We start from the raw sequence: 57,671 nt of genomic DNA on the forward strand, positions 1-57,671 counted from the left end.
AGGTCGCCGGTCTTGTACAGCCGCTCGCCCGGCGCGCCGAACGGGTCGGGGACGAAGCGCTCCTCGGTCAGCTCGGGCCGGTTGTGGTAGCCGCGGGCCACCTGGACGCCGCCGATGTGCACCTCGCCGACGACGCCGACCGGCACCGGGTCGAGCCGTTCGTCCAGGACGAGGACGCGGGTGTTGGCGATGGGGCGGCCGATGGGCACGACGCCGCGCTCGTCGCCGGGCACGCACTGCCAGGCGGTGACGTCGACGGCCGCCTCGGTGGGCCCGTAGAGGTTGTGCAGCTCGGTGCCGGGCAGCTTGGCGAAGAACCGCTCCTGGAGGGCGAACGGCAGCGCCTCGCCGCTGCACACCACGCGCCGCAGGTCCGCGCAGCGCCCGGCGAGGCCGCCCTCGCCGCCGTCCTGGCCGAGGAAGACCTGGAGCATCGACGGCACGAAGTGGGCGGTGGTGATCCGCTCGTCGCCGATCAGCTCGGCGAGCCTGGCCGGGTCCTTGTGCTCGTCGGGCCCCGCGACGACGAGGGTGGCGCCGGCCAGCAGCGGCCAGAAGAACTCCCACACCGAGACGTCGAAGCTGAACGGCGTCTTCTGGAGCACGCGGTCGGTGGCGTCGAGGCGGTAGCGGTCCTGCATCCACAGCAGTCGGTTGACGATGCCGCGGTGGGTGTTGAGGACGCCCTTGGGCTCACCGGTGGAGCCCGAGGTGTAGATCACGTAGGCGAGCGTGTCGGGGCCCGCGCCGTGCGCGAGGGGTCCGTGCGGCTCCTCGGCGATCTCCGCCCAGCGGGTGTCGAGGGCGAGCACCTCCGCCTCGGTGGGCGGCAGCGCGGCCCGCAGGTGCTCCTGGGTGAGCACGATCATCGGGGCGGCGTCGGCGAGCATGAAGGCGCGGCGCCTGGCGGGGTGGTCGGGATCGACGGGGACGTACGCCGCGCCGGACTTCAGCACGCCGAGCAGCGCCACGACCAGTTCGACGGAGCGCTCGGCGCAGACGGCGACGGTGCGCTCGGGGCCCGCGCCGCGGCCGCGCAGCCAGTGGGCGAGCCGGTCGGCGCGGCGGTCGAGTTCCGCGTAGCTGACCTGTTCGCCGCCGAAGACGACCGCGGGCGCGTCGGGGGTGCGTGCGGCCTGGTCGGCGATCAGGTCGTGCAGGCAGCGCTCGGCGCCGTCGAAGGCCTGCGCGGTGTCGTTCCACTCCTCGACGATGCGGCGGCGGTCGGCCTCGGGCAGCACGGGCAGCCGGGAGACGGCGAGGCCCGGCCGGGCCGCGGCGGCCTCCACCACGACGCGGAAGGCGTCCATGAGGCGGCGCACGGTGCCGGGCTCGAAGACGTCGCGGTTGTACTCGACCTCCACCAGGAGTTCGTCGGCGCGGTCGACGACGCTGATCCACAGGTCGAACTTGGAGGTGCCGATCCGCACGCCCTCGATCGCCTCGATGACCAGTTCGTCACCGGGCTTCATCTCCCTGGCGGGCAGGAAGTTGAAGCAGACCTGGAACAGCGGGTTCTGCGACAGGTACCGCTCGGGCCGCAACGCGTCGACCAGGACCTCGAACGGCACTTCCTGGTGCTGCTGGGCGCCGTTGACGACCTCCTGCACCCGCCGCAGCACCTCGCGGAAGTCGGGGTCCCCCGCCATGTCCGTCCGGTAGACGAGGGTGTTCACGAACATGCCGATCAGCGGTTCGATGTCGACGTGGGTGCGGTTGGTCACCGGGGAGCCGACGGGGATGCCGCTCTGGCCCGTGTAGCGGTGCAGGAGGACGTTCAGCGCGCCGAGCAGCACGACGAACAGGCTGACGCCCTCGCGGCGGCTCAGCGCCTGCAGCTCGTCGCGCAGGGCGGCCGGGTAGACGTCCCTGAGATCGCCGCCCTCGAAGGTCTGGACGGGCGGCCGCGGCCGGTCGAGGGGCAGCTCCAGGTTCTCCGTGCCCTCGCCCAGCTGCCGCCGCCAGTAGTCGAGCTGGTTCTCCAGGCGCTCACCGGACAGGTACGCGCGCTGCCAGACCGCGAAGTCCGCGTACTGCACGGCGAGTTCGGGCAGCGGGGACGGCCGGTCCGCGGCGAACGCCTCGTACAGCGTGAAGAGTTCCTGCCAGAACAGGCCGAGCGACCAGCCGTCGACGACCACGTGGTGGGCGTTGAGCAGCACCACGTGCAGCTCGGGGGCGAGGCGGTACAGGGTGACGCGCAGGAGCGGGCCCGTGGCCAGGTCGAAGGGGCGGCGGCCCGCCTCGTACACCAGGGCGTCGAGCCGCGCCGGGTCGTCGGTGACGTCGACGAGTTCGACGGGGACGCGGACGTCGTCCACGATCTCCTGCCACGGCTCGCCGTTCTCACTGGGCAGCCGGGTGCGCAGCGACTCGTGCCTGCGCACCACCTCCTCGGCGGCCCGCTCCAGGGTCTCGCGGCGCAGCGGCCCGCGGACGCGGAAGCTCATGGGCACGTTGTACGCGGGGCTCTCGGGCACCATCTGGTCGAGGAACCACAGGCGGCGCTGGGCGAAGGAGAGCGGCGGGCGGTCGCTCGCGGGGCGGCGCGGGATGCGGGTGGTCCCCGAGGTGCGGGCCTTGCCGCTCAGCTTCTCCAGCAGGGCCCGCTTCTGCGGGGACAGCCGCGCCTTGCGCGAGGTGGCGAGATCTTCGCGGGACATGCGGGGGAACTCCTTGGTGGTGTCGGCGGCCCTCGCCGGTTCACGCGAGCGGCGGGCGTACGGTCCGGTTCACGCGAGCAGGGTGGCGACGGTCTCCTCGGGCAGCTCGTCGATGCGCTCGATCAGCTCGGCCTCCAGCATCTCGACCATGTCGGCCAGGGTGCGGGCCTGGAACAGCTCCCCGAGGTCCAGCTCGAAGGGGAAGCCGCTCTTGAGGCGGGAGATGATCTGGGTCGCCAGGATCGAGTCGCCGCCCACCTCCTGGAAGTCGTCGTCCGGGCGGACCGTGGTGACGCCGAGCACGTCGCGCCACGCGTCGGCCACCAGCTCCTGGAGCGGACCGCCCGACTCCCGTGCGCCCGACTCCTCACCCGCCGGGGCCTCGGGAAGCGGTCCCGGGACGGGCGCGGCGACGCCCGGGGCGGGGGCGGCGGGCAGCACCGCCACAGGCTCACCCGAGCCGCGCGCGCCCTCCTTCTCGGCGAGGACGACCGCCTGGTAGGCCTGGTCCTCGCGCACGGGGGCCGGCGACAGGCTGCGCACGGCGCGGAAGCCGCCGCGCTCCAGGGCCTGGCGCCACAGGGAGACGCTGAGCAGCGGGGAACCCGGCAGGCGGCAGTCGTCCTCGTAGGCCCACCAGCCGCCCATCAGGCCGAAGGTGAGGGTGAAGAAGTCCTGCGCCCGCGTGGTCTCCAGGAGGATCAGCACGCCGCCGGGGCGCAGGAGCTGCCGGGCGTGGGCCAGGGTGTCGTCGATGCTGCGGGTGGCGTGCAGCACGTTGCAGGCGAGGACGACGTCCTGGCTGCCCGCCGCGAAACCCTGGTCGACGGGCGGCGACTCGATGTCGAGCGGCGCGAAGGTGACGTAGGGGTGGTCCTTGCCGTACTGGTTGCGTCCGTACTGGGTGAAGCCGCGCGAGATGTCGGTGTAGACGTAGCTGAGCCCGCCGTCCGTGCCGTCGAGCGCGGGCAGGACCTTGGCGGTGGTGCCGCCGGTGCCCGCGCCGATCTCCAGGACGGAGACGGCGGCCCCGGGGTCGCGTTCGCGCCGGGCGCGGACGTAGCGGGCGACGAGTCCGGCCACCAGGCCGTTGGTGTCGCCGTCGCTGTGGTAGACGGCCTCCACGGCGTCGAACGAGCCGCCGGGGAACAGCACTTCGTGCGCCTTCTTGCGGCCGGTGAGGACGTCGGGCATCTCCTCCAGGCAGAGCGTCAGAAGGTGGAAGTAGCCGTCCATCTCGGCGTACTCGGTGGTCACCTCGCGCTTGAGGTCCGCCAGTTCCCTCTCGTCCCAGTCGAGCCCGCCGGGCTCGGCGACCAGGTCCGTGGTGAGCAGTTCGTCCCCCTCGGCGCGCAGGTAGCCGCCTTCGGTGAGGACGCCGAGGAGCCCGTGGAACAGCGCGCGGTGCTCGTCCACGACGCCGAGCCGGGCGGCCAGCCCGTCCTCGGTGTGCCGCTCGCCCGCCGCCGCGAAGACGTCCATGCGGCGCAGCGAGGCGAAGAGCATCCTGCGGCAGACGCCGGTCAGTTCGCGCACCATCACGTCGGAGCGCAGCGCGGCTTCGAGGTCCCCGGCGGCCGGGTCGGAGCGCAGGTGTTCGGCGGCGGCCTCGTCGAGGTCGGCGAGGACGGAGGGCACGGCGTCCGCCGCGCACGCCGTACCCGCGCCGCCCTGCCCCGCCGGTCCCTGGGCGGCGCCGTCCGCCCAGACGTGCGGGAAGACGTCCCGTGCGAAGGGGTGCCCCGGCAGGGCGACGCGGCGCGGCGCGGCGCCGGTGTGCAGGCGCGGCCAGTCCACCGTCGCCCCGGTGACCCAGGCCGCCGCGAACTCGTCGACGTCGCGGCCCGCGGGTCCGGTCGCGGGGCGGCGCTCGGCGGCCCGGCCGCTGTAGGCGCCGGGCACCGCGGCGGCGCCGCCGGCGAACGCGTCGAGGCGGCCGAGCAGTTCCCCGGTCGACGTGGCGGTGACGGCCAGGCGCTCGGCGAAGGCCTCGCGTCCCACCTGCAGGGTGTACGCCACGTCCTGGAGCGTGAGGTCCCCGGCCGCGCGCAGGTGGGCGGCGAGCGCGGCGGCCTTCTCGCGGAGCTGGTCCTCGCTCTTGGCGGACAGCGGGACGACCATGCGGCGGCCGGGCACGGGCGCGGCCGCGGGGCGGTCGGCCACGTACTCCTCGATGATGACGTGGGCGTTGGTGCCGCTGTACCCGAAGGAGCTGACGCCGGCGACCCGGGGCGCGTCGCCCTCGCGGTCCCAGGCGGCCGGCTCGCGGCTGACGTAGACCGGGCTGTCGTCGAAGTCGGCGTGCTTGTTCTCGGTGCGGAAGTTCGCCGCCGGGGGCAGGGTGCCGTGCCGCAGGCACAGCAGCACCTTGATGGCGCCGAGGACGCCGGCGGCGCCCATGGTGTGCCCGATGTTGGCCTTCACCGAGCCGACGGCGCAGAACTGCCTGCGGTCGGTGAACTCCGCGAACGCCTCCGTGAGGCCGTGCACCTCGATCGGGTCGCCGAGGCTGGTGCCGGTGCCGTGCGCCTCCACGTAGCGCAGGCGGCCCATGTCGACGCCGCCGCGGCGGTAGACGTCGCGCAGCAGCGCGCTCTGCGCGGCCGAGCTGGGCGAGGTGATGCCCGAGGTGCGGCCGTCCTGGTTGGTGCCGCTGCCCCGGATGACGCCGAGGACCCGGTCGTTGTCGCGCACCGCGTCGGAGAGGCGCTTGAGCACCAGTACGCCGACGCCCTCACCGACCAGCATGCCGTCCGCGTCGGCGTCGAAGGGGCGGCAGGCGCGGCCGGGTGAGACGGTGCCCAGGGCCTCCATGGTGACGAAGGTGCCGGGGTGGTTGGCCACGTACACGCCCGCGGCGAGCGCGAGGTCCGACTCGCCGTCGAGGAGCAGCCTGCGGGCGATGTCGACGGCGACGAGCGAGGACGAGCAGGCGGTGTCGACCGTCATCGCGGGGCCGCTCAGGTCGAGCTGGTAGGCGAGGCGGGCCGCCATGATGCTGGTGTCGGCGCCCATCAGGGCGTGCGCGGAGTACTCCGCCTGGGGCGCGAGCCCGGTGCTGCCCACGATGGTGGCGACCGCGCGGCCACGCAGCGCCGACGGGTCCTGGGCGGCGTCCTCCAGGGCGTGGTAGCAGGATTCGAGCAGCACGCGCTGGGCGGCGTCCATCGCGGCGGCCTCGCGGGGCGCGATGCGGAAGAACGCCGGGTCGAAGCGGTCGCTGTCGGCCATGCGCCCGTAGCGCGGCGCCGCCGCGTCCGGGAAGTGCTCCTTGAGGAGGGAGAGCGCCACCGGGTCGGTGACCTCGGTGGTGCGGTCCTCGCCCGAGCTGATGACCTGCCAGAGCTCGTCGGGGTCGCCCGCGCCCGCGGCGCGGCAGTGCATGCCGATCACCGCGACGGCCTCCGGCGGCGCGTCGCGCTCCAGCCGGCCCGAGACGCGCGCGGCGAGCCCGTCGAGGTCACCGGCGCCGCTGACCGCGTCGGTCGGGAGCGTGGTGCCGAACCGGGAGTTGATCTCCTCGGTGAGCGCCACGGCCGCGGTGAGGCCGAGACCCAGCTCGTCGAAGGGCGTACGCGAGACCTGCTCGGGGGTGACATCGAGGACACGGGCCGCGAGTTCCGACAGCGCCTGCTTGACGTGGGGCGACATTGACTCTGTATCTCCTTCAGCTCCGCGGGGCGCGCGGCTGCGCGGTGGTCTCGGCCAGGTGTGCCCGGTTGGTCCGCAGGCGGTCCTCCTCGGTGCCGGAGGCCGCCTTGCGCAGCCGGAAGTGGCGGCGTTCGATCCAGCCCCGCCGCAGTGGCTCCGCCAGGTCGGGGTCGGGGTGCTCGGCGGCTTCGCGGGCGACGCCCGTCTCCTCGACCACGAAGCGGTGGCGCGCGAAGACCCCGGCCCAGGATTCGGCCGTCGGGACGCTGATCCCGGCGCGGGGGTCGACCAGGTCACCGCTGAGGGTGCACAGGTGGTCGGCGAGGAGGAGCGTCCCGCCGTCCACGACGGCCGCGTCGAGCCGGGCGAAGAGGGCCTGCCTGTCCTCCACCCGGTAGGTGGCGTCGATGCCGTACGCCAGGTCGTACTGGCCGGGGAAGGCGTCGAGCGGTCCGCTCCGGTGGAACAGCGCGACCCGCCCGCCGAGGCCGGGCCGTCCTTCGACGTCCCGCTGGGCGCGGTCGGCGAGCTCCTTGTCGGAGGTGACCCCGTGCACGATGAGCGCGGGGTGCGCCTCGGCGAGGCCGATGAGCGCCGCGCCGTCACGGCAGCCGAGGTCGAGGACGGCGCCGAGGTCTTCGAGGCCCGCTCCGGTGAGGAGGGGGTGGTGGGTGACGGAGGTCGGCTCGGACTCCACCGGGGGCGCCTGCGGGGCAGGCTGGTCCGAGGGCGCCGTGACCGTGCTCTGAGGCGGCGGCGCCTGCGGGGTGGGCCCGGCCGGCGGCGTCTGTGTGGCGGGCCGCGGCGACGGCGGCGTGGCCGTGCTCGCCGTGCTCGCCTCCCGGGTGCCCTTGGGCCGGGTGCCGGACGTGCCGACGCTCGTCAGGCGGCGCCGCAGGTACGCGGCGAGCGGGCCCGGCGCGGGGTGGTCGAAGACCAGGGTCACCGGCAGGCGCAGGCCCGTCGCGCGGTTGAGGCGGTTGCGGAGTTCCACGGCGGTCAGGGAGTCCAGGCCCAGTTCGACGAAGCCGGTGTCCGGGCCGATGGTGGACGGGTCGGTCACCAGGACCGCGCCGACGATCTCGCACACCAGCTCGAGGAGCAGCGTGAGCTGGTCGTCCGGGGAGAGACCGGGGAGTCCGTCGAGGTCCCGCCCCGTGCGGTCGGCGGTGGCCACGGCCGCCCGCGGCGCGCTCCGCAGCAGGGCGCGGTGGAGCGGGTGGCCCTCCCCCGCCTCCGCCTGCGTGCGCAGCGCCGCGAGGTCGAGCCGCATCGGGACCTGGAGTGGTTCGTCCGCGCCGCGGGCCAGGTCGAAGAGGGCGAGGCCGTCCGCCGACGGCAGCGGCAGCAGCCCGCCGCGGGCCATCCTGCCGGTGTCGCCCTCGCTCAGGTGCTTCGTGAGGCCCGTGGCCTGCTCCCAGTACCCCCAGGCCAGCGAGGTGCCCGGCAGCCCCAGCGCCCTGCGGTGCTGGGCGAGGGCGTCGAGGAAGGAGCTGGCCGCCGCGTAGTTGGACTGCCCGGGGTTGCCGAGGACCCCGGCCGCGCCGGAGAACATCACGAACTCGGCGAGGTCGGTCCCCCGGGTCAGCTCGTGCAGGTTCCAGGCGCCCTCGGCCTTGGGCCGCAGGACCCGGTCCAGCCGCTCGGGGGTCAGCGCGTCGAAGACCCCGTCGTCGAGGTCGCCCGCGGTGTGCACGACGGTGCCGAGCGGGTGCTCGGCGGGGATGGCGGCGAGCACCTCCGCGAGCCGCCGCCGGTCGGCGACGTCGCAGGCCACGACGGTCACCTCGGCGCCCTTGGCCCGGAGCTCGGCGGTCAGCTCGGCCGCTCCGGGCGCGTCGGGCCCGCGCCGGCCGAGCAGCAGCAGGCGCCGCGCGCCGCGCTCGGCCACCAGGTGCCGGGCGAGCATGCCGCCGAGGGTGCCGGTGCCGCCGGTGATGAGGACGGTGCGGCCGGGGTCGGGGCGGCGCGGCACGGTCAGCACGATCTTGCCGACGTGCCGGGCCTGGCTCATGAACCGGAAGGCCTCGGGCGCCCGCCGCAGGTCCCACTCGCGCCGGGGCAGATGGCTCAGGACGCCCCGCTCGAAGAGGCCGACGATCTCGGCGAGGATCTCCCCGATGCGGCGCGGCCCGGCGTCGACGATGTCGAAGGCCCGGTAGCGCACGGCGAAGTGCTCGGTCGCGACCCGTGCCGCGTCACGGATGTCGGTCTTGCCCATCTCCACGAACCGTCCGCCGCGCGGCAGCAGCCGCAGCGAGGCGTCGACGAACTCGCGGGCGAGCGAGTCGAGGACGACGTCCACGCCCCGCCCGTCGGTGACGGTGCGGAAGTGTTCCTCGAAGCCGAGGTCGCGCGAGGAGGCGAGGTGGTCGTCCGGGACGCCGAGGGCTCGCACGGCGTCCCACTTGCCCTCGCTCGCGGTGGCGAAGACCTCCGCGCCCAGATGCCGGGCGAGCTGGACGGCGGCCATGCCGACCCCGCCCGCGGCGGCGTGCACGAGGACCGACTCGCCGGAGCTGAGCCCGCCCATGTCGACCAGGCCGTAGTACGCGGTGGCGAACGCCACGGGGACGGCCGCCGCCTGTTCGTAGGACCAGTCGGCGGGCATCGCCACGACGGTGTGCGCGTCGGCCACGCAGACGGGCCCGAGACCGCTGGGGAAGAGGCCCATCACCCGGTCGCCGACGGCGAGGCAGGTCACCTCGGCGCCCACGTCGAGCACGACGCCGGCCCCCTCGGCGCCGAGGGTCAGCTCGCCGGGGTACATGCCGAGCGCGCCGAGCACGTCACGGAAGTTGAGGCCCGCCGCGCGCACCTCGATCCGCACCTGGCCGGGGCCGAGCGGCGCGTCGGCGGCGGGCCAGGGCAGCAGGGCGAGATTCTCCAGGGTGCCCGCGCCGCTGGTGTCCAGGCGCCATGCGGTGCCGTCGCCCGGCGGCACGAGCGCGCTGTCCGAGCCGAGCGGCACGAGGCGGGGCACCAGGGCCTGCCCCGCGCGCAGGGCGAGCTGCGACTCCCCGGCGGCGACGGCGGCGGCGACCGCCGCGGGCAGCGCGGATGCGGACGCCTCGTCGCCGTCCACGTCGACCAGGAACAGCCGGTCGGGGTTCTCCGCCTGGGCGGCCCGCAGCAGACCCCACACGGGGGCGTGGACGAGGTCGCCGACGTCCTCGCCGACGCGGGTGGAGACGGCACTCCGGGTCGCGACGACCAGGCGTCCGGCGGCCTGGCCTTCGTCGTTCAGCCATGCCCGCACCAGGTCGAGGGCGCGCGCGGTGGCGGCCCTGACCCCGGCGGCGAGGTCGGCGGCGGGACCGGTTCCCAGGGAGAGCAGCGAGGTCTCCGCCTCGTTCGTCACGTCGGCGCCCGCGTCCCGCAGGGCGGAAGCGAGGCCGAGGTCGTCCGGGCCCGCCACGGCCCAGGTCCCGCCGGGGGCGTCGACCGGTGCGAGCGGCGTCCACTCCAGGCGGAGCAGCTCGTCCGGCAGGGCGGCGGGACGGGCCGACTTCGGCGCCGTGCCGGTGACCGGGCGCAGCACCAGCGATGCGAGTGCGGCGAGGGGCCTGCCCTCGGCGTCGGCGACCTCGGCGGAGACCGCGTCGGCGCCGACGCCGGTGAGCCGCACCCGTACCGCGTGCGCGCCGCCCGCGAACAGCCGCATCCCCGTCCAGGAGAACGGCAGCAGCCCGCCGCCGTCCCGGACGAAGCCGCCGAAGCCCATCGCGTGCAGGGCGGAGTCGAGCAGCGCGGGGTGCAGGCCGTAGCGGGCCGCGTCGGGGGCGTCGTCGAGCGTGGCCTCGGCGAAGACCTCGTCGCCGCGCCGCCAGACCGCGCGCAGCCCGCGGAACGCGGGGCCGTAGGCGTACCCCGCGTCGGCCATCACCTGGTAGTAGTCGTCCACCGGCACGGACTCTGCGTCGGCCGGGGGCCACGCCGCCCACCCCTCGAATCCGGCCCCGGCGTCGGCCCCGGCGGTGGCGAGCAGCCCGGTTGCGTGCCGCGTCCAGGTCGCCGCCTCGTCGTCGGCGAGGGCCCGCGAGTGCACTTCCACGTGGCGGCTGCCCGTGGCGTCGGGCGCCCCCACGACGAGCTGGAGCCGGACGCCGCCCGGCTGCTGCTCCGTGAGGGTGAGCGGGGCCTCCAGGGTGAGTTCGTCGAGGTGTCCGCAGTCCAGCGTCCGCCCGGCGTGCAGCGCCATCTCGACGAAGCCCGTGCCGGGGAAGAGCACGGTGCCGGACACCGCGTGGTCCGCGATCCACGGATGGGTGGCGAGTGACACCTCGCCGCTGAACACGGTGCTGCCGTCCGCCAGGTGTACCTGGGAGGTGACGAGCGGATGTCCGCAGGCGGAGGCGGGGACGCGCTCCCGTCCGGTTGCCGGGGCGGGTTCGTCGACCCAGCAGATCCGCCGCTCGAACGGATAGGTCGGCAGCCCCTGCACCCGCACGGGCCGACCAACCGCGTCGGTGTCCCCGTCTTGGTGGAGGGCGGGCCAGTCGACGGCCGCGCCGCGCACCCACAGGTCCGCGACCCGGGCGAGGTCCCGCTCGCGCAGGGCGGCGTCGAGCCCCGAGGCGTCCACCCGGGCGGCCGTGGCCGAGAACACCGCGTCGGAGGGGCGGCCCCTGCGCCACCGCGTCAGATGGCCGCGCAGCTCCTCGGCCCCGGAGGCGATGACGGCGAGACGGTGCGTCAGGTCCGTACGGCCGACCTGCACGGTGTACGCGATGTCGGCCATGGCGGCCGTCGGGCGCTGTCCGAGGAAGTCGAGCCAGAGGTCGGCGTAGGCGTCGAGGCGTTCGCGCGTGTGCGCGGAGAGGACGAAGAGGACGGGACCGCGCTCGGCCCGCCGGGGACGGGGAGCCGGCTCGGGGGCCTCCTCCAGGACGACGTGCGCGTTGGTACCGCCCCCGCCGAGGCCGGTGATCCCGGCGCGGCGCGGCACGGGGGCCCCGTCGACCGTGACCTGGTCCCAGGCTGCGGGGGCGCCGGACAGCTCGAAGGGGAGCCGGTCGATGTCGATGGCCGGGTTGTACTCGTCGGGCAGCCGGGTCGGCGGCAGGGTGCGGTGCCGGAGCGCGAGGACGACCTTGAAGAGCTGCGCCATGCCGGCGGCGGCCTCGCCATGGCCGATGTTGGGCTTCAGCGAGCCGATGCGGTACGGCCCTCGCGCGTCCGGCCGGTCCTCGAAGACCTGGGTGAGGGACGTCATCTCGACGGCGTCGCCGATCTCGGAGCCGTTCGCGGTGGCCTCCACATAGCCGACGGTCCGCGGGTCGACGCGGGCGTCGCGCAGCGCCTCGCGGATCACCTCGGCCTGGCGCTGGGCGCTGGGGCTGGTGAAACCGATGGTGCGGCCGTTGTGGTTGACGGCGCTGCCGCGGATCACCGCGTGCACCGGGTCGCCGTCGCGCCGCGCCTGCCGCAGGGGCTTGAGCAGCACCGCGCCGACGCCCTCGCCGGGCACGATCCCGGCGGCCTCCGCGCCGAAGGACGCGCAGTCGTCCCGGTCGGACAGCAGCCCGACCGTGGCCAGTTCGACGTACGTGGACGGGTGCAGGTAGAGGTTCACCGCACCGACGAGCGCCAGGTCGCAGTGGCCGGAGCGCAGGCTCTCGACCGCCTCGTGCAGCGCCACGTGGGCCGAGGAGCAGGCGGTGTCCACGGCCTTGCTCGGGCCTCCGAGGTCGAACTGGAACGAGACCCGGTTGACCATGTCGCCGAACGACGTGCGCGGCATCTCCAGGCGCCCCTCGGCGCCGAGCTGTGTGAAGCCGTGCTTGGCGCCGCCCGCGAAGACGCCGATGCGGCCGCGCACGTCGGAGGGCAGCTTCGACGGGGCGATGCCCGCGTCCTCCAGGGCCTTCCAACACTCCTGGAGGAAGAGGCGCACCTGCGGGTCGGTGTTGCGGGCCTCCTGCTCGGTGAAGCCGAAGAGTGCGGGGTCGAACGCGTCGAACCCGTCGAGGAAGGCGCCCCACTTGGAATGGCTCTTGCGCACCACGTCGACGCCCTCGGGCCGCGGGTCGTAATGCTCACGCCAGTCCCAGCGGCGCCCGGGTATCTCGGTGACGGCGCTGCGCCCCTCCATGAGCAGCCGCCAGAAGCTGTCCTGGTCGGGGGCGTCGGGGAAGGTTCCGCTCATGCCGATCACGGCGATGGCGCCGTCGAAGTCGTCGAGGTCTACGTCTACGGGCTCGTCGGCGTCGGTGCCGGCGTCGGTGCCGGTGTCGGTGTCGGTGTCGGTGTCGGTGTCGGTGTCGGTGTCGGTGTCGGCTGCCGGGACAGGGACCGGTGCCGGGGCGGGGTCCTCGGCGGCCGGCTCGGTGCTGCCGGTCTCGGCGGCCGGCTCGGGCCGCTGGGCCCCGGCCACCGCTTCCGTGGGCCGCGCGGGAGTACCGCTCCACCCCACGAACGCCCGGCAGGCCTCCGGGAACCGCTCGACGAGATGCCCGGCCACGCCCTCGACCTTGGCGAACTCGAAGAACAGGGTGCGGGACGCGGCCGGGAACGCCTCGCTCAGGAGTTGGTTCAGGCGGGTGCGGGTGATGGAGTCGATGCCGTAGCGGTCGAGCTGTTCCCTCGGGTCGACCGCGCCGCTCTCGCCCTCGGCTCCGCCGAGCAACTCCGTGGCCATCAGCGCGATCCGCTGCTCCACCGCCTCCGCGAGCCGCTCGGGACGCCGCTCCACGGGCGCGGCGGACACCGGCTCGGCGGGAACCGGCTCGGCGGACACCCCCTCGGCGGGCACCGTCTCCGCCGCCGGAACCCGAGCGGCAGGGGCAGCGGGAGCCGGCGTGGCCATGGCCTTGATCGTGGTCATGGGGATGCCGTGGCGGGTCTCGGCGAAGGGGTAGCCGGGCAGGGAGATCCGCGTCGGCGTGCCGTTCCGGTGCAGCACGGCCCAGTCGACGGGGCCGCCCCGCGTCCACAGCTCCGCGGCCCGGGTCAGCTTGCCGCGTTCGAGCCACTTGCCCACGGCCTCGCGCAGCTCGTCGTCGGCGAACAGCCGGGCGACGTCGGACCGCCCGTCGCCCTCGCCCACCCAGCAGCCGTCGGGCAGTTCGGTGCCCTCGGCCAACGCGCGCAGCCCGGCGACGAGTTCATCCAGGTCCCGTACGACGAGCGCCGCACGCGAGGCCAGTTCCGCCCGCCCGAGCTGCAGCGTGCGCGCCACATCGGCGAGCGACGGGGAGGCGGCCCCCGTACCGACGACGTCACCGGCCGCGTCCCGGGACACTGCGACCAGGCGCGCCAGGTCGGCCGCGGTGCTCCCCTCGTGCAGGGCGTCGCCGTCGACACGAGCGCCGAACCCGGCTTCCAGCGCCTCACCGATGCGGCCGAACTGCTCGGGCCGTACCCCGTAGGAGTCCAGGGGCTCGTCCGGGTCGATCTCGGCGGCGTCGACGCCGAGGACGCCCGCCACCACGGCGCACACCCGCGCGGGAGCCACCGTTTGCGGCGCGGTGGCCGGGGCCGTGGCGGAGGCGTCCGCCAGGTACTCCGTGAGGTTCTTCGCGTACGCGCGCAGCCGCTCGGGCGTACGCGCCGAAAGCGGGACGACCTGCGGGTGGGCGCCCGCCGGGGTCGCGGTCCGCGGAGCCACGGGCACGTACTGCTCGACGACGACATGCGCGTTGGTGCCGCTGTGGCCGAAGGAGTTCACCGCGGCCATCAGCGGAAGCCCGCCGGGACGCTGCCACGGACCTGCCGCCGCGTCGGCGACGAACGCGGAATCGGCGAGGCCGATCAGCGGGTTGAGGTCACGCAGCGTCGGCATGCCGACGAGCCGGCCGTACCGCATCGAGAGCAGCACCTTGATCATGCCGACGACCCCGGCGGGAGCGCCCGTGTGGCCGATGTGCGCCTTGGCGCTGCCGAGTGCGGCGAACCCGCGTTCGCCGGTGAGCTGCCGGAACGCCCGGACCAGCGCGTTGGCCTCCACCGGGTCGCCGAGCGCGGTGCCGGTGCCGTGGGCCTCGACGTATCCGACGCGCTCGGCGGGGATGCCGAAGCGACGGTAGACGTCGAGGACCAGCTCTTCCTGGGCGACGCCGTTCGGGGCGGTGATGCCGTTGCTGGCGCCGTCCTGGTTCATGCCGGTGGCACGGATGACGCCGTGGACGTGGTCGCCGTCGGCCACCGCGTCGGAGAGCCGCTTCAGCACGAGGACGGCGACGGCCTCGGAGTAGACGGTGCCGTTGGCGTCGGCGTCGAAGGTGCGGCACTCGCCGCTCGGCGACATCGCGCCGCTCTCGACGAGCAGGTCGAGGCCGCGTGCGTCCAGGCCCGCGTTCACGCCTCCGGCCAGCGCCAGGGTCGACTCCCCCGAGCGCAGGCTCTGGCAGGCCAGGTGCACGGCGGCCAGGGAGGAGGAGCAGGCGGTGTTGACCACGAGGGCGGCGCCGCGCAGGTCGAGGAAGTACGAGAGCCTGGAGGCTACCAGGGCGTCGGAGGCCCCGGTGAACGACTCGTGCGGGTAGCCGGTGGGCTCGGCGCCGATGAACAGGCCCGTCCGGGAACCGGCGAGCGACGTCGGGTCGATCGCGGCGTCCTCCAGGGCGTGCCAGCTCTCCTGGAGCAGCAGCCGCTGGTTGTGGCTCATCAGGTCGGCCTCGTGCGGCCGGATGCCGAAGAACTCCGCGTCGAAGTGGTCCCGTTCGGCGAGGGCGCCGCCCCAGCGGTAGCCCGCCGGGTCGTCGGGGGCGGTGTAGTGGTCGGGCAGCTCGCCGTATCCGACGCGGCCCTCGGTGAGGTTGCGCCAGAACTCGCGTACGTCGGCCGCCCCCGGGAACTGCCCCGCCATGCCGACCACCGCGATGTCCAGCATCCGCGAACGGTCGAGGCGGTCGGCGTCGGCCGCGGGCTCCGGTGCCGGGTCCCGGCCCTGTTCCTCGTCGCGGCCCCGCTCCGGGTCCTGGCGGCGCGCGTCGAGGAGACCGCGTGCCTGCTCCGCGCCGACCGCGCCCCTGACGTATCCGTCGAGGATGTCGCGGAAGTTAGCGCTGCTCATCGTTGCTCCCTCGTGGCCAGCTCTGCGTCGAGCAGGTCGAGCACTTCCGCGGCGGACAGCTCTCCCGCCGCGAACCGTGCTTCCAACGTCACGATCAGGTCGTCCGGGGCTGCCGGTACGGATGGTGCGGGCGATACGGATGCTTCGGGCGCTGCGGGCGGTGGCGTGGGGGCCGGTGGCCGTGGCGGTTCCGGTGGCCGCTCACCCAGCAGCCCGTCCAGATGCTCGGCGAGCCGTTCGGCGGAGGAGAACTCGTACAGCGCCGCCGCGTTGAGCTCGACGCCCAGTTCCTCCGCGATCTGGGCGACGAAGGTCGAACCGGTGATGGAGTCGACCCCGAGGTCCGCGAAGGCCGTCGAGGCCGACACGTCGTCCTTCGGCACCCGCAGCGTCCTCGCCAGGCGCTCCACGAGCAGGCTCCGCAGCTCCGGACGCCGGTCACGGCCTGCGGGCGCGGCCCGTCCCGCCGTGGCGGGCCGGTCGGCCGCCTCGCCGCGAGCCGTGGGGCGCGCCGGGGTCCGCATGCCGATGACCTGCCGGTGGCGGCCCGCCCGCAGCAGCCGCACCGCCGTGTCGAAGCAGGCGGCGCCCTCGTCGTCGTCCAGGAAGCCGAGGCCCGGGTAGTCCCGTGCGGCCTCGCCGAACGAGGCGCGCCAGGCCCCCCAGTTGACGATGCCGACGGGGAAGGCGGCGGCCGGTGCGACGGACCGGGCGAAGGCGTCGGCCGAGGTGATGCCGGCCGCGTAGGCGGCGTGGGTGCCCGCGCCGCCGAAGGAGAAGGCCTGGGCGGACGAGAAGTAGCAGAGGAAGTCGAGCGGTTCGTCCGCCACGGCTTCGTACACGTTCCGCGCGCCCGACGCCTTGATCTCGTAGTGCGCGCGGAACTCGTCCTCGCCGAGGCCGGCGAGCGCGCCCGGCGCCCCGGTGATGCGGGTCGCGCCCGCGAACAGCACGCCGTGGATCTCGCCGAGCAGCGCCTTGGCCTCGGTGATCGCGCGCCGGGCCTGGCGCGGGTCGGTGACGTCGCCCTGGACGTAGCCGACGCGGTCGCCGTAGAGCGCCTCGCGCACCGCCGGGTCGCTCTGCGGGCGGCGTCCGACGCAGACCACCTTGGCGTCGTAGCGGTCGATGAGGTGGCGGCTGACGACGCGTCCGACGAAGCCGCTGCCGCCGACCACCACATAGGTGCCGCCGGGCCGGATGCCGGGCAGCCCCGGTGTCGCGGCCTCGGCCGGGGCCACCGGGGCGACCTCCTGCCGGTACCGCCGCCCGCCGCGCAGCGCGACCAGGTCGGCGGCCGGGGAAGCGGGTTCGCCGGCCACCAGGGCGGCCACGGCGGCACGTCCTTCGGGCGTCCGCAGGTCGGCTGCCGCCACGTCGAGGCTGCGTACGGCGAACCGGCCGGAGTCACGCGCCACGAAGTAGGCGAGCCCGGCCAGGCCCGCGCCGTGCGCGGAGCTCCGCTCACCGGCGACCGACTGCGTGTCCTGGGTGACGACGCAGAGGTCCGTGCGCCCGCCGGCGAGCCGCTGGACGGCCTTGACGAGCCGCAGCAGCGCGAGTTCGGGCCCGGCCGAGGCGTCGTCGGCGGCCGGTCCCTGACCGCTCACGAGGAGCACCCGGTCGGGCGCGGCGCCGGTGAGGGCGAAGGCGTCGTCGAGCGGCCGCTCGGCCACGTCCGTGACGCCGCCACGCCGGAAGTGCGCGGCCAAGGCCCCCGCGAGCCCGGTCCCCGGCTCGTCGGCGGCGATCAGCACCCTGCGGGGCGCGGGTCCCGCGACGGCGGCGACGGGTGACTCCGTCCAGCGCGGCACGCTGAGCAGCCCGCCCGGCGGCACGACGGGCGCCTCGGTGGACGCGTCACCGGCTGAGGCGGAGATCTCGGCGGGCACGTGACGCTCCACGGCCCGGACGCCGTCGGCGTCCCCCGTGGGGACCCAGTGCCACTCCCCCGCGAACGGGTACGTCGGCAGCGCCACCCGCCGCGGCCGGTCATCGCCGTAGCGGGCGCTCCAGTCCACGGCGGAGCCGTCCGCCCACCGCCGCGCGACCTCGTGCGGCTCGCTGCCGCCGAGCACCGGGCGCACCCCCCTTGTGGCGAACTCGGCCAGCTGCTGCGCCAGTTCACTGACATCGCGCGCCACGAAGGCCACGCGTACGGGCCACTCGTACCGGCCCACCTGCAAGGTGTACGCGACGTCGCGCAGCGGGCGCCCGGCCCCGGCGAGCGCGTCCCGCAGCCGTGCGGCGCTCCGCCGCAGCTGGTCCTCGGTGCGTGCCGACAGCGGTACGACGACGGGTCCTTCGGGGGCGCGGGAAGACGCGGCCCCGGCGGCGGGCGCGTACTCCTCGTACTCCTCAAGGACGATGTGCGCGCCCGCCCCGGTGGCGCCGAACGAGCTGAGTCCCGCGCGGCGCGGCCCCTCGGGCGGCGCGGGCCACGCCTGGGTGGCGCCCTGGAGCCGGAAGGGGGTGTCGTCGAGGCCGAGCAGCGGGTTGACGGTGTCCGCGTGCAAGGTGGGGACCAGGGTGCGGTGGTGCAGTTGCAGCGCGGCCTTGGTCAGGCCGGCGACACCGGCGGCGGACTCCGCGTGCCCGATGTTGGACTTGACGGACCCGATGGCGCAGAACCCCCGGTCGTCGGTGTGCCTGCCGAAGGCGGTGGTCAGGCCCTTGATCTCGATGGGGTCGCCCAGCGAGGTGCCGGTGCCGTGCGCCTCCAGGTAGCCGATGGAGCGGGCGTCGACGCCCGCCCGGTCGAAGGCCGCGGTGATGACGGCGGCCTGGCCGACCGGGCTCGGCACGCTGAAGCCGCTCGCGGAGCCGACGTGGTTGACGGCGGTCCCGGCGATGACGGCGTAGATGTGGTCGCCGTCGGCCTCGGCGGCGGCGAGCGGCTTGATGACGACCGCGCCGACGCCCTCGGCGGACACGTAGCCGTCCCCGCCCTCGCCGAAGGAGCGGCAGCGGCCGTCGGACGAGTGCATGCCGACGGCGCCGTAGGTGCGGTACTTGCCGGGGTGCAGCGAGAGGTTGACGCCGCCGGCGAGGGCGACCTCGCACTCGCCGCGCCGCAGTGACTCCACGGCGAGGTGCACCGCGGTGAGGGAGGACGAGCACAGGGTGTCCACCGTCATGCTCGGGCCGTGGAAGTCGCAGACGAAGGAGACGCGGTTGGCGATCTGCCCCTGGTTGAGGGCCAGCGGCACCGGAGCGGACGCCTCGGCGGCGACCAGCGTGTAGTCCTTGTGCATGGCCCCGGCGAACACGCCGACCGCGCGCCGCCGGTCCGGGCCCTTGGCCTCGGCGAGGCCGGCGGGGGTGTACCCGGCGTCCTCGATCGCCTCCCAGCAGGTGCGCAGGAACCAGCGCTCCTGCGGGTCGGTGATCTCGGCCTCGGGGCGGGAGATCCGGAAGAAGTCGGCGTCGAAGCGGCCGACGTCGTCGAGGAAGCCGCCCCAGCGCGAACCGTCCCCCTCCCCCGGCGTCCAGCGCCGCGCGGGCACCTCGGAGACGCTGTCCCTGCCGTCCTTCAGGTTCGCCCAGAACGCGGCGAGGTCATCCGCGCCGGGGTAGTGCCCCGCCATGCCGACGATCGCGAAGCGTTCGGCGCCCGCGGTCGGCAGGCGGCGCCGCTTCAGGCGGGGGCGGTCCAGCGGCTCGCGGCGTCCGGACGCCGCCGTGTCGTCCCGCCCGGCGAGGACGGCGTGGGCGTTGGTGCCGCCGTCGGCGAAGCTGGAGACGGCGGCGACGAGCGGGGCGTCGGGCCAGGGGACGAGCGAGCGCTCGAAGCGCAGCGGCGTCGCGGCGAGGTCGAAGTGCTTGAGGGGCTGCTGCCCGCTGAGGAAGGGCACGATGGCGCGGTTGCGGAGCATCAGGACGGTCTTGATGACCCCGGCGATGCCCTCGGCGCACTGCGGGTGGCCGATGTTGGGCTTGACGGAGCCGAGCAAGCAGGGCGTGTCGGAGCCGTCGCGGTAGACGGCCGCGATGGCCTTCAGCTCGATCAGGTCCGGGATCTGCGAGCCCGCCGCGTTGGTCTCGATGTACGTGACGTCGTCGGCGGCGACCCCCGACCGCGCGAGGGCGCGGGCCATGACGCCGCGCTGGGCAGCGGGGTTGGGGGTGGCGGGGCCCGCGGTCCTGCCGTCGTTGTTGACGGCCACCGACTTGAGCACCGCGTGCACGCGGTCGCCGTCCGCCTCGGCCGCGGCGAGCGGCTTGAGCAGGAGGACGCCGACGCCCTCGGCGGGTGTGAAGCCGCGGGCCCGGCGGTCGAAGACGTGGAACTCCGTGCCGGTGTTGAGCAGCCCCCGCCGGTCGAACAGGCGGTGCCCGCCGGCGTCGGGCAGCAGCGTGATGCCGGCGACCACGGCCGCCTCGATGTCGCCGGAGCGCAGGGCCTGGGCGGCGTGGTGCAGGGCGACGAGCGCGGAGGAGCACGCGGTGTCGACGACGGTGCTGGGGCCGCGCAGGTCGAAGTGGTGCGACAGGTTGGCGGCCAGGTAGTTCTGGCCGACGGCGACCACGGGGTTGCGGCTGCGGGCGAGGGTCGCCTCGTCGGGGGCGTGCCGGGTGCGTCCGCCCACGTACACGCCGATGTCGCGTCCCTTCACCTCCTCGGGGGTGCGGCCCGCGTCGCAGAGCGCGAACAGCGTCTCTTCGAGAAGCAGCAGCGCCTGCGGGTCCATCGCGGCGGCGTCGGCGCCGGAGAGGTGGAAGTGGCCGGGGTCGAACCCGTCGAGGTCGAGGAGCCCCGCGGTGTACCCGGTCGCGCTCCCCCACCGCTTCGCGGGCACGGGGGCGATCGCCGAACGGCCCTCGCTGAGCAGCCGCCAGTAGGCGTCGAGGTCCGGGGCGCCGGGGAAGCGTCCTGACATGCCGACCACGGCGATGTCGTACGGGGAGTCGGCGGGCACCGACGCCCGGTGGCGCGCGGCGGGCACGGCGGCGGTGACCGGGGGCGCGGCGGCGGTGGCCGGGGCCAGGGCCACCCCCCGCGCGGTCGCGGTCGCCGGACCCGTGGACACGGACGCCGCGCCCGACATCACGGACTCCGCACCCGGGGTCGCGGTCGCCCCGGCCGGGTCGCCGAAGGCGGCCGCGAGGGCCGGTCCGTGGTGGTCGCCGAGCCAGCCGACGAAGGACTCCACGGTGGGGTGGTCCACGAGGACCGAGGGGTCGAGGTCGACGTCCAGTTCGGCGCCGACCTTGCGCAGGATCTCGACCATCATGATCGAGTCGGTGCCGTAGTCGGAGATCGGCACGTCGGCGGCGAGACGGCCGCGGTCGAAGCCCGACTCGTCGGCGAGCAGCCCGAGAAGCCATGCCTCGGCCCGCTCGGCGGCTCCCGTACCGCTCGCCGCGTGCGGCGCGGGCACGGGAGCCGCGGCCCTGGGCGTCCCCGGTGCCTTCGCGCGTCCGGCCCGCAGCGCGTCCGGCGTCCACTCCGGGGCGACGATCGCCGGCAGGACGACGGGGCCCGCCCCGGTGGACAGCACGTGGTCGAGCAGCCGCAGGCCCTCCGCCTCGGAGAGGTCGCCGAGGCCGGTGGCGAGATAGCCGGGCCCCGGGCGTTCGCTGCCCATGCCGACGCCCCGCCAGCTCGGCCAGGCCACGCTCACCACGGGGAGTCCGTGGGGCGCGCGGCGGGCGACGGCGTCCAGGTGGGCGTTGGCCATCGCGTAGTCGCTCTGCCCCACCGCGGCGGCGGGGACCATCGAGGCGACCGAGGAGAACAGCACGCAGAACCGCAGCGGATCACCGGCCAGGGCGTCGAGAAGGGCGTCGAGTCCGGCGACCTTCGGGGCGAGCACCGCGCGCACGGCTTCGACCGGCTTCCGCACGAAGGCGAGGTTGTCCCGGTCCACGAGCCCGGCGGCGTGCAGCATGCCGCCGACGGGACCGAACTCCCGGCGGATCGCGTCCACGGCGGTGCGAACGGCGGCGGCGTCCTCGCCCAGGGGCAGCGAGAGGACCCGCAGCCGGACCCCGTCACGCTCCAGGGCGCGCAGCCCGTCGAGCTTGCGGCCGAGCGCCGTGTCGACGCCGTGCAGGTCCCACTCCGCGCGCGGCGGCAGCTGCTCGCGTCCGGTGAGGACGAGGGTCCGCGCGCCCCACTCCGTGACGGCGTGCCGGGCGAGGGCGAGGCCGATGCCGCGGGTGCCGCCGGTGATGAGCAGCGGCTCGTCCGCGGGGAAGGCGACCGGCGCCCCGGGGGTGGCGGGCAGCGCTTCGAGCACGGCTCGCTGCCGGGTCCCGTGCCGGTAGGTGACCTCGGAGTCCTCGCCGCCCTCGGCGAGTTCGCGCGCCACGAGGCCCGGCAGGTCCGGGTCCGCCGGGTCGGCCTCCAGGTAGCGGGAGCGGACGCGCCCGTACTCGCTCTGCAGCATCCGGTAGAGCCCGGCGCGGGCGTCGCCGTCGCCGACGCCGAGCAGCAGCGCCTCGCGCCCGGTCATGCGCTGGAGCACCGGCAGCCAGTCGGTGAGATCGAGGCCGCCGAGGTCGACCAGCGCGTCGAAGCCGTCGTGCACGTCGGCCGCGGAGGTGATCAGCCGGCCGCCGGGCAGGGCGTCGGCGAGCCGGGCCGCGTGCCGACCCGTCCCGATGACGGCCACGGCCGCCGGTCCCCGGCCCGCGAGGGCGGGAGCGGGCTCCCACCGCCGTACGAGCAGACGCGTGCCCTCGGGCGGTGCCGCCTCGGCAGGGCCCCGGCGGGCGACGAAGACCTCGCCGAAGGCGTCCGGCTCGGCGACCGGCCGCCACACCTCGCCGTAGCCGGCGCCGTGCAGCACCTCCTGCCAGCGGGGTGCGGACAGGAGCGGCGCGCCGGGCAGCCGTACGTCCTCGTCGTCGTAGAGCCACCAGCCGTCGAGCAGCCCGAAGGTGAGGGTCAGGACGGCGGACTTGCGGGTGACCTCGTTGACGACGAGGACGCCGCCGGGGCGCAGCGCCGCGGCGAGGTTGCGCAGGACGGCGCGGATGTCGCGGGTGGCGTGGAGGACGTTGGTCGCCACGATGACGTCGCAGTCGCCGCCGGTGAGCCGTTCGCCGGCGCCGGGCACGGTCACGTCCCAGCGGCCGTAGCGCAGGTGGTCCCTGCCGGGCCCGAAGCGGCGCTCGGCCTGGTCGAGGAAGGCCGGGGAGAGGTCGGTGTACCAGTACTCCACGCGGTCGGCGCAGTCGTCGATGCGGGGCAGGACGACGGCGGTGGTGCCGCCGGTGCCCGCGCCGACCTCGGCCACGCGGACGGTCGCCGACGGGTCGCGGTCGAGGCGTTCGCGCACCGCCGCCGCGGTCACCTCGGCGACCACGTCGTTGAGGCGGTCGGCGACGGCGTTGCCCTGGTAGACCGCGGTGAGCCTGGCCATGGAGCCGCCGGGGAAGAGCACGTCGGTCGCGGGCACGGCGCCGGACAGGATGTCGGGGAGCCGTTCCACGCAGTCCTGGACGAGGGAGAGCTGCGCGTCCCAGTACGGGTCCTCCGCGAAGCGCTCGCGCACGGCCGTCCACGTGAGGCCGTGCCCCGGGGGCCGCTCGTCCACGAGTTCCAGGACGTCGCCGTGGTGGCGCGTCAGGCCGGCGGCGGTCAGCAGCCGGGCGGCCTCGTCGAGCCAGCGCCGGTACTTGCCCACGACGCCGAGGCGCCGCGCGATCCCGTCCAGGGACTCGGCGCGGGCCTCCGCGAAGACGCCGGACGCGCGCAGGCGGAGCAGCACCTGGGAGGCGATCAGGCGGTCCAGCTCCTCGGCGGGGAGCGCGGCGGGCGCGGGAGCGGGCGGGATGACGGCGTGCTGCCGTACGCGGTCGAGCCCGGTGCCGGTGGCGGTGGTGCCGGCGTCGCCCGTGCCGCTGTCCGTGCCGCTGCCGGTGGGCCGGGCCGAGCTGCCGGCGTCCGTGCCGCTGTCCGGGCCGGTGGGCCTCGCTGAGCTGCCGGCGGGCCCGAACGCGTCCGGGAAGCGGGCCGCGAGGTGGGCGGCCAGCTCGCGGACGGTGGTGTACTCGAAGAGCAGCGTGGGCTCCAGCTCCTGCCCCACCACGTCCCGCACGGCTTCGACCAGGCCGAGGACCTGCGCGGACTCCAGGCCGAGTTCGTAGTACCCGGCGGTCGGGGAGACCGACCGCGGGTCCGTGCCGAGGCGTTCGGCGAGGAGCCTGCGCAGGAAGTCCTCGACGTGGCCCGCCTCGGGCGCGGCGGCCGGGACCTGGACGGCGGACCGCGCCACGGTGGACGGTCCCGACACGGCCTTGCTGGACAGCTCCGACAGCTCCGCCACCTGACGTCCCTGGGGGTCGAAGAAGTCCACGGAGAACCGGGCGACCTCGCCCCTGCGGCTCACCGAGGCGCGCCGCACCCGTGCCGTGCACGCCCCGGTCAGCGGCCCCGCCGTGCGGAAGGAACCGATGTGCAGCGGCAGGAAAGCCTGCCCGCCGGTGTCGAGCAGCGACCCGGCCGCGACCGCGCCGGCGAGCAGCAGGGCGGGGTGGACGACGAAGTCGCCGCCCGGGGCGTCGAGTTCGGCCGTCAGCCGCTCGTCGTCGACGCGGACGAGACCGTCGGCGCGCGCCGCGCCGCTGTAGTGCTGGCCGTTGCCGCGGTCCCTGGCGTAGGTGTCGGCGAGCGGGGCCGGTGTGCCGTGCGGGTGGCCGTCGAGCCGTTCGCGGAAGCCGGGGGCGTCGGTGAGGACCACCTCGGCCGTGGCGTAGGGTTCGCCGTCGGTCACCGTGACGTGCCAGCGTCCTTCCCCGGCCGGGGCGCAGCGGACCTCGGCGGTCACGGGCCCGTCGGTCACGTCGAGCGGGCGCAGCGCGGTGAGGTCGCGGACCGTCAGCCGTTCGACGGGGTGCCCGTGGTCGCGGAAGGCCTTGGCGATGAGGTCGGGGTAGGCGAGGGCGGGCAGCAGCGAGCGGCCCTGGACGCGGTGTCCCGCGATGACGGGGGTCTCGGTGGAGAGCACCACCTCGGCGTGGGGCGCGGCGGCGGGCGTCCGCCGCACGGCGTCCGCGGCGGGCAGCCAGCAGCGCTCTTCGGCGAAGGGGTAGCCGGGCAGGGAGACGCGGGGGCCGCCGGGCCAGTCGACGTGGGCGCCGCGCACCCAGGCCGCGGCGAGTTCGGGCGCGGTGCGGCCGGTGGCCGGTGCGGCGGAGCGGCTCGCGGTGCCGGTCAGGACACGCGGCGAGCCGCCCGCGAGGTGGTCCTCCAGGGCGTCGGCGAGGTCGTCCACGCCGTCGAAGACCACGGCGGCACGGTGCGCCATCGGCTCGCGGGTCTGGAGCGTCGCGGCGACCGCGGCCGGGTCGGCGTCCCGCCCCTCGCCGCGCAGGAACTCGGCCATGCGCGCGGTGTGTTCGCTGAGCCGGTCGGCGTCCCGCGCGGAGAGCACGCACACGTACGGCGGCTCCTGCGCGGGCGGCTGCGTCGGGGACACGTACTCCTCCAGGATCACGTGGGCGTTGCTGCCGCCCGCGCCGAACGCGCTGATTCCGGCGGTGCGGGGCAGGGTGCGGCCCGCGGCGTCGACGCGCGGCGTCCACGGCGCCGGCTCGCGCTGCAGGCGGAAGGGGGTGGCGTCCAGGTCGAGGTGCGGGTTGAGGCGTTCGGCGTGCAGGGAGGGCACCAGCTCCTGGTGGCGCAGTTGCAGCAGGACCTTGGTGAGGGCGGCCATGCCCGCGGCGGACTCGGCGTGCCCGATGGTGGATTTCACCGAGCCGATGGGGATGCGTACGTCCGTCAGATCGTGGCCCTGGAAGGCGCGGGCCAGGCCGGTGATCTCCACCGGGTCGCCGAGCGAGGTGCCGGTGCCGTGCGCCTCCAGGTAGTCGAGGTCCGCGGGGGCCAGGCCCGCCCGGTCGAGCGCGTCGCCGATCAGGACGCCCTGCGCCCTGGGGTTGGGCACGCTGAAGCCCTTGCCGGCGCCGCCGTGGTTGACGGCCGTCGACCTGACCACCGCGAGGACGCGGTCGCCGTCGGCCTCCGCCGCCGAGCGGCGCTTGAGCAGCACGGCCCCCGACCCCTCGGCGGGCACGTAGCCGTCGCCGCCCTCGCCGAAGCTGCGGCACCGGCCGTCCGTGGAGAGGAACCCGCCCTTGGCGAGCTGGAGGTACTTGAGCGGGTGGCTGGAGACGTTGACCCCGCCCGCCACGGCGACCTCGCAGTCGCCGTCCCTGATCGCCCGGCAGGCGAGGTGCAGGGCGGTGAGCGAGGACGAGCACATGGTGTCGAGGGCGATGCTGGGGCCGTCGAAGTCGAAGAAGTACGAGACGCGGTTGGCGACCGAGGCGTACGAGGACGAGGTGGCCGCGCCGGTGCCGCGCAGCGCCTCGTCGACGCCGTAGAGCTGGTAGTGGCCGTACATCAGGCCGACGAAGACGCCGGTGCGGGTCTTCGCGCGGGCCAGGGCCGCGCGCGAGGTGCCCGCGTCCTCCAGGAGGTGCCACACCGTCTGGAGGAAGATCCGCTCCTGCGGGTCGATGTGCTCCGCCTCCACCTGGGACATGCGGAAGAACATCGGGTCGAAGGAGGCGACGTCGGAGAGCCAGCCGCCCCACTTGCCGTACGTCTTGCCGGGGGCCGTGCGGTCGGAGTCGTAGAACCGGTCGTGGTCCCACCGGTCCTCGGGGACCTCCGTCACGCAGTCCCTGCCGTCCCGCAGGTTGCGCCAGAACTGACCGAGGTCGTCGGCCTGCGGGTAACGGCCCGCCACACCCACGATCACGATCTCGTCGTCGTCCCGTGCGGGGCGGAGCGGGGCGGGCAAGGTGGCGTGAACGGCGGGTGCGGGGGTGACGGCGGCTTCCCGTACGCGGTCCGCGCCGTCCCCGGCGTCCGCGCCGTTCCCCTCGGGTGCGAGGAGAGCGCGCGCCTCGGCCGGGTGGTGTGCGACCAGGAAGTCGGCCAGCTCGCCGATGGTCAGGTACTCGAAGAACAGCGTCTTGGAGAGCGGCCCGAAGCGTTCCTCCAGGGAGCGGGTGAGGCTCAGGACGAGGAGCGAGTCGACGCCGTAGTGGTCGAAGGCCTCGTCCTCGGCGACGTCCTCCAGGGCCATCTTCAGCTCATCGGCGAGGAGTTCACGCAGGTAGGCGACCATGGGCGCGCGCAGATCGCCGCCGTCCGCGGCCTCGACGGCGTCGGCCCGGGGGCCCCCGGTTCCGGCCCGGCGCGGCTCCGTGGTCCCGCGCCGCTCCGTCGTTCCGCGCAGCGCCTCGGTGATCCGCGCGCGGTCGCCCGTGGTCAGCAGGAGGCGGGAGGCGTCGCCGCGCAGGGCGGCCTCCAGGGCGTCGAGCGCGGCCCCCGAGGGCAGCGGCTCCATGCCGAACTCGCGCCGCATGGCCTCGCGGGCACCGGCGTCGAGCGTCATGCCGCCGTCGCGCCACAGCGACCAGTCGACGGTGAGGCCGCCGCCGGGACGCCGCTCCAGGTAGTGGCCGAGGAAGCTGTTGGCGTAGGCGTAGTCGGTCTGGCCGACGTTGCCGAAGACCGCGGCCGTCGAGCCGAACGCGACGAAGTAGTCGGGGGCGTCCGCCCGGGTCGCCTCGTCGAGGTGGACCAGGCCGTGCGCCTTGGGCGCGAGCACCGCGTCGGCGTCGTCGCGGCTCTTGTGCAGGGCGAGCCCGTCCCGCAGCGTTCCGGCCGCGTGCACCACTCCGGCGATGCGCCCGAACCGGCGCCTGGCCTCGGCCACCGCACGTTCGACGTCCTCGCGCACGCTCACATCGGCCCGGACGTGCAGCCAGCCCTCCGGCAGCGGTTCCGCGGGGGCGGACCGGCCGATCAGGACGACTCCGGCGCCGGGGTGCCGGGCGATCCGCTCGGCGACCAGCATGCCGAGCTTCCCGGCGCCGCCCGTGACGAGGTGCGCCCCGGCCGCGGCCAGGGGCGAGGCCCCGGCGCGGGGAAGCGCGGCCTCGCGCCAGGCGCGCACGAGCCTGCGGCGCCCGTCGTGGCGTACCTCCGGTGCGGCGCCGGGCAGTTCGGCCAGCACGAGTTCGGCCAGTTCACGGGCGGAGGGGGAGCCGGTGTGCGTGAGCACGCTGAGCCGGATGCCGGGGTGCTCCTGGCCGATGGAGCGGGCGAACCCGTCCACCGCGGCGTGCGCCGCCCCTGTGGCCCCGGCCCGGTCCTCGCGGACGAACAGGTAGCGCAGCGGCCCGCCGCGGTCCGCGACGCGTGCGCGGCACACGTCGAGGGCGGTGTGGAATCCCTCGCGCAGCGCCGCGTCGAGCCCGGCGCCGGGCTCCGCCCCGGCGAGGTGGACGAGGTGCGAGGCACGCGACCGGTCACCGACGACGACGGTCAGCTCCGGTGCGAGCACGGCGAGTTCCGCGCGCAGGGACTCGGCCCGGCCGTCCCCGCTGTCGATGACGGACAGCAGCTCGACCGCCGGCACGGCGTCCGCGGCGGCCGGCGCCTCCTGCCAGTACGGCTCGAAGGCGAGCACATCGCGCTCGGCGGCCCCGGTCGAGGCGCGCCCCGCGTCCGGCACGGCCCGCAGCGTGAACCGCTCGACGCGCGCGAGGACGCTGCCGTCGGCGGCGGTCAGGCTGATGTCGAAGACCTGGGTGCCGGCCCGTCCCTCCACCGCCACGACGTGGGCGAGGCATGCGGCGGGCAGTTCACCGAAGAGGCGTACGGAACCGATCGAGTACGGCAGGTGCGCCGTCGAGCCCCGCACCAGACGGCCCGCGGCCTGGAGGGCCCCGTCGAGCAGCGAGGGGTGGAACCGGTGGTCGCCGACCTCGGGGCGGCGCAGCCGCGCCAGGGCCTCGCCGTCGCCGAGGGCCAGCTCCTCGATGACCCGGAAGGCGGGGCCGTACCGGAAGCCGAGGTCCGCGAAGTAGGCGTAGCAGTCCTCGCGGGTCCTGCGCTCGCCGCAGCGGGCGCGTACGGCGGCCGGGTCGATCGGCGCGGGCGCGGCGTCCCGCCCGCTTCCGTCCTGCCCGAACACCAGGCGGCCCCTGGCGTGCGGGCGCTCGCCCGTGATCTCGAAGTCCCCGGAGGGCGCGACGGTCACCCGGAGGTCGCGTGTGTGGCCGGGCGGGAGCGTGACGGGCGCGGCCCAGACGATCTCGTCGACGCGCCGCACCGGGGCGGTGCCGTGGGCGCGCTCGCCGGCGAGCCGGGCCATCTCCAGGCAGATGACGCCGGGGAGGACGAGTTCGTCGCCGACCCGGTGGTCGGCGAGGTAGAACTCCGAGCCGGTGAGGTGCTTGGTGAAGGCGGTCTCATCGAACGTCGAGACGTTCGCGTCGAGCAGGTCGGACGACGCGGGGCGCGGGGCGGAGCCGGTCGCGGCCTGGGGCGCCGCGTCGATCCAGTGCCGCGTCGGCTCGAACGGGTACGTCGGCAGGCCGATGCGGCGCCCTCGCGGCAGCCACGACCAGTCCACGTCCGCCCCGTCGGTCCACAGCCGGGCGAGGGATTCGAGGTCGCCCTCGGCGGACAGGGCCCGTGCGAACTCCCGCCAGGCGTTGCCGCGCGTGGCGGCGGCGCGGCGCTGGCCCGCGGTGATCCGGGCGCGCAGCGCGCCCTCCGGGGTGCGGCCATCGGCGCAGGCGTCGAGGCGGGCGAGGAGTTCGGCACGGCCGCGGGCCACGAAGGCGAGCCGTTCGTCCATGGCCTCGCGGCCGACGCGCAGGGTGTGGGCGATGTCGGCGGGCGCGGGCTCGACGGCGCGTACGTGGGCGGCGAGCCGCCCGGCCTGCGCCCGCAGGGCCCGGTCGGTCCGCGCCGACAGGATGTACAGCTCCGCGTCGGCGCTGTCCTCGGCGGGCGCGGCGTCCGGCCCCGCGGGGGCCTCCTCGATGACGACGTGGGCGTTGGCGCCGCCGAAGCCGAAGGAGCTGACGCCCGCGCGGCGCGGCAGCGCCGAGCCGTCGCCGGCGAGCGGCGCGGGCCAGGGGCGGGTGGTGTCGACGATCTCGAAGGGGCCGCCGTCCAGGTCGAGATACGGGTTGCGCTCGCGGAAGTGCAGGCTGGCCGGGATGGTCCGGTGGCGCAGCGCGAGGACCACCTTGAGGAGTCCGGCGATGCCCGCGGCGGCCTCCAGGTGACCGATGTTGGTCTTCACCGAGCCGATGCCGCAGTGCGCGCGCCCGGCCGCCCCCGCCCCGCCGTTCCGGCCGGCACCGCCGTCCCGGCCGTCCTCGCAGCCGAGCCGTTCGAACGCCTCGGTCAGGCCGCTGATCTCGATGGGGTCGCCGAGGGCCGTGCCGGTGCCGTGCGCCTCGATGTAGCCGACCGTACGGGGGTCCACTCCTGCCGCACGGTACGCCTCGACGAGGAGTTCGGCCTGGGCGGTGGGGTTGGGCGAGGTGAGCGAGGTGGTCCGGCCGCCGTGGTTGACGGCGACGGCCTTGATCACCGCGGCCACGCGGTCGCCGTCGCGGCGGGCCTCCGCGTGGTCCTTGAGCACGACGACGCCGACGCCCTCACCCCGCACATAGCCGTTGGCCGAGGCGTCGAAGGCCTTGCACCGGCCGTCCTCGCTGAGCATCTCGTTGCGGCTCAGGGCGTCGTAGAGCCGGGGGTCGAGGATGAGGCTGACGCCGCCCGCGATCGCGAGGTCGCAGTCGCCGTCGCGCAGCGCGCCGACGGCCTGGTGGACGGCGGTGAGCGAGCTGGAGCAGGCGGTGTCGACCGCGACGCTGGGCCCGCGCAGGTCGAGCAGGTACGAGACGCGGTTCGGAATGACCGACAGCGCGGCCCCGGTGAGCGTGTGCGCCTCTGCCGACCTGCCGCCGGCGCGCTGCACCTCGGCGTAGTCGGAGTTGGTGGTGCCGATGAAGACGCCGACGCGCTTGCCCGCGAGGTCGCTCACGCGGTACCCCGCGTCCTCGACGGCCGTCCACACCACTTCGAGGAGCAGCCGCTGCTGCGGGTCCATCAGCTCGGCCTCGCGCGGCGAGATGCCGAAGAAGGCGGCGTCGAAGCGGTCCACGCCGGGGACGAAGCCGCCCCAGCGGGACCGGGAGGCGCCGGTGTGCGCCCGCCAGTCCCAGCGGTCGCCGGGGATCTCGGTGACGAGGTCCCTGCCCTGCTCCAGGTGGTCCCAGAACTCCGCGAGGTCGGCGGAGCCGGGGAACCGCCCGGCCATGCCGACGACGGCCACGTCACCGCCGCGAGGGGCGGGGCGGCTCTCGGCGAGGGCGGGTTCCACGGTGCTCGCGGCCTCCGCCGTCCTCGCGGCTTCCGCGGTCCTCACGGCTTCCACCGGCCCCTCGGCCTCCGCCGGCTCCTCGGCATCGGCGTCCCCGAGAACCTCGCCCAGGTGCGCGGCGACCGCGGCGACGGTCGGATGCCGGTAGAACAGCGTGGGCAGGACCTCGATCCCGTACCGCTCGCTGACGCGCGTGCTCAGCGCGGTGAAGCTGATCGAGTTCATGCCGAGCTGCCCGAGCGGCACGTCGGCGGGGACGTCTTCGGGGTTGGCGCCGAGGATGTCGGCGATGACGCCGGTCAGCTCGGGCACGCGAGCGGCCGCGGTGCGGGCCGCGTGGTCCGCCCGTACCGGGCCGGAGGCGTTCGTCCGGCGCTCGGGCTCACCGCCCGCGCCCCGGGGACCGTCCGCCGCCCCTCCGCGCAGTTCCGCCAGCGACGCCCCGGCGAGGCGTCCGCGGTCCACCTTGCCGTTGAGCGTCTGCGGCAGCGAGGCCAGCTCCACCACGACGTCGGGGACCATGTGCGCGGGCAGCCGGCGGGCCAGCGCCTCGCGGCGCGGGGTGTCGGCGCCCTCGTCGAGGACGAGGAAGGCGTGCAGGACGTTGTCGCCGCCGACCCGCCGCGCGACCACGGCGGCCTCGCGGACGCCGTCCTGGGCCCGCAGCACGGCCTCGACCTCGCCGGGCTCGATCCGGAAGCCGCGCACCTTCACCTGGGCGTCCAGCCTGCCCAGGTACTCGATGCGGCCGTCGGGCAGCTCGCGCACCAGGTCGCCCGTGCGGTAGCGGCGCTCACCGTCCAGGGTGACGAACCGTTCGGCGGTGAGTTCGGGGCGGCCCAGATAGCCGGTGGCGAGGCCCGCGCCGCCGATGTACAGCTCTCCGGGGACCCCGGGCGGTACCGCCCTGCCCCGCGCGTCGAGGACGTACAGGCCGGTGTTGGCGATGGGGCGGCCGATGGTGACGCGCTCGCCGGGGGCGAGGCGGCACACGGCCGACCAGACGGTGGTCTCGGTCGGCCCGAACATGTTCCACACCTGGCCCGCGCGGGCGAGCAGCTGCTCCGCGGTGTCCTGGTCCAGGGCCTCTCCCCCGCACAGCGCCTTCAGCCCCGGTGTGCCCGTCCAGCCCGCCGCGAGCAGCATCTTCCACGTCGCCGGGGTCGCCTGGACGACCGTGGCGGGGCTGGAGTCGAGGAGCCTGCGCAGCAGGACGCCGTCCCGTGCGACCTCCGCGGGCACGATCTCGACCCGGCCGCCGGTGATCAGCGGCAGGAACAGTTCGAGCGCGGCGATGTCGAAGCAGACGGTCGTGAGCGCGAGCAGATGGTCCTCGGCCGTCAGACCGGGCTCCTCCGCCATGGACAGGAGCAGGTTGGCCAGCGCCCGGTGCGGCACCTGGACGCCCTTGGGGCGGCCGGTCGACCCCGAGGTGTAGATCACGTACGCGGTGTCGTCCGGGCCGGGCACGGCGAGTCCGCCCGCCTCCGGACCGCCCGCGGGCTCGTCGTCTGCGTCGATCGCGAGGACCGGCGCGCCCAGGTCGGCGCGGGCGTCCGAAGCCGCGATCACCAGGTGGAGTCCGGCGTCCTCGGCCATGTACCGCAGCCGCTCGGCCGGGTAGTCGGGGTCCAGCGGGACGTACGCGCCGCCCGCGGCCAGGACGCCGAGCAGGGCGACGAGCATGTCGGCGGACCGGTCGACGAGCACGCCGACGTTGCGTCCCCGCGCCACACCCCGTCCCCGCAGGCGTGCGGCCAACGCGGTCACCCGCGCGTCCAGTTCGCGGTAGGTCAGCGTGGCGCCGCGGTCGGTCACCGCCACGGCGTCGGGGGTGCGGCGGACCTGTTCGGCGAGGAGCGCGGGCAGCACCCGGCCGTCGGGGATGTCGCGCCGCGTGAGCCGCTGCCGCTCCCGGGCGCGGGCCGTGTCCTCGGCGCTCCGCAGGGACAGCTCGCCGAGGCCGCGGTCGGGGGTGGCGAGGGCCGAGTCGAGCAGCAGGCAGAAGTGTTCGCCGAGCCTGCGCACGGTGTCCTCGTCGAAGAGGTCCGGGTTGTACTTCAGGCAGTAGCGGGCGCCCTCGGGCTCCTCGACGACCTCCAGGGTGAGGTCGAACTCCCCCTCTTGGTGGACGCCGTGGAACACACCGGCGACCGGGCGTACGTCGGTGTCGTCCTCGACCCAGTTCTGGAAGTAGAAGGCGGTGTCGAACAGGCGCGAGGCCCGCAGCTCCTCAGCGAGGCTGAACAGCGGGTAGTCGCTGTGCTCCAGGGCCTCCAGGGTGGTGTCCCGCACCTCGCGCAGCAGGCCGCGGAAGTCCTGGCCGTCGGCGATGTCGTGCTTGAGGACGACCATGTTCATGAAGTAGCCGAGGACGTCGGCGTAGCGGGCGGAGGGCCGTCCGGCGACCGGGGTGCCGATGAGGATGCGGTCCTGCTGGGAGTAGCGGTGCAGGAGTGTCGTGTAGACGGTGAGGAGGACCGCGAAGAGGGAGGTCCGCTCGTCGCCCGCGAGTCGCCGCGCCGCCCGGACACGTGCCGCGTCCAGGCGCCCCTCGACGGAGGCGCCCCGGTAGCTGGGCGCCGCCGGGCGGGGCCGGTCGAAGGGGAGGTGCAGCGCGGGCAGGTCGCCGGAGAGCCGGCGCAGCCAGTACGCGCGCAGCCGCTCGCCGCGTTCCGAGCCGAGCAGCTCCTTCTGCTGGTCGACGAAGTCGGCGAAGGTGGCGGGCGGTTCGGCGGCGGGCGCCTGTCCTCGGTAGAACGCGGACAGCTCGCGCAGGAAGACGGCGATGGAGAGGCCGTCGAAGACGATGTGGTGGAAGGTGAGCAGCAGCACCTGCCGGGCGTCGGCGAGGGTGAAGAGGGTGACCCGCAGCAGGGGCCCGCGCGCCAGGTCGAACGGTTCGCGGGCACACTCCCTGGCCGCCTCGCGCACGGCGTCCTCGGACACCGTGTCCAGCGCGCGCTTGGTGAACGCGAGTGGCTGGTGCGGCTCCACGATCTGGTGGTCGCCGTCGAGGCGGGCGCGGAGCTGGGGGTGGCGGTCCACCATGGACCGCAGTGCCTCGCGGAGGGCGGCCGGGTCGGTCTCCGGTTCCAGCCAGAACGCGAGCGGCAGGTTGTAGGCGTACGTGCCGGGGGCCGTCTGCTCGATGACGCTCAGCGCACGCTGCCCGGCCGACAGGGGGAAGCGGACCGGCGCCGCCGGGGCGGTGTGCTCGCTCACGGCACCGGTCAGGCCGCCGATGTGGTCGCTCAGCTCGCGCAGGGTGGCGTGCTCCAGCAGGTCGCTCAGCCGCAGCCGGACGCCGAGGTCCTCCTCGATCACGGTGGCGATCTTCATGCCGCTCAGCGAGTCGAAGCCGTAGTCCGCGAGGGCCCGGTCGGGGTCGACGGGCTCGTCCAGTTTGAGGGTGGCCGTCACGATGCCGCGCAGCCGGTCCAGCGGGCCGTGGCCGGAGGGGGTGGCCACGGCGGGCAACGCGGCCTTCCCGGACGAGGCCGCCGGTGCGCGGTGGCCGGTGTCCGCGTTCACGCCGATGATCACGTGCTGGCCGAGGTGGGCGCCCCGGTCGAGGACCAGGGCGTCGGCGAAGCCCTCCTCCAGGAGGAGCCGCTGCCAGGTCTGCGCGGTGGCCAGGGGCGCGTCCTTGATGCGGAGCGCCTCGTCGGTGAAGGCCCACCAGCCGTCGAGGACACCGCCGGTGACGGTGATGCTGCTGCGGATCGCGGTCAGTTCGTTGAGGACGAGCCTGCCGCCGGGGCGCAGGAGCTCCCGCGCCTTGCGCAGGGTGGCGCGCAGGTCGCCGGTGGCGTGCACGACGTTGGTCGCCACGACGATGTCGACGCTGCCGGGGGTGTATCCCTGGTCCGCCAGGTCCCGTTCCAGGTTGAGCGTACGGAACCGGGTGAACGGGTGGCGCGTGCCGAACCGCTGCTCGGCGCTGTCGAGGAACTGCGGCGAGATGTCGGTGAAGACGTACTCCGCGCGGTCGGCCCAGGTGGCGAGGGCGGGCAGCACGCGCTCAGTGGTCGCTCCGGTGCCCGCGCCGAACTCGACGACGCGCAACCGCTCGCCCGCCGCCAGTTCGTCGACGCGCTGCCGGGCGTGGTCGGTGACCGCTTCGGCGACGAGTTCGTTGAGGGAGTCGGTGAGCGGGTTGCCCCGGTAGAAGTCCTGGACGAGGTCCATCGACGCGTTCGGGAACATGATCTCGGTCGCGCCGGTCTCACCGCGCAGCACCTGCGGGTAGCTCCGCAGGAAGAGGCGGGTCAGCTCCACCGTGGCCCTGATGTCCGGGTGGTCGGCCGCGATCCGGTCGAGCTCGCGCTCGGCGTGCTCGATGCCGGTGTCCGCGTCGGCGGCCCCGGCCACGTCCGGGTGCGCGCCCCCGTTCCCGGCCGCGGGCGCGTCGGCGGCCAGGACCTCCACCGTGTCGCCGCGTACGGTCAGATGCCCGGCGTCGGCGAGGATGTTGAGCAGCGCCGCGTGCAGCCTGTGGTACTTGGGCACGATGCCGAGCCGGTCCGCGAGCGCCGTGACGCTGTCGCGCTCGCCCTGCCGGGTGAAGGCGCCCATCCGCCGGTAGACGCCGAGCAGCGCCCCGTCGCAGAGCGCGGACAGGCGGTCGTAGCCCTCGATGACGGCGTCGGCGCCCGGCCCGGCCGGTGCGGGCGCGGTGAACCGCTCGCCGAGCGGGGAAGCCCGGTGGCCGAGGGCGGCCAGGGCCCGCAGGTCGGCGCGGATCGGCATGACCTGGACGGGCCCGCAGGACAGCACCCGCTCCAGGCAGTCGAGTCCTTCGCGCACGCCGAACTCGGCGACGCCCGTCCTGCGGAACACCTCCTGCAGCCCGGGCTGCGCCCCGGAGCCGACGCGCCCCCAGTAGCCCCAGTTCACCACCCGGACGGGGTACGGGAGCCGGGTCGCGAGGTGGCGTCCGTAGGCGTCGAGGAAGGAACTGGCCGCGACGTAGGCGGCGTTGCCCGCCGCGCTGACGAAGGAGCCGACCGAGCTGAAGAGGGCCAGGAAGTCCAGGGGCTCGTCGCCCAGCGCCTCCATGAGCGCGAGGGCGCCGTCGACCTTGGCGGCGAGGGCCGCCCGCAGCTCGGGTTCGGTGAGTTCGGCGATGGTGCTGGCGTTGAACGTCATGGCCGCGTGGAAGACGCCGTGCGGTGCGCCGAACCGCCGCTTGGCCTCGGCGACGGCGGCGGCCAGCGCCGCGGGGTCGGAGGCGTCCGCCCGCAGGTGCAGCAGCTGTCCCCCGGCCTCACGCACGCGCTCGGCGGTGGCCCGCTGTTCGGCGTCGAGTTCGCCGCGGCTGATCCACACGACGCGGGCGCGGTGCCGCTGGGCCAGTTCCTCGGAGAGGGCGCGGCCGATGCCGCCGCTGCCACCGACCATGAGGTAGACGCCGCCGGTGCGGTAGGGCGGGCGGTGCGGGGCGGGCACGGGAGTGCGCACGAGCTGTCGTACGTGGCGGCGGCCCGCCCGCAGCAGGACGGCGCGCCCGGCGGGGTGCGGGGGCTCGGCGAGGAGTGCGGGCATGGCGTCCGCGGGTTCGGCGCCCTCGATGTCGACGCAGGTGATGTCGAGGTGGGGGCATTCGGCGGCGAGGACCTGGGCGTAGCCGAGGATGCCCGCCGCGTGGGGGTTGTCGTCGTGGGCGCCGGCGGTGACCACGGTGATCCGGGGGCCGGCGCCATGGGTGCGGAAGAGGGCGAGGACGCCGTCGCGCAGGGCGGCTTCGAGGCTGTGGGGCCGGCGCAGTCCGCCGAGGTGGTACAGGTGCCGCACGGGCCGGGCGAGCAGTCCGGCCGGGTCCTCGCGGTCGAGGCGGAGGAGGCGGGCGCCGGGGTGGTGGCGGAGTAACGCCTCGGCGAGCGCGTCGGGTTCGCCTGCGGTGAGGACGGCCACCTCGTGGCCCGGGGTGGCGCCGGGACTGTCGGCGGTGCGGTGCGCGGGCCCGGGAAGCTCCCCCGGGCACCAGACGGGCTGGTAGAAGCCCAGCTCCGGGATGTCGTCGCGCGGCTCCGCCACGGCCGGCGGCGCGGCTTCGGCGGAGGCGGGTAGGGATTCCCTCGCGGAGGTGCGTATGGGGCCGGTGGCTATGGGCTCGGCCCGTATCTCCTCTGGCGGCGGCCCCGTGTGCCCCGTAGGTGTGGAGGCGTCGCCTACGGCCCCCGCCACCCGCGAGGGCCCCGGTATCCAGTAGCGCTTGCGGGCGAACGGGTAGGTGGGCAGGCCGATGCGGCGGGCACCGCTGTCGGGCCACCGGGCCGCGGCGCCCTGGGTCCACAGCCGGGCGGCCTCGGTCAGGTCGCTGTCGGAGAGGGCGCGCGTGAGCCGGTCGGCCGCGTCGGCGGCCAGCAAGCGGCGACCGCGGGAGGCGTCGTTCAGCGCGATGCCGCTCTCCACGCCGTCCGCGACGTCCCGCAACACCGAGCGCGCGTGCGCCAGCTCGCGTGCCGGGAAGGCGAGGCGGACGTCGAGCTGCTCCCTGCCGACGCGCAGTGTGTGCGCGACGTCGGCGAGGGACGGCGCGGACCCGTCGCGGGCCAGTTCCCGCAGGGTGGTCCTGCCGGAGACGGTCGTCGCCAGGCCGAGGCGCTCGCTGAGCCCGGTCAGTTCGGCGGCGCCGAGGCCGTACTCGGCGAGTTCGAGGTCGGCGTCGAGGTCGTGCGGCAGGACCCGGAGGACGTCGGCGGCCACCCGGACGCACTCGTCGAGCGTCCGCCCCGTGACCGGCTGCCGGTCGAGGAAGTCGGCGAGGTCGCGGGCGTAGGCCCGCAGCCGCTCCTCGCTCAGCGCGGACAGGACGATCAGTTCCTCCCGCGGCTCCTCCCGCCGTTCCTCGCGCGCACCGCCGCGCGCGGGCGTGCCGCGGCCGTCCGAGGGGGCCACGTACTCCTCGACGATCAGGTGGGCGTTGGCGCCGCCGCCGCCGAAGGAGCTGATGCCGGCCCTGCGCGGCCCTTCCGTCTCCCGCCCGTCCCGGTCGCGCAGCACGGGGCGGCGCCAGGGCGCGGCCTCCTGCTGTACGTGGAAGGGGGTGCCGGTCAGGTCGATGTCGGGGTTCAGCTCCGCCGAGTGCAGGGACGGTGGCAGGACGCCGTGCTTGAGCTGCATCAGCACCTTGGTCAGGCCCGCGATGCCGGCCGCCGACTCCAGGTGCCCGATGTTGGACTTGAGGGAGCCGACGGCGCAACCGCCCGGCGCGACGTGCCCGTCGGCGTCCGCACGGAAGGCCTCGCGCAGTCCGGCGATCTCGATGGGGTCGCCGAGGGGGGTGCCGGTGCCGTGCGCCTCCACGTAGCCGACGGTGTGCGGTGCGACGCCGGCCCGGCGCAGGGCCGCGGTGATCACCTCGGCCTGGGCGGTGGGGTTCGGCACGGTGTAGCCGCTGGTCTTGCCGCCCGCGTTGATCGCCGACCCCTTGAGCACCGCGTAGACGCGGTCGCCGTCGGCCTCCGCCGCCCGCAGGGGCTTGAGCAGGACGGCGCCGACCCCTTCGCCGTCGACGAAGCCGTCCGCGTGGGCGCCGAAGCTGCGGCACATGTCGCCGCGGGAGATCATCTGCCGGTCGGCCAGCATCCGCAGGTGCATGGGGTGCAGGACGAGGTTGACGCCGCCGGCGATCGCCGTGGCGCACTCGCCGCGGCGCAGGCTCTCGCAGGCCAGGTGAATGGCGGTCAGCGACGCGGAGCACGCGGTGTCGACGGTCAGGCTCGGTCCGCGCAGGTCGAGGACGTACGAGACCCGGTTGGCGATCGACCAGTGGGCGGAGCGCGCGTGCGTGTGCTCACCGAAGGCGCTGCTGTGCCCCGCGAGCCATTCGTAGTCGTTGTTCATCACCCCGGCGAACACGCCCACCGCGTCGTGCTCGCCGAGCCCGCGCGGGCGGTACCCCGCGTCCTCGATGCTCGCCCAGGCGGTCTCCAGGAAGAGGCGCTCCTGGGGGTCCATCTCCTCGGCGTCGGAGGGGGAGATCTGGAAGAGCAGCGGGTCGAACTTGTCGACGTCGTCGAGCCAGCCGCCCCACTTGCTGTACGCGCGGCCGTCCTTGCCGTCCGGGTGGTAGTGCGCGTCCACGTCCCAGCGGTCCGGGGGCACCTCGCTGACGCAGTTGCGGCCCTCGACGACGTTGCGCCACAGCTCGTCCGGTGTCCGTGCCCCCGGGTAGCGCCCCGCGAGGCCGATGACCGCGACGTCCTCGGTGGGGCGTCTCGGCGCGGTGGCGGGAGCGGCCTGGTGCCGTACGGATGCCAGCAGCTTCAGGAGAAGAGCACGCTTGTCGTCCATAGACCTTCGTCTCATCCGGGTGCCTTGCGGCTCGAATTAGGGCGGCCCACAGCACCGCACCACAATGCGGTGCGGTCCAAGGTGAACAATTCGTCAATCAGGGCTGAAGGGATTCAGCGCCGAGCGGGACCATCGGCTCGCGGTCGGCCTACATGAGACGGAACTCACGTGCGCGGGGAAAGGGCGCCCGCCGCTGCGGCGAGGCGTCGATCAAGGGATTGACCGGATGAACTGTCACGGGGCCGACCGGGCAATGGGAATTGACGCGGGCGACGACTCCACTTGCATCACTGTCCGTAGGCATGCTCAGTGGTCGACCCCCCGTCAGCTTCATCGGTCAACCGGAATCTAACACTTGATATCCAGCAGCGGCAACCATGTGATCATTCACGCTCCCACTACTGATCAGTCATTCAACTAATGGCCGCTAAACCCTCATCGGCCAGCGAAAACAACTGCCCCGCAGGCTTCCGTTCGGCGGCGCCGAGAGGCACCCCGGACGGTTGTTTCCGGACACGACAGCTGCCGCGACCCGGCAACCTCCCGGTAACCCGGACCAGTTGGCGCGCACACCGTCCGTAGCGCGCAGCCGCCACCAGTCCGTCCGGTTGCGCCCGATTACAGCACCTTGAGCCGCTTTTGAGTGACGGCCCGACCCGCGCTCCCGACCCTCCTCACGCACGCCGACAGACGGACGATCCGCACCCCGGCAGAGGCGTGCGGACCGAACCCGGAAAACCATTCCCCACCTGCCCGCGACATATTCACGGAAGATGAAGAACGTACGGAAAAAGAGAGAAGCCGCAGGCTGTCCCGCATTCGAGGCGGAGTCCCGGGATTCGGGGACTATTGGCCCCTGGCGCCGCCCGGGAACAATCATGCTACGGTCGTCCGGCGTCGGATGAAGGGGAGGAACGTGGCGTCGCATTGCGGCCCTTCGATCGTCTCACCGACCGGTGTCCCCAGTTTCCGGAATGCAGCATTCCACCGTGCTGAGACCACACGGTGACGCCCCACAGTGATGCCCACATCGATGCCTCACAGTGACGTCGATCGCGACGCCGCACGGCGATATCCCCGCGCGGTCCTCGCGCGCCGAGCGGAAGTCCATACCCGCTTCCCGAGCGAACCATTCATATATGTCGACCACCAGGCATGGGGAGGTATGCGGTGACAGAGGAAGATCCCACCCCGCGGCTGGCCGTTCTCGGCGCCGGCGTCATGGGGGTCAGCATCACCACACTCGCCCTCGGCCAGGGCGTTCCCGTGGTCCTGATCGAGACCGATCCGGCGAAGCGGGCGGACGCCCCGGCCCGGATCGAGCGCGAACTGCGCACGGCACAGCTCATGGGCGTCCGCTCCGAGCGGCCCCGCGCCGAGCTGGTCACCGGCCGCTCCCCGGCCGACTGCGCGGACGCGGACGTGGTGATCGAGGCGATCACCGAAGAGGCCGGCCTCAAGACCGCGGCGCTGACCGAGGTGAGCCAGGTCGTCGGTGCGGACACCGCGCTCGTCACCAACACCTCCTCCATCCCCGTGGACGAGCTGGCGGCGAAGCTCCCGCGCCCCGATGCCCTTCTCGGGGTGCACTTCATGAACCCCTCGTATCTGATCGGCACCGTCGAGGTGATCCGCGGCTCGCGCACCTCGCCCGCTGCCGTGGACTCGGTCGGGCGGCTCCTCACCGCGCTCGGGCGGCGCGGCGTGTTCGTCGGCGACGGCCCCGGCTTCGTGACCAGCCGCGTACTGCACCGCATGATCAACGACGCGGCCCGCGTCGTGCAGGAGGGCCGGGCGAGCGCCGAGGACGTCGACACGCTGATGCGCGACTGCCTCGGCCACCGCACCGGGCCGCTGCGCACCGCCGACCTGATCGGCATCGACAACCTCGTGGACTCCCTGCGGGTCCTGCACGAACGCACCGGCGACGAGGGCTGCCGCCCGTGCGGACTGCTCCTGGAGAAGGTCGCCGCGGGCGAGCACGGCCGCAAGAGCGGCAAGGGCTTCTACACCTATACGGGGGTGGTCTCCTGATGGCCGGTCAGCTCGCCGTGGACGAACCGCTCCTGGACTACGTACGGCAGATGTCGCTGCGCGACGACGACGTGCTGCGCGAGCTGCGCGCCGAGACCGCGGGCATGCCCATGCTCCAGGCCATGCTGGTCCTGCCGGAGGAGGCCCAGCTCCTCGCCCTCCTGGTACGGGTCACCGGGGCGCGCCGCGTCCTGGAGGTCGGCACCTTCACCGGTTACAGCAGTCTGTGCATGGCGCGCGCCCTGCCGCCCGGCGGCAAGGTCGTCACCTGCGACATCAGCGAGCGCTGGACCGCCGTCGCCCGCCGCTACTGGGAGCGGGCCGGGGTCGCGGACCTGATCGACCTGCGGCTCGGCGACGCCGCCGAGACGCTCGACGACCTGGACGCGCGGCACGGTCCCGGCAGCTTCGACCTGGCCTTCCTCGACGCCGACAAGGCCCACTACGTCCGCTACTACGAGCAGGCGCTCGCCCTGGTCCGCCCCGGCGGACTGCTCGTCCTGGACAACACCCTCTTCTTCGGCAAGGTCGTCGACCCCGCCGCGCAGGACCCGGACACCCTGGCCATCCGTGAACTCAACGCCCTGCTGCGGGACGACGAGCGCGTGGACATCTCCATGCTCGCCGTCGCCGACGGCCTGACCCTCGTCCATAAGAAGCCCTGAGAGGAAGCACGGAGATGAGCGAGCCCACCACCACCCCTCCCCTGTCGGCGGAGCACGTCAGGACCGAGCTGAAGCGGTTCCTCGAAGAGCGCACCAAGACCGACTGGGCGGTGGACACCGACCTGTTCGCGACCGGCGGCGTCTCCTCCCTGTTCGCGATGGAGCTGGTGGTCCACGTCGAGAAGACCTTCGGCATCGCCGTCGAGGGCCCCGACCTGCGCATCGACAACTTCCGCACGGTCGACGCCATGACGGCCCTGGTGCTCCGGCTCGCCGAAGCGGGCTCCGGTGAGTGACGAACTCGCGGCCCTGATCGGCGCGGAGATCGCCGACCGGGCCGCGGGGTGGGACCTGGCGGGGGCGATCCCCCCGGAGGTGCTGCGCGGGCTCGGCGCCAAGGGCGCGCTCTGCGCCGAGGTGCCCGCCGAGTACGGCGGACGCGGTCTGACGGGCCGGGCCAACGGTGAACTGACCTCGCACGCGGGGGCGTTGTGCAGTTCGCTGCGGTCGGTGATGACCTCACAAGGCATGGCCGCCTGGACCATCCAGCGCTTCGGCACCCGCCGTCAGCGCTCCGCCGAGCTCACCCGGCTCACCTCGGGCGCCCTCGCGGCCGTGGCGTTCAGCGAACCGCAGGCCGGCAGCGACCTCTCGGCGATCGCCACCACGATCACGGACGACGGCGACGAGGTCGTCCTGAACGGACACAAGGTGTGGTCGACCGCCGCCGCCTACGCCGACGTCGTCGTCGTCTTCGGCCGCTACCAGGACGGCGCGGCGGCCGTCGTGGTCCCCACCGACACCCCGGGCGTCACGGTCAGCCCCGTCGCCCAACCCCTCGGCTGCCGTGCGGCGGGCCACGCGGACGTGGTCCTCGACGGCGTACGGCTGCCCGCGGACCGCGTGCTCTCGGGCACGAGCCAGTCGCTCGGCCTGCTGACCACCCTCGCCCTGACCTACGGCCGTCTCTCCGTGGCGTGGGGATGCGTCGGCATCATCCGCGGCTGTCTGCGGGCCGCCGCCGCCCACGCCCGCCGCCGCGAACAGTTCGGCAAGCCGCTGGCCGAGCACCAGCTCGTCGCCCGGCACCTGTCGGAACTGCTCGTCGCGGAGCAGACCGCCACCCGGGTGTGCGAGCACGCCTCGGACCGCTGGGACAGCGGCTCCCCCGAGGTGTCGGGTGAGGCGGTGCTCGCCAAGCACGTCGCCGCGGGCCGCGCGGCACACGCCGCCGCCACGGCGGTGCAGGTGCTCGCCTCGGCGGGATCGGTGGACGGCGAAGTGGTGGCCCGTGCCTACCGGGACGCCAAGTTGATGCAGATCATCGAGGGCAGCGACGAGATCTGCCAGCTGATCCTCGCGGAGCGCGCGCTGGAGGGTGTGGCATGACGACGGCTGCCGAAGGCACCGGGACCGCGGACGCGGGCATCGGCATAGGCGCGATCCACTGCCTGCTGCCCGACGAGCGCGTGGCCGTGGCGGACCTGCCCGAACTGGCCAGGCTCACCGACGAGGAGCTGAAGTTCGCCGAGCAGGCCGGCATCAAGTCGGTCGGCGTCTTTCCCGACACCGAGCCGACCGAACTCGCCGCGCGGGCCTGCCGGGAACTGCTCGCCGCGCATCCCGGCGCCCCCGACCTCATGCTGCACATCGGCTCCCGGGCCCCGGACGTCCTGATCGGCTCGGACTCGGGCAAGATCGCCCACCTCGCCGGGCTCACCGGCACCTTCCCCTTCACCGTCGACGGCCTGGGCTGCGCGGGCTCGTCGGCGGCCTGGGCGCTCGGCAGGGACCTGCTCATCGGCGACCCCTCCCGGCACAGCGTCCTACTCACCTACGGCAGCCGGCCCACCGCCGCCGACCGGGTGCGCCGCCCCGTCACGGTGATCGGGGACGGGGCGTTCGCCATGACGCTGGTGCGCGGCGGCAGGCCGCTGCTGAAGGCGCACCGCATGGAGACGGACAGCTCCTTCCACGACCTGTTCAAGGTGGAGTACAAGAACAGCCCCTGGTCGCAGTGGCGCGAGGTGTGCGACGACAACGACCGCTACTCCTTCGAGCTGGCCATGCACAGCCGCACCCGGCTCGGCAAGCTCGTCGACCAGGTGCTCGCGGACGCGGGCATCGGCAAGGACGACGTGGCCGCCACGCTGATGCAGAACGTCACCTCCAGCGCCTTCGACTTCTACAAGGCCACGCTGGGGCTTTCGATCCACCCGGTCTGCGCCACCCACCTGGCGGAGCTGGGCCATCTCGGCCCGATGGACGTGGTCCTGAACCTGGACCGCCTCCTCGCCACCGGTGAGGTGGGCCGGGACCAGTACGTCCTCGTCCTGAGCAACAGCCCGGTCGCCGCGTGGACGGTGACGTTGTGGGAGGTGTGAAGCCGGTGACCGAAGCGCAACCGACGATCAAGTGCCTGGTGTGGGACCTGGACAACACCCTGTGGCGGGGCACGCTCCTGGAGGACGGCGAGGTCGCCCTGCACGAGGGCCTGCGGGAGGTGATCGTCGAACTGGACTCGCGCGGCATCCTCCAGGCCGTGGCCAGCCGCAACGACCACGACCACGCCTGGGGGCGTCTGGAGAAGCTCGGGATCGCGGAGTACTTCGTGCTGCCGCGCATCAACTGGGGCGCGAAGTCGGCCTCCGTACGGGCCATCGCCGAAGAGCTGAACTTCGCGCCGGCGACGATCGCCTTCATCGACGACCAGCCCGCCGAGCGCGCCGAGGTCGCTTTCCACCTGCCGGAGGTGCGCTGCTACCCGGCGGAGGACGCCCTCGGTCTGCCCGACCGCCCCGAGTTCACCCCGGCCGTCGTCACCGGCGACGCCCGCAGGCGGCGGCAGATGTACCAGGCGGGTGTCCGGCGGGAGGCGGAGCGCACGGAGCACGTGGGCACCGACGAGGAGTTCCTGCGCTCGCTCGGCCTCGAACTGCGCATCGAGCGCGCCGGTGACGAGGCGATCTCCCGGGTCGAGGAGCTGACCCTGCGCACCAGCCAGATGAACGCGACGGGCGTGCACTACTCCGACGAGGCGCTGCGCGCCCTGGTGGCGGACGAGGAGCACGAGGTGCTCGTCGCCTCGCTCATCGACCGGTTCGGCCCGCACGGCGCGATCGGCGTGATCCTGCTGGAGCGGCGCCCGGCCTCCTGGCACATCAAGCTGCTGGCGACGTCCTGCCGTGTGGTGTCGTTCGGCGTGGGGGCTGCGCTGCTGCGCTGGCTCTCCGACGAGGCCGCCCGCGCGGGGGTCCTGCTGACCGCGGGGTTCCGGCGCACCGAGCGCAACCGCATGATGGAGGTCGCCTACCGCTTCGCGGGCTTCCGCGAGCACACCGAGGACGGACACGAGGCGGAGGACGGCGTCCAGACGCTCGCCCTCGAACCCACCCGGCAGGACGCCCCCGCGCACCTGGCCGTGCTCGCGCCGCGCCCGTTCGGTGACGCGTCCGGTCCCGTCGAATGGGCGCACGCGGAATGACGGCGGAGGCCCGGCCGCCGGGCCTCCGCCGCACGCTCACTCCGTGGCTTCCGCCTCCACCGGCTTGGGGATGAGGAAGGACGTCGCGAAGGCCGCCGCGATGAGGACGACACCGGCGATCATGCCTGCCGAGTACCCGGCGGTCGAGGTCTTGTCGGCCGGCGCCGCGGCGGTCTGCACCGCGTACAGGACGGCGAAGCTGAGCCCGGCGCCCAGGTTGAAGGCGCCCGCGTTCAGTCCGGGCAGGAAGCCCGGGTTCTCCTTCGGGGAGAGCACGATGCCGAGGCCGTTGAGGACGATGTTGCCCACGCCCGCGTAGGTGACGCCGATGAGGACCGAGGCGGCGAGCAGCAGCGGCCGTGAGTCGCCGTGCAGGGTGAGCAGCATCAGCGCCACCGTCACGGCGGAGCCGATGAGCCCGAGGCGCAGGACGCGGCCGTAGCCGTAGGTGGCGGCCATGCGTCCGGCGAGGGGACCCATGGCGAGGCCCGCGAGGGCGTACGGGGTCAGGGTCCACCAGGCGGACTGCTCGGCGCTCAAGCCGAAGCCGGCCCGGGCGTCCTGGGCGAAGGCCGGGATCATCCCGTTCATCACGGCGAAGACGCCGGTCATGGTCAGGACGGTGGTCAGGAGCAGCGCCCAGGTGGAGCGCCGGCGCAGGTGGTGGGTGGCGACCAGCGGGTGGCTGCTGCGGTCCTCGGTGCGCCAGAAGAGGGCGAAGGCGACGGCCGTGACGGCGAACAGGCCGATCACGAGCGGCCAGTTCGCGGCGCCGAGCTTGCCCGCCTCGTTCAGGGCGATGAGGGCGGCGCCGACGGAGACCACCAGGAGGGTGACGCCGGGCCAGTCCATGCGGCGGTCGGCGGTGTCGGCGGCCCGGGACTCCGGGGTGAGGGCGGCGACGAGCAGGGTGGCGAGCGCGGCCACGCCGGCCATCGCCCAGAACACCGACTGGAAGCCGTGGTGGTCGGCGAGGTAGCCGCCGGCCAGGGAGTCGACGCCCGCGATGCCGCCGTTGACGGCGGTGATGACGCCGAGGAGGGTGCCGTACCTCTTGGGCTCGCGCACTTCGTTGCGCAGCATGATCAGGCAGAGCGGCACGGTGGGGCCCGAGACGCCCTGGATGACGCGTCCGGCGAAGAGCATGGGGACGCTCTCGGCGAGCGCGGCGACGACGCAGCCGACGACCATGAGCGCCAGCATCCCGGCGAGCACCTTGCGGCGTCCGATCAGGTCGCCGAGGCGCGGCAGGAAGAGGGAGAAGAGCGCGGCGGAGGTGAAGAACGCGGTCTGGGTCAGGCCGACCTCGGCGGAGGTCGCCCCCAGGGAGTCCTCGATGTTCTTCAGGGCGGGGCTGAGCATGCTCGCGTTGAGCTGGAAGGCGAAGCAGGCCGCGAGCAGCGCGGTGACCAGGACGCCGACGCGAACCGGGCGGGAGCCGCGCGCGCCGCCGGGGGCGGCGGCGGGTTCGGTGACGGCGTTCATGCGCGGACGTCCCCGATCCGCTCCAGGGCGTCCACGACGAGGTCCCAGAACCGCTGGTGGTCGAGGTCGACGGCGACCTGGGTGTGGCAGTCGTCGGGGGCGGGCGCGCGGAAGTCGGTGACGGTCATGCCGAGGGTGAGGGCGCCGGTGAGCTCGACGTCGACCGGGGCCTTGCGGACCGTCATGACGTCGGGATCGATGACGTAGGCGACGGCGCACGGGTCGTGGACGGGCGGCGCGTCGAAGCCCTGGGCCTGGAGGTACATGGCGCCGAAGAAGTCGAGCAGCTCGGTGACGAAGACGGCGGGTTCGGTGCCGACCTTCGCGATGCGCTCGACGACCTCGGGGGTGGCGAGGGCCTGGTGGGTGAGGTCGAGGCCGACCATGGTGACCGGCCAGGGCTCGTTGAAGACGATGTGCGCGGCCTCGGGGTCGATCTTGATGTTGAACTCGGCGACGGGGCTCCAGTTGCCCGTGTGGTAGCCGCCGCCCATCAGGACGACCTCGCGGACGCGCTCGACGATGCGGGGTTCCTTGCGCGCGGCCAGGGCGATGTTCGTCAGGCCCGCGGTGGGCACGAGGGTGATCTCGCCGGGCTCGTGCGCCATGACCGTGTCGATGATCAGGTCCACGGCGTGGCGGTCGTCGAGGGCGAGGGTCGGCTCGGGCATGACGGGGCCGTCGATGCCGCTCTCGCCGTGGATGTCGGGGGCGGTCTCGACCGTGCGGATCAGCGGGCGGGCGCAGCCTGCGGCGAAGGGGACGCCGGTGATGTTCGCGATGCGGGCCACCGACAGGGCGTTGCGGGTGACCTTCTCCAGGGTCTGGTTGCCCACCACCGTGGTGACGGCCACCAGCTCGACATCCGGGTTTCCGTGCGCCAGGAGCATGGCGATCGCGTCGTCATGTCCGGGGTCGCAGTCCAGGATGATCTTTCGGGGCATCGCGGAACCTCTTTGTTCGGCTGAGCCGGCGCGGCGGGGCGACGGCTCGGGAAAACGTTCTCCGAAGACTGTGTGCACGAGTGCGAATTATGTCAATGACGGAAGCCACACCACGGCAAACCGGCCCGGAACGGACAGGTGGCAAAGGTGGGCGACATAGTCCTCATAGGCGGTATACGGCTGCGCGTTCGGGTCTGGTCGGGGCACCCGCCCGCTGATAACGTTTGCCGAAATGTGATCAGCTTGATCGAAAGGTGACCGTGGCGTGGCCGACGTAACGCTGAAGGACGTGGCCCGCGCCTCGGGCTGTTCCATCGCCACGGTCTCCCGGGTCCTCGCGGGCACGCGCCCCGTCGGCGCCGAGACCGCCCACCGCGTCCGGGCCGCCGCCGAGGCGCTGGGCTACCGGCCCAACCACGCGGCCCGAGCCCTGCGCAGCCGCGCCACGGGCACCGTCGGCCTCGTCCTGCCGCAGATCACCAACCCCTTCTACCCCACCCTCGTACGGGCGTTGACGCACGCCCTGCACGCCGACGGCCGGGCCGTGCTGCTCGCCGACTGCGACGACGACCCGGCGGCCGAGGCGGAGCACATCGCCGACCTGCTCGGCAGGCGGGTCGACGCCCTCCTGGTGATCCCGGCGGACGAGGAGCGCAGCCGGGCGGCGGTGGCCGCGGCGGCGGCCCGCGTGCCGCTCGTCCTGATGGACCGTGGCTGCGGGCCCGGCGTCGCCGACTCCGTCGCGGTCGACAACACCGCCGGCATGGCGCTCGTGCTCGATCATCTGGCCGCCACGGGCCGCCGCACCGTCTGCTTCATCGGGGCCGACGGGACGGCGTCGGCCGCCGCCGAGCGGCGCGGCGCCTACGCGGCCGGGGCCGGCGCCCTCGATCCCGGCGCGCCGGGGCGGGTGGCGCTCGGCGACTTCTCCGTGGAATGGGGGCGCGCCGCCGTCGACCAGGTCTGGCCCGCCCGGCCCGACGCCCTGGTCTGCGCCAATGACCTGATCGCGATCGGGGCCCTGCAGCGGCTCCACCGGCTCGGCGCCGACGTGCCGGGCGAGGTCGCCGTCACCGGCTTCGACGACATCCCGATGGCGGCGCTCTCCGCGCCGGGCGTCACGACGGTCCGCCAGCCCGTGGCTCAGCTCGCCGCCGAGGCCGCGCGGCTCCTGGCCCAGCGCCTCTCCGGCGGTGACGCCGGGCCCCAGCGGGCGATACGGCTCGCGCCCGAGCTGGTCGTACGGGAGTCGAGCACGCCGAAGCGGGCGGCGCGCACCCCCGCGTAGCCGTGCGAGCCGCCCGGCTCGAAGGGCCGCTCAGTGCCGTACGCGCCAGGTGAGCGTGTCGGTCAGCCCGCTCCGCAGCTCCGGGGCGCGCACCGCGTCCGTCGGGTCGGTGGCGCGGACGGACAGGGTGTGGGCGCGGCCGTCCGCGGGGACGCCGAGCGCGCGCGGGGTCACGGCGGAGGCGCCCCTGGCCCGCCGCACCTCACGGCCGTCGACGGACCAGCGGAGCCTGACGCCGTCGGCGGCCTCCACGCCCACCTTCGTGCCGCGCCGCACGGCACGGTCCGTGGGGGTGACGGCGGTCAGGACCGCGGCGTGCCGGTGGAAACCCGCGATCATGGCCTCGCGTCCCGGCAGGTTGAACTCGCGGCCGAGCGTGCGCATGATCGAGTCGGCGGTGGGCCGGTAGAGGCCGCTCGGGTGGTAGCCGCCGCCCTCATAGGCGCCGACGGCGCCGCCGTCCGGCGAGGTCTCGCCGATCCACCGGTACCACTTCTTCTGCTGCGAGACGAGCTGCGCGGCGGTGAGCTTGCTGGTGTTGGCCTCCCGGGGCTCGGCGCCCTGGTGGTCGCCGTACTCGTCGTACCAGTACTCGTCGGCCAGCTTGCCGAGCGAGTGGCCCGTCTCGTGGACGGCGACCTGGTCGGACTGCGCGTTGTCGGAGGACGCGGTGGCGATGCCGTCGTAGCCGGACGGCGAGGTGATGTCGTTGTAGCCCGCGCCGCCATACTTGGCGGAGTTCGACAGGACGATCACCAGGTCGGGGTCGGCGGCCTTCGTCGCGTACGCCTCGACCTTGTGGGTGTCGACGCAGAGCAGCCGCTCGATGCCGTCGCAGAAGAAGCCGGAGCCGAGGGCGGTGTCCTTGACGACGTCGGCCGCGGGGTCGCCGGAGACACCGGACTGCCGGGACACGGCGTCGACGGCCCAGACGTTGAAGAGGCTGTGGTACGAGGCGTACGGCTCCACGGCGGAGATCTTCGACCACTTGGCGCGGACGTCGGCGTGGAAGTCCTCCTGCTCGCCGGCGGTATAGCCGTCGCCGACGAAGACGACGTCGAGCTTGGAGCCGGTGGGCCCCGCCCGCACGATGGGGACGACGTCGCCGTCCCCCTTGATCTCGGCGCGCTCCCTCGCGGAGAGCGGGGCGGCGGCGGGCACCTCGGTGTGCCGGGGGTGGGCGCCGGGCCCGGTGAAGTACTCGACGCGCTCGCTCCCGCGGTCCGCGGGGCCGGAGCCCGCGGCAGTGGCCGTGGAAGCGGGGGCGGTGGCGGCGACGGCCACGGCGAGGGCGACCCCGGTGGCGGCGGTCCACAGGGCGGCGCGTCTGGTCCGGCCGGGTACTCGATGCGTGGGGGGCATGGGCTTCCTTCCGAAGTCCGCGATATAAATGGCGAGTTAAGCGGGGTTAAGGCGCGGCTCAACGTAGGGGTTCCTGCGGTCCCGGGCAACGGTTGGGTCTCAAGTCGCTCGTGGTGTCCGTGAGTTCACGCAGCGGCAGCGGATCCCGGTACTCATCTCGGTACGCGACCTGTGGAGACAGCGGTGGCTCAGAACAGTCCCGAAGGGGTGCGGCGCGACGGCGCCGGCGACGTACGGCGCGACCGCCCCCGACGGGCACGGCGTAAGGGCGGCGTCGACGCCGGTGAACCCGCCGAGATCGGCCGGCGCGTCTCCCGGCTGCGCGCCGAACGCGGGCTGACCCAGAAGCAGCTGGCCGAGCCCGCCTACACCCCCGCCTACATCTCCACCCTGGAGTCGGGGAAGGCGCGGCCCTCCGAGGCCGCGCTGCGCCACCTCGCCGAACGTCTCGGCGTCAGCCACGAGGAGCTGGCCACGGGCCGCCCCGCCGAACTCGCCGCGGGACTGCGGCTGCGGCTCACCGACGCCCGGCTCGCGCTGGCCTCCGGCGCGCCCGAGGACGCCGCCGCGCTCTTCGAGGCGCTCCACGAGGAGGCCGTGCGGCACGCGCTCGCCCCGGAGCAGGCGGCGGCGCTGCTCGGCCTCGGGGACTGCCTGCTGGAGTCCGGCGCGCTCGCCGGGGCCCGCGACTGCTTCGCCTCCGTCGAGCGGCTGCTCGCCGACGAGCCGCTGCCGCGCCGGGTGCCCGCCATCCGGGGCCGCGCCACCGCCCACCTGCTCACCGGCGAGCTGCGCTACGCCTGCTACCTCCTGGAGACCGCGCTCGACGAGCTGAACGCGTCGGGCCTGCACGACCCGGAGGCCCTGCTGCTGCTCTACACCGCGTCCATCGCCCCCTACATGGACATGGGGGCGCACGTCCGCGCGGCACACGCCGCCGAGCTCGCGCTCGCCCTCGCTCCGAGCGTGAGCGACCCCGCGCTGATCGCGGGCATGCACCGCGGGGTGGCCCGCACGCTGATCGCCGAGGGCCGCATCGCCGAGGCCGACGCCTCCCTCGCCAAGGCCCAGGAGCTCTACCGGCAACTTCAGATCCGCACCGAACTGGCCCACTGCCACTGGATGCGCGGCTACGTCCACGCCCAGCACGGGAACCTGGAGCACGCCGAGAGCGAGCTGCGCACCGCCCGCTCCATCCTGGCCGCCAAGCGGGCCGCGCTCTTCACCGAGCAGGTCGAGGTCGAGCTGGCGGACGTCCTGCGCCGGCGGGGCAGGCCCGGCGAGGCGGAGGCGCTGCTGCGGCCCCTCCTGGCCGCCCGCACCGCCGAAGCCCCGGGCGACGACCTCGCGAAGGACGGTGCGGAAAACGGCACGGACCGCACGGGCGCCCTCGGGGCCGCGCGCGGCGCGGTCCACGCGGGCGGCGCGCACCGGCTGCTCGGGCTCATCGCCGAGGAGCGCGGCGACACCGAGGCCGCCGAGGAGCACTACTGCGCGGCCCTGTCCCTGCTCGAACGCTCCAGCGCGGCGGGCGACCTCGCCGACCTCTGCCGTCTCCTGGGCGACCTGCTGCGCCGCACCGGCCGGGTGGAGGCCGCGATGGACGCCTACCGCACCGGCCTCGGCCACCGCGCGGCACCCGGCACGACGACGCTGGGCCCGGCGCCGGCGACGCCCCCGTTCCGGCCCCCGCGGGTCCCGGGGGCGCTCTAGACCCCGCGCCTCCCGGGGCTCTGGACCCCGCGGGTCCCGGGACCGTCAGGCCGCGCGGCCCCGCAGCCGGCGTGCCGCTTCGAGCGCGCGGTCGGCGTGGGCGCTCATGCGGATCTCGCTGCGGACCACCTCGGCGACCGTGCGGTCCCTCCCGATGACGAACGTGACGCGCTTGGTCGGCGCGAGGGAGAAGCCCCGGGTCACGCCGAACCGGTCGCGCACCACGCCCTCGGGGTCCGAGAGCAGCGGAAAGCCGAGGCCGTGCCGCTCGGTGAACTCCATCTGGCGCTCGACCCCGTCGGAGCTGATGCCCACGGGCCGCGCGCCCGCCGCCGCGAACTCCGCGGCCAGGTCGCGGAAGTGGCAGGCCTCGGCGGTGCACCCCGGGGTGAGGGCGGCCGGGTAGAAGAACAGCACGACGGGTCCGTCTTCCAGGAGTTCACCGAGGCTTCGCTCGACGCCGGTCTCGTCCGGCAGCGTGAAGTCCTCGACGGTGTCCCCGACCGCCACGCGCGCCGTCATGCCGGGCTCCCCTGGGACGTACGGCCGATGAGCGACACGGTGCCTCCTCGAATGAGCGGGAGCGCAACACTACTGGATGGTAGGAGCGGGCCGGTGAGCGTCCGTCACCGAGCCCGCGCGCACCCCCTCCGACCAGCCTTGATCCCCGTCCGCACCCACGTGCGATGCTGGGCAGCGCCGAAAGGCACCGAGCAAGCGCAAGCGGGAGTACGGGGAACGCGATGGCATCGGCACAACGGACAGCGAAGGGCGTCTGGGACCGCTTCTCGGCGTCCGACCCGGGGCTTCTGCGCCTCATGGCGGGCCTGCGCACGGTGGGGGCGATCCTGCTCGCCCTGGCCGTGCTCGCCCTGATCGGGACCCCGGTGACGCAGTTGGTCGCCGGCGCGATAGCGGCCATGGTCGCCACCTTCGCGATCCAGGAGAAGGAGGTGCGCGGCCAGGCCGTCACGCTGGCGCTCGGCCTGCCCGTGGCGCTCGCGGCCATCGCCCTCGGAGCGCTGCTGAACTCCCGCGTCATCGCGGGTGACCTCTTCTTCGTCCTGCTGATCTTCGCGGCGGTGTACTCGCGGCGCTTCGGCGACCGGGGCACCGCGCTCGGCCTGATCGGCTTCCAGATCTACTTCGTCTCGCTCTTCGTGAGCGCGCCCGTCTCCGCGATCCCCGGCCTCTGGCTGACGCTGACCGTGGCCTTCGCGTGCAGCGCGTTCGTCCGGTTCGCGGTGGTGCCCGAGACGCCGGAGCGCACCCTGCGGCGGCTGCGCGAGGCGTTCCGGGCCCGGCTCGCGCAACTGGTCGCCCATCAGATCGACCTCCTCGAAGCCGATGCCGACGACGTCGACAAGGTCCTCGACGACCTGCGGCGGAGCACCGCACGGCTGCACGAGGCCGCGCTGATGATCCAGGGCCGCCTCGCGGAGGGCACGCGCGACGCCTCCGCGGCGGCGCTGCTGCAGCGCAGGGTCGCCGACGCCGAGATCGCCGCCGAGCGCCTGGGGGTCCTGCTCCTCAACGCCCGCAGCGCCGAGCGCGTCGACACCCTCACGCTGCATCTGCCGCAGTCCGCCGCACCCCTGCCGCCGCGCGCGCGGCTCGCGGACGACGCGGGGTCGGCGCTGCGCAGGGACCTGCGGGCCCTGCACCTGCTCGTGGTGCGCCTGGTGCCCGACGACCGCGGCACGGCACTCCCCTACGTACGCAACCGCCTGCTCGGCTACCGCGAGGAACAGGGGCTTCCCCAGGGCTCACCGGCGATCCAGGACTGCTTCCGCGCGGTCGGCGAGGCGGCCCGCGCCATCCTCGGTCTGCGGCTCGCGGTGGACGGGGCGCGCGACGAGGAGTACGACAGCCCCGAGGCGGCCCGCTCCCGCGAGGAGTTCGAGGCGGAGGAGATCTCGATCGCCGGGGAGGCGGCCGACGCCGACGAGGAGGAGCCCGCCGGGTTGCGGCGCCCCACCACCAGGGCGGCGGTGCAGGTGGCGGTGGGCTCCGCGCTCGCGATCGTCGGCGGCGAGTTCCTCTCCACGCAGCGCTGGTACTGGGCCGTCCTCACCTGCTGGGTCGTGTTCCTCAACACCGCGTCGACCGGTGAGATCCTGGTCAAGGGCTACCGCCGGCTGCTCGGCACGGTCCTCGGCGTGGTGGCGGGGGTGGCGCTCGCGGGGGCCGTGGGCAACCACACCTGGCTCGCGTTCGCGCTCGTCCTGCTCTGCGTCTTCGGCATGTTCTTCACGGCCCCGCTGTCGTACGCGCTGATGTCCTTCTTCGTCACCGCGATGCTCGGCCTGCTGTACACCCTGCTCAACACCTACAGCCTCGACGTCCTCGTGCTGCGCGTCGAGGAGACCGCGCTCGGCGCGGCCTGCGGCATCATCGCGGCCGTCCTCATCCTGCCCGTGCGGACCTCGCACCGCACCGACGAGGAGCTCGGCACCGTCCTCGCCCGGCTCCGTGACGTCGTGTCGGCCGCGGTCGCCCAGCTCAGCGGCGGGCCCCCGGTCGACCTCGTGGACCTGGCCCGCGACCTGGACACCGCCCTCGACGGCCTGCGCAGCTCCACCAAGCCGCTGACCCATCCGATCGCCCCGCTGCGGGCCAGGCGGCAGACCGCCCGCTACGTCATGGCGCTCCTGGAGACCTGCGCCTACCACGCGCGTTCGCTCGCGGCGACCGCGGAGCTGGTGCCCTCCAGCAAGAGCGTCGCGGCCGACGCCCGGCTCGCCATCGCCGGGCAGCGCATCACCCACAACATCGACCTCATCGCCGCGCACGTGCGCGCCGAGGAGACCACCGGCGCCATCGAGTCGGGCGCCAGCATCGCGTCCATGCTGGACAGCGGCCGCCACGAGGTGCTGCGCACGGGTTCGGTCGCGTTCCGCGTGCTGCGCCATCTGCAACGCCTCGACGAGGGCATCGTCGGCCTCGCACGACCGCTCGGGGTACCGCTGGAGAAGCGGGCGGAGCACCGCCCCTGATCGCGGGCCGCGAGGGCCGCCCGCCGGGGCTCCGGCGGGCGGCACGCCTCAGCGGTCGCCGAATGCACGAATTGAATTCCCCCGGCAATTGACAGCGACGCCAGAACATGGCTCGACCGCTTACCTTTCCCGCATTTGACAACTGCCTTTTCATATGGCCCCTTTGACCCGCGAAAACCGTAATTGACAGGGGTCGGATCATTGCCTACGGTCCGCTCGTCTCCTTTACCGCCGAGCGGACCAGAAGGTAATTCATGACGCCGTCCCCGACGCTGCCGAAATCCCGGCAGCAGTTGATCCTCGCCGTTCTCATGTCGTGCTCGCTGCTGATCTGGCTCGACAACACCGTCCTCAGCACGACCCTGGAGACCCTCGCCGACCCGGTCCGCGGGCTGGACGCGGGCCCCGCCCAGCTCCAGTGGGCCACCGGTTCGTACACGCTGGCCTTCGCCACCCTGATGTTCACCGCGGGCGCGCTGGGCGACCGCTTCGGCCACCGCACGGTGCTCGTGGCCGGCCTCGTGGTGTTCGCCGGGGCGTCGGTCTGGGCGGCGTACGCCGGCGACGCGGACCAGCTGATCGCCGCCCGCGCCGCGATGGGGGTGGGCAGCGCGCTGATCATGCCCGCCAACCTGGCCATTCTGATGTGGACCTTCACCGGCCCCGAACGGGCGGCGGCGATCGCCGTCTCCTCGACGTCCGCCGGTGTCGGAATGGCCGTGGGCCCCGTCCTTGCCGGGTTTCTCCTCGACCATTTCTGGTGGGGCTCGGTCTTTCTGGTCAATGTCCCCGTCGTGGTGGTGGCATTGCTCGGCATCGCCGTGCTGGTCCCGAATTTCCGCAGCCCCTCCCCGAGGCCTCTCGACCCGGCCGGAATGCTGCTTTCGATCAGCGGGCTCGCGGCGGTGGCCTACGGGCTGATCCGTGCGGGGCAGGTGGCCGCCTGGAGCCGTACGGACGTCTGGGCGCCGATCGTCGTCGGACTGCTCCTGCTCGCCGCGTTCGTCCGCGTCGAACTGCGGAGCAAGGCGCCCGGCTTCGACCCCCGGCTGCTCGCGCGACGCGCCTTCGGCGGCGGCAACGCGGCGCTCGGACTGCTCCTCTTCGCCGTCGCCGCCATCACCTTCTACAACGCGTTCTACCTCCAGGGCGCCCGCGGCTTCTCGCCGATGGAGGCGGGGACGGCCGGTCTCCCGACCGCGCTCGGCGCCGTCCTGGGCGCGCCCCTCGGCGCGCGTCTGGTCCGCCGCTGGTCCCTGGGGGCCGTCACCGTACCGGCGTTCACCGTGGCGGCACTGACCATGGGCGGCTACGGTCTGCTCGGCCTGCACACCCCGCTCGGCTGGATCGAGGTCCTGCTGCTGGTCCAGGGGCTCTCGATCGGCATGGTGCTCGGTCCCGTGACGGCGGCCCTGATCAGCTCCCTGCCGCTGGACCGGGCCGGCGCCGGGTCCGCCGTCACCAACACCGTGCGCCAGACCGGCAGCGTGATCGGCATCGCGGTGGGCGGCACGCTGATGTCGATCGCGTACCGGAGCGCCATCGAGCCCTCCCTGCACGGTGTCCCCGGGCCGCTGCGGGAACAGGCGCGGGTCTCCGCCGAACAGGCCCGCCACGCCGCCGCCGCGAGCCACCGGCCCGCCCTCGCGCATGCCGCCGACGACGCGTTCATCCACGCCATGCATGTCGGCGCGGCCTGGGTCATGCTCGTCACCCTCGTCGGGGCGGCGGTGCTGGCGGGGTCCCTGCGGCCCGCCCGGACCGTCAGGACCGGTCCCCCGGCGTCGGCCTCGCCCGGCCGTCGCGCCAGTGGCTCGGAGACGTCCCGTACGCGGCCCCCAAGCTCCGGCTGAGGTGCGTGGCCCCACTCGTCGCCACCGGCGGCAGCGGGCGCGGATGCCCCGCTCAGCGCTTCAGCACACCGTCCAGCCACGCGACGGCCTCCGGGGTCACCGGGTCGGCCAGGTCGGCGTACTCCTCGTGCTTCGTCAGGAACTTCGCCACATACGGACAGATCGGCACGGCGCGCATGCCCCTGTCGCGTACGTCGTCCAGCGCCTCCCGCACGAGGACCGAGGCGAGGCCCTGTCCCGCGTGGGCGTCGTCGATCTCGGTGTGGAAGAACACGCGCCGGTCGTCGCGGTCACGGAACGCGGTGAAGCCCGCGCTCTCGCCGTCGACCAGGATTTCGTAGCGGTGCCTGGCGTCCACGAGCCGGACGGTCGGGGTGGCTGCGGGCTGCGTCGTCATCGTCACTCTGCCTTTCGGTGGCGCGCGGCCCACGCCGGTACCCGCGTGGCCGCACCCGGTGAACTCCCACCCTATAGCAGGAGTTTCATGGGCTTTGCGCAGGTCAGAGGTGTCTCGTCCGCCGTCCGCCGGCCTGTGAAAGACTCGGGTGGACGGACCGCGGTCATGGGGAGGCACGCGTTGGGATCGACCGAACTGCCGATCACCCTCGACCGCGACGGCGCCGTGCCCCTCCAGCAGCAGGTGTGCGACCAGATCGTGGCGCTGGTGCGCTCGGGCCGGCTGCGCGCCGGGGACACCGTGCCCGCCTCCCGCGAACTCGCCGAGCGGCTCGGCGTCTCCCGCACCGTGATCCTCCGGGCCTACGAACTGCTGCGCGCCAACGGCATCCTCACCGCGCGCCGGGGGTCCGGCACCCAGATCGCCGGGGAACCGGCGCCCGCCGCGGCGCCGGGACCGCCGGCCGTGTCCGCCGCGCCGCTCACCCCCCAGCCCCCCAGGCCCACCGATGCCGGGCACACGCTGTGGCAGCCGTGGGAGCCGCCGCCGATGCGCCGCAAGAGCGGTTCGTTCGACTTCCGGCACGGCACGCCCGCCCTGTCGAGCTTTCCCGTGGCCCGCTGGCGGCAGTCCCTGGCCGACGCCTATGGAAGGGCCGACGAGA

At 74.4% G+C, this 57,671-nt stretch carries 20 protein-coding genes (2 of these 20 only partly in view); 11 read left to right on the plus strand and 9 right to left on the minus strand.

Annotated elements, in window-relative coordinates:
• The 4 genes from DCW30_RS03295 to DCW30_RS03310 all read right to left on the minus strand — a co-directional run.
• Positions 1-2,663 carry the beginning of a non-ribosomal peptide synthetase gene (locus tag DCW30_RS03295; protein ID WP_076682362.1) on the minus strand. It extends 3,343 nt beyond the left edge of the window, so 2,663 of the gene's 6,006 nt are visible here — the first part of the coding sequence; the start codon lies at positions 2,661-2,663; its stop codon lies off the left edge, out of view.
• Between the two features lie 69 nt (positions 2,664-2,732).
• Entirely contained in the window at positions 2,733-6,314 is a 3,582-nt protein-coding gene (locus DCW30_RS03300) for a beta-ketoacyl synthase N-terminal-like domain-containing protein (protein WP_076682365.1), read from the minus strand.
• A gap of 16 nt (positions 6,315-6,330) precedes the next feature.
• Positions 6,331-15,330 carry an SDR family NAD(P)-dependent oxidoreductase gene (locus tag DCW30_RS03305; protein WP_076682367.1) on the minus strand — a complete coding sequence of 3,000 codons (9,000 nt, stop codon included), beginning with the start codon at positions 15,328-15,330 and terminating at the stop codon, positions 6,331-6,333.
• Positions 15,327-38,786: a non-ribosomal peptide synthetase gene (locus DCW30_RS03310; RefSeq protein WP_076682369.1), complete on the minus strand. Its 23,460-nt coding sequence runs from the start codon at positions 38,784-38,786 to the stop codon at positions 15,327-15,329. The genes DCW30_RS03305 and DCW30_RS03310 overlap by 4 nt, the downstream gene beginning before the upstream one ends.
• Positions 38,787-39,941: 1,155 nt before the next feature.
• On the opposite strand from DCW30_RS03310, the gene DCW30_RS03315 reads away from it, so the two are divergent.
• Genes DCW30_RS03315 through DCW30_RS03340 form a run of 6 tightly spaced genes read left to right on the plus strand, consistent with a single transcriptional unit; the run spans position 39,942 to position 44,969 of the window.
• The gene (locus DCW30_RS03315) at positions 39,942-40,820 is read left to right on the plus strand and encodes a 3-hydroxyacyl-CoA dehydrogenase family protein (protein WP_076682371.1); all 879 of its coding nucleotides are present in this window, start codon (positions 39,942-39,944) and stop codon (positions 40,818-40,820) included.
• On the plus strand, positions 40,820-41,485 hold the full coding sequence (locus DCW30_RS03320) for an O-methyltransferase (RefSeq protein ID WP_076682374.1): 666 nt from the start codon (positions 40,820-40,822) through the stop codon (positions 41,483-41,485). Before DCW30_RS03315 ends, DCW30_RS03320 begins: the two co-directional genes overlap by 1 nt.
• A 14-nt stretch (positions 41,486-41,499) precedes the next feature.
• Positions 41,500-41,781, plus strand: a complete 282-nt coding sequence (locus DCW30_RS03325) for an acyl carrier protein (RefSeq protein ID WP_062777796.1) — start codon at positions 41,500-41,502, stop codon at positions 41,779-41,781.
• The gene (locus DCW30_RS03330; RefSeq protein ID WP_076682376.1) at positions 41,774-42,874 is read left to right on the plus strand and encodes an acyl-CoA dehydrogenase family protein; all 1,101 of its coding nucleotides are present in this window, start codon (positions 41,774-41,776) and stop codon (positions 42,872-42,874) included. The genes DCW30_RS03325 and DCW30_RS03330 overlap by 8 nt, the downstream gene beginning before the upstream one ends.
• Positions 42,871-43,869 (plus strand): 3-oxoacyl-ACP synthase, encoded by a 999-nt coding sequence (locus tag DCW30_RS03335; protein WP_076682378.1) that lies wholly within the window; start codon positions 42,871-42,873, stop codon positions 43,867-43,869. The genes DCW30_RS03330 and DCW30_RS03335 overlap by 4 nt, the downstream gene beginning before the upstream one ends.
• Positions 43,866-44,969 (plus strand): HAD-IIIC family phosphatase, encoded by a 1,104-nt coding sequence (locus DCW30_RS03340; RefSeq protein ID WP_103557344.1) that lies wholly within the window; start codon positions 43,866-43,868, stop codon positions 44,967-44,969. Before DCW30_RS03335 ends, DCW30_RS03340 begins: the two co-directional genes overlap by 4 nt.
• Positions 44,970-45,005: 36 nt before the next feature.
• Here DCW30_RS03340 and uriT read toward each other — a convergent pair whose 3' ends face one another.
• Both uriT and uriH read right to left on the minus strand, forming a co-directional pair.
• A complete protein-coding gene (uriT, locus tag DCW30_RS03345; protein ID WP_076682380.1) occupies positions 45,006-46,454 on the minus strand; it encodes a uridine transporter UriT in 1,449 nt (482 codons plus the stop codon).
• A complete protein-coding gene (gene uriH / locus DCW30_RS03350; protein ID WP_076682382.1) occupies positions 46,451-47,398 on the minus strand; it encodes a uridine-preferring nucleoside hydrolase UriH in 948 nt (315 codons plus the stop codon). The genes uriT and uriH overlap by 4 nt, the downstream gene beginning before the upstream one ends.
• Positions 47,399-47,663: 265 nt before the next feature.
• On the opposite strand from uriH, the gene DCW30_RS03355 reads away from it, so the two are divergent.
• A complete protein-coding gene (locus DCW30_RS03355) occupies positions 47,664-48,686 on the plus strand; it encodes a LacI family DNA-binding transcriptional regulator (RefSeq protein WP_076682384.1) in 1,023 nt (340 codons plus the stop codon).
• Positions 48,687-48,716: 30 nt separating this feature from the next.
• On the opposite strand, the gene DCW30_RS03360 is transcribed toward DCW30_RS03355, so the two are convergent.
• Positions 48,717-50,048, minus strand: coding sequence for a M64 family metallopeptidase (locus DCW30_RS03360; RefSeq protein WP_076682386.1), 1,332 nt, complete (start codon positions 50,046-50,048; stop codon positions 48,717-48,719).
• A gap of 183 nt (positions 50,049-50,231) precedes the next feature.
• Here DCW30_RS03360 and DCW30_RS03365 point away from each other — a divergent pair, with 183 nt between their 5' ends.
• Complete coding sequence (locus DCW30_RS03365; protein ID WP_418346938.1) at positions 50,232-51,761, plus strand: helix-turn-helix domain-containing protein; 1,530 nt, start codon at positions 50,232-50,234, stop codon at positions 51,759-51,761.
• Positions 51,762-51,806: 45 nt separating this feature from the next.
• On the opposite strand, the gene DCW30_RS03370 is transcribed toward DCW30_RS03365, so the two are convergent.
• Complete coding sequence (locus DCW30_RS03370) at positions 51,807-52,283, minus strand: peroxiredoxin (RefSeq protein WP_062777781.1); 477 nt, start codon at positions 52,281-52,283, stop codon at positions 51,807-51,809.
• Between the two features lie 221 nt (positions 52,284-52,504).
• Between DCW30_RS03370 and DCW30_RS03375 the strand changes: the two genes are divergently transcribed.
• Together DCW30_RS03375 and DCW30_RS03380 are read left to right on the plus strand one after the other, a co-directional pair.
• Positions 52,505-54,757, plus strand: coding sequence for an FUSC family protein (locus DCW30_RS03375; protein ID WP_076682388.1), 2,253 nt, complete (start codon positions 52,505-52,507; stop codon positions 54,755-54,757).
• Positions 54,758-55,011: 254 nt separating this feature from the next.
• A complete protein-coding gene (locus DCW30_RS03380) occupies positions 55,012-56,610 on the plus strand; it encodes an MFS transporter (protein ID WP_079249839.1) in 1,599 nt (532 codons plus the stop codon).
• 52 nt (positions 56,611-56,662) lie between these two features.
• Here the strand turns inward: DCW30_RS03380 and DCW30_RS03385 are convergent, their stop codons facing one another.
• On the minus strand, positions 56,663-57,007 hold the full coding sequence (locus DCW30_RS03385; RefSeq protein ID WP_076688438.1) for a GNAT family N-acetyltransferase: 345 nt from the start codon (positions 57,005-57,007) through the stop codon (positions 56,663-56,665).
• A gap of 180 nt (positions 57,008-57,187) precedes the next feature.
• On the opposite strand from DCW30_RS03385, the gene pdxR reads away from it, so the two are divergent.
• A protein-coding gene (gene pdxR / locus DCW30_RS03390) for a MocR-like pyridoxine biosynthesis transcription factor PdxR (protein ID WP_062777777.1) crosses the window boundary here: on the plus strand, positions 57,188-57,671 show its start. The gene runs 1,040 nt beyond the window's last position; the window shows 484 of its 1,524 coding nt (coding positions 1-484); its start codon is at positions 57,188-57,190; the stop codon falls past the right edge of the window.

The sequence above is a fragment of the Streptomyces alfalfae genome, from assembly GCF_004127445.1.
In the GTDB taxonomy this organism is placed as follows: Bacteria; Actinomycetota; Actinomycetes; order Streptomycetales; family Streptomycetaceae; genus Streptomyces; species Streptomyces alfalfae.

What these genes read in the sequence shown, in the direction of transcription:
- DCW30_RS03300 (WP_076682365.1), bottom strand. Translation starts at nt 6,314, where the DNA reads ATGTCGCCCCACGTCAAGCAGGCGCTGTCGGAACTCGCGGCCCGTGTC.
- DCW30_RS03305 (WP_076682367.1), bottom strand. Translation starts at nt 15,330, where the DNA reads ATGAGCAGCGCTAACTTCCGCGACATCCTCGACGGATACGTCAGGGGC.
- DCW30_RS03310 (WP_076682369.1), bottom strand. Translation starts at nt 38,786, where the DNA reads ATGGACGACAAGCGTGCTCTTCTCCTGAAGCTGCTGGCATCCGTACGG.
- DCW30_RS03315 (WP_076682371.1), top strand. Translation starts at nt 39,942, where the DNA reads ATGGGGAGGTATGCGGTGACAGAGGAAGATCCCACCCCGCGGCTGGCC.
- DCW30_RS03320 (WP_076682374.1), top strand. Translation starts at nt 40,820, where the DNA reads ATGGCCGGTCAGCTCGCCGTGGACGAACCGCTCCTGGACTACGTACGG.
- DCW30_RS03325 (WP_062777796.1), top strand. Translation starts at nt 41,500, where the DNA reads ATGAGCGAGCCCACCACCACCCCTCCCCTGTCGGCGGAGCACGTCAGG.
- DCW30_RS03335 (WP_076682378.1), top strand. Translation starts at nt 42,871, where the DNA reads ATGACGACGGCTGCCGAAGGCACCGGGACCGCGGACGCGGGCATCGGC.
- uriT (WP_076682380.1), bottom strand. Translation starts at nt 46,454, where the DNA reads ATGAACGCCGTCACCGAACCCGCCGCCGCCCCCGGCGGCGCGCGCGGC.
- uriH (WP_076682382.1), bottom strand. Translation starts at nt 47,398, where the DNA reads ATGCCCCGAAAGATCATCCTGGACTGCGACCCCGGACATGACGACGCG.
- DCW30_RS03360 (WP_076682386.1), bottom strand. Translation starts at nt 50,048, where the DNA reads ATGCCCCCCACGCATCGAGTACCCGGCCGGACCAGACGCGCCGCCCTG.
- DCW30_RS03370 (WP_062777781.1), bottom strand. Translation starts at nt 52,283, where the DNA reads ATGACGGCGCGCGTGGCGGTCGGGGACACCGTCGAGGACTTCACGCTG.
- DCW30_RS03375 (WP_076682388.1), top strand. Translation starts at nt 52,505, where the DNA reads ATGGCATCGGCACAACGGACAGCGAAGGGCGTCTGGGACCGCTTCTCG.
- DCW30_RS03380 (WP_079249839.1), top strand. Translation starts at nt 55,012, where the DNA reads ATGACGCCGTCCCCGACGCTGCCGAAATCCCGGCAGCAGTTGATCCTC.
- DCW30_RS03385 (WP_076688438.1), bottom strand. Translation starts at nt 57,007, where the DNA reads ATGACGACGCAGCCCGCAGCCACCCCGACCGTCCGGCTCGTGGACGCC.